The organism is Clostridium sp. (genome assembly GCF_030532265.1).
Classification (GTDB): domain Bacteria; phylum Bacillota; class Clostridia; order Clostridiales; family Clostridiaceae; genus Clostridium.
Genome location: NZ_JAUNLM010000014.1, coordinates 1 through 45190, shown reverse-complemented (window position 1 = coordinate 45190; position 45190 = coordinate 1). Strand labels below are relative to the sequence as shown.

Genomic DNA, 45190 nt, shown 5'->3' with positions numbered 1-45190 from the left:
AAAATATTACTAAAACACCTATAAATTTTATAATTGGATTAGTATTAAGTGCTGGAAAATCAAATACATATGATAGCGCCCCTAATATAAAATAAATCATTGTTACAAATCCAACAGTTATTTGAAACCATTGAAAGAATATTGCTGCAAATCCAAATCTTTCACCTAATGTATTTCCTACCCATGCAAATATTCCACCTTCTTGCCAACCATCAACTGTAGCCATTTCTGCTGCGCATAAAGCTACTGGTAAGAACCATAAAAATCCGCCTAGTAATAAGAAAAATACTAGATGAAAACCTGAAGTTGCGAATGTTGGATATTCATATACTGTCATTACCATGGATGCTGTTATTGCGAAGAATCCAAATAAAGTTAAACTTTTTTTACTTTCTACTGATCCATTATCCATAATTTTACGCTCCTTCAATATTTATTTTTCAATGAACTAATATTCTTAAATTTGTCGACAAGCTTAAAAATTAATTCAGCTTTTACACAAAGTATAGCAACTATAGTATTTAATTCAAAATTTAAATTTCATTATAATACGCCACAAAATCCTAAAAATTATTATTATAAGTAATTTAACTAAATTATTATTTGATAACTTAATATTAATAAGTATTTCATAGTATATATACTAATATCATTTTGATAAGTCTAGAAAACCTTGAGAATTAGCCATTTTCCTCATTTTCACCATCATATTGTATATTTATTAATTTTAAAAACCCAATAAGCAAGCCATTTTAATCGTTTTCAAAAAGGTCTGTAAAAACTTTTTTTATGCAATTAATTACTAATTATTAAAATTTGTTACTTTTATCAATTTATATACACATATTCTATAACTTTCTTACTAATTTGTTTACTTGTTTATATTTTGTTAAGTTAAATTGAATATTTTTTTATATAATTTATTAATTTACTGTAATTTAAACAAAAATAAAGCAGTATTTTTTATTTTTACAAAATACTGCTTTAAGTTTTAACTTATTTATTTATATATTTCTAAATACTTATTTTCTAAATATTTTATAAAATATTTAGGATTTAATTCTTCTCCACTAACTTTTAATATTATTTCACTAGGTGAATATAAACTAGCATACTTATGAATATTCTCATTTAACCAATTATGAATTCCATATAAGTTTCCCATTCTTATATCATCATACATAGATTTATAATCTTTTTTCATAACTTCTAATATTTGAGCTCCATACAAATTCCCTAATGCATAACTTGGAAAATATCCAAATGAACCATCTGACCAATGAACATCTTGTAATATTCCTTCACTATCATTTGATGGTTCTACTCCTAAGTACTCTTTGTATTTTTTATTCCATTCTTCTTTTACATCATCTATATCTAGATTTCCATTTATAAGCGCCTTCTCAATTTCATATCTTATTATTATATGCAGACTATATGTTAATTCATCTGCTTCTGTTCTTATAAGAGAAGGCTTTACATAATTTATAGCTTCATAAAATTTATCTAAACTTATATCTTTAAATTGTTCAAACTCATATTTTACAAACGGTAAAAAGTACTCCCAAAATTCCTTACTTCTTCCTATAATATTTTCATAAAATCTTGATTGTGATTCATGAATACTCATTGAAAGAGCTGTATCTAATCCTGTTTTTTGAAATTCATCTGGAATATCTTGATCATATATTCCATGACCACCTTCATGTATACAACTAAATAATGCTGATGTAAAATCAGGTATATTATAATTTGTTGTTATTCTTACATCCTTGTTCCCAAAGCTAGTTGTAAAAGGATGCATACTTTCATCTAATCTTCCAGCTTCAAAATCATATCCCATCTTATTTAATATAAACTTTGATATCTTTTCTTGAGAATTTTTATTAAATTCCCCTAATAAAAAACTTTTATCTATTATCTTTCCACTAGAATTTATTTTTTCAAGTATATTTAATATTCCTTCTTTAAGTTCTCCAAAAACTTTATCAAGTTTATTAACAGTTAAACCTTCTTCATATTTATTTAATAACGTATCATACTTATTATCTTTGTATCCTAAATACTCTATAAATTCTTTTTGAAAATCTATTATATTCTTTAAATGTGGTTTAAATATTTCAAAATCCTTCTTTTCTTTAGCTTCTTCCCATGCATTTTGAGAAAGTGCTTGAGCCACCACAAATTTTCTATATCTATCTTCCGGAATCTTCTTTGTTTCATTATACTCTTTTCTTGCATTTTTAATTATAGCCTTATCAATTTCATTTAAGCCTTCCACATTTTTATCAAAATAGCTTAATAACTTTTCCATATTATCTGATGTTGTCATTTTAAATACTTCACCTGATAAATGTTCAATTATCTCTGATCTTTGCTCTATGGCCTTCTTAGGCATTTTAGTTTGCATATCCCAATAAATAATCTCTAAAGCCCCTATTGTTTTTTGTATATTTTTAATATACTCTTTTAATTCTTTTAATTTTTCTTCTCTCATTGCCCCAAAATCTCCTTATTTTAATATTCTTCATTAAAGTACAGTACAGATTCAGTTTCCCTACAATACTTTGTTATTATACATTCACTTAACTTTCTTGGACATTTAAAACACACACATTGTAAGTCATTTCCTTTGCAATTACCATTCTTTTTTTCCGGACATTCTAAACAATTAACTCCAACTCCTGCTGCCATTAAATATTCCCCCTATATTTTAAATTTAAATTTATATTATATTTAAATAAATTATATTATAAATAATTTATACTATTAATTATAACTTTATTTTTAAATTAAAACATATAAATTTAACATAAATAAAAATAACGTAGAAATTAAATTTCTACGTTATTTTTATTTATGTTATAAATTTTTATATGTATTGTTCTCCTAATGAGTTAGCTGTAAGTATAGCATTAAATACTTCTTCAACTTTAACTCCACCTAGAGTATTATGTATAGTTTCACCTTCAGCACAAGCTGCAACTGCAACTTTCATTATGTCATCTTTATTAACTTCTTTTAATCCAATTTGCTTAAGAGTTATTGGAAGATTTACATCTAAACAGAAGTTTATAACCTCTTCTATTTCTTCCATAGGTCTATCTTCTAATATTAATTGTACTAATGTACCAAATGCAACTATTTCTCCGTGCATATACTTTTCACATTCTTCAAGAACTGTAAATCCATTATATATTGAGTGTGCTGCAGCAAGACCACCATTTTCTGCTCCAACTCCACTTAAATAAGTTGATGCTTCTAAAACTTTTTCAACAGCAGGAGTAGATACTGAATTTTCAACAGCTAATTTAGCTTTTAATCCATAATCTAATAATATTTCATAACAAAGTTTTGCAAGTGCATAACCTGCTTGAGATACTGCACCTGAAACAAGGTTAGGTGACTTAGCATTTAAACAAGTTCTTGCTTCAAAGAAAGTTGCAAGTGCATCTCCCATTCCTGCAACGAAAAATCTAACTGGAGCCTTAGAGATAATTTTACTATCAACTAATACAAGATCTGGATTCTTTGGATAGAATAAATATTGACTAAATTCGCCATCTTCTTTGTACACAACTGAAAGTGCAGTACAAGGAGAATCTGTTGCTGCTATTGTTGGTATTATAACAACTGGTATTTCTTCAAAATGTCCAACTGCTTTAACAGTATCAAAAGTTTTTCCTCCTCCGATACCTATTATTGCATCACAATTATTGCTTTTTATAACATCTTGTAGTCTTTCAATTTCTTTCTTAGTACTTTGACCATTAAAAAGTTCAAAGAAAATATTTTTTTCACTATTTTCAAAACACTTTTCAATAGTTTCTTTCATCATATTCATAACAAATGAATCAGCTACAATAAGAAAAGATTTTCCTAATGTTTCTACATGATTTTTTAATTCTAAAATTGCATTTTCACCTTGAACGTATCTTGAAGGTGCTCTCATAATTTTAAGCATTTAATCATCTCCTTTTTAATTCAATTCACATCGTTAATAAATTAGCAGAATTTATTATATATTTTTTAATTAAATATGTAAATACTAAAAAAAAATGTAAACGTAATATAGAACAAGGTTTTTTTTGACCTTGTTCTTTTCATAGTTACATCAACATATCTCTTCTACTAAATACAATGTGAGATACAATATAAGAAATAACAATTGTTATTATCATTATTATTATTCCTAACTTAGGTGTAAAATATATATTACTATGATAATTAAATGCTATATCTCCACTTATAATACTTGGAGTATTGCCATAATTTAAGAAAATATATTGTGCAATTTCAGAAAATTTTTCACTTACCATAGGCAATACAGTTGCTGAAACTGATATAATTACTGAAACTGCCATTGTTATCATACTACTCTTAAATATAGCTGATATCATAAATATAAATGCACAACAAGTTATTATAAATAAAACTTGCAATAAGAAACTCTTAAGAACAAAATCTCCCATAGTTGATTGATATCCTGAACCTATAACTTTCTCTAACTGCTTAAATCCATCTCTTAAGAATACTTCTTGATTTATTTGGTATTTAACGCCAAGTTGAACCGGCATTTTTAAATCAGCAAATCCTGTAATTGCACCAACAATTCCAAACGTTGCAAGTTCTACACCACATATCATTGAAACAACAGTTATTATTACCGCTATAAATTTTGATAATATAACTTTTGCTCTTGATATAGGTTGAACCAATAAAAATTTAACTGTTGCTGGAGTAAATTCTCCTGAAACTATATCACTCATAAATACAGCTATACCAGAAACTAATATAACCATTCCTAATATCATCATTCCTTGAATAGCTAAATTGCCAGGATAAAACTCCCATTGTTCTATTGGTTTAATATTGTTATCTAAAAAATATTGCTTTTTTTCTATTTCTCTTTTTAAATCTTCTATATGTGCCTTATTTTCTTCATGTAGTTCCATACTATTTATGCTATTTTTTAGTTCTTTTATATCAGACCTTAATGAATCTCTCCAATCAATTGTTTTCTCACCACTTAATAATTGTTCCTGAAGTTTTCTATCATCTTCTAATCTTTTAATTTCACCTTTAAGATATAAAATATGTTCTTCTTGTGATTTTATAACATCTTTACTTTCATTTTTAGATTTAAGTTCATTTAAACTATTTGTTGAATTTTTAAGTTCCTCCTTTTGCCATTTTAAATTATTATCTATCATTTCTATTTGACCTTGAGGAGATCTCCAGTGTTCCATATCATTTGCACTTATCTTATGAACAGTAACTAATCCAATCATTGCTAAGCAAAATAATCCAAATACAACCCAAGTTTTTCCTCTTTTAAGTATTTTAATTAACTCATTCTTAATTAAGGTAAATAACATTATCTTATACCTCCTTCAACAAGTTCCATATATCTTTGCTCTAAACCTTCCCTATTTTTATAAACTTCTTCTATCGATATTTTTTCATTAACTAATGTTTTAATAAGCTCAGGAGTTGTTCCTGAGTGTATAACAACATTTATTCTAGAATCTAATATAGTTGAAGTTATTACAAAAGGTTGTCTTGAAAGTATTTCACAAACTTTATTTTGATCATTATTAATAATTAATGTTATACTCTCTTTTTCTGTTCCAGTTACTGCATCCTCCATATTTTCAACAGCTTTTATGACCCCATCATTTATAAATGCAACAGTATCACATAATTGTTGAACCTCACTTAATATATGAGAGGATATAAATACAGCCATACCTCTTTCTCTTGCTGCTTTTTTTACTATTTCTCTAAAATCTATAATTCCTGATGGGTCTAATCCATTTGTAGGTTCATCTAATATTAATAACCTTGGATTTCCTATAAGCGCTGCTGCAAGCCCAAGTCTTTGTTTCATTCCTAAAGAATATTTTTTAACTTTATCATTAATCCTATGTTCTAACCCAACAAGTTTTATAAGCTCATTAACTTCTTCTTTTTTTACATTTCTTATTCTTGCAATTTGCATTAAGTTTTCTCTTCCTGAAAGATATTTATAAAGTTCAGGATTTTCAACAACTGCTCCAACATCTTTTAAAGCTTTTTCTTTATTTTTAAATAAATCTTCTCCACATATTTTAACTTCTCCAGAAGTAGGTTTTATAAGTCCTACTAACATTCTTATAGTTGTTGTTTTACCAGCTCCATTTGGACCTAAGAAACCATATATTTCTCCCTCTTTTACCTCAAAATTTAAATTTTTTATTATTTCACGTCTTCCGATTACTTTTTTAAGATTTTTAACCTCTAAAACATTCATTTAGTAACCTCCCTAACTTTTCTATAATAAAATTATAAATGTAACTTCTTAATATAAAACATTATTATTTCTTATTAAATTCTTAACAAATTCTTAATTGCTATATATAAAAACAAATCATGCTTAAATTAATTAGGTTTTAAATATTTAAAAATTAATTATTTATAAATCATTCGTTTACTTTATTTTAAATAACCATATAAATATTCATTTTAAGTTAATTGAATAGATAATTTTACAGTGATATGCTTTAGCTATACGCCAAATAATAGACGAAAATAAATTAAAAATGAGGTGAATTTATGAATATAAATAAAGTAAACTTAAACTACTTAATAGAAAAAAATAAAATATATATTGAAGATGGACATGTCGCTACATATATACCAGCTCTTGCAGAAGTTAATCCTAATCAACTAGGTATTTCAATCTATAATCTAGAAAATAATAGAGAATATTCAGCAGGTGAATGTGAAGTAAGATTTGCAATAGAAAGTATTTCTAAGGTTCCAGCCTTAATACTTGCTATATTGGATAACGGAATTGAAAATGTATTTAATGAAGTTGGTACAGAACCAACTGGGTTTGCATTCAATTCTATTATGAATATGCAAATAAATCATAGAAATAAACCAACTAATCCATTTATAAACGCTGGCGCAATTAAAGTAAATTCTCTTATTAAAGGTAAAAATTCAGAAGAAAGATCAAGGAGAATATTAGATTTCTTTAAAAAAATAATGGATGATGATGAAATTGAATTAAATACTGAAATTTATTTATCTGAAAAAGCTACTGGGGATGTTAATAGATCTCTTGCTTATTATATGAAAGGAAATAATATGATTAAAGGTGATATACCTGATATATTAGATTCTTACTTTAGACAATGTTCTATGCTTGTAACTGCAAAAGGCTTAGCTAGAATGGGTGCAGTACTTGCAAATGAAGGTGTTATGCCTTGGAATAATGAAAGATTATTTTCAATAGAAACAGCTACTGTTGTTAAATCATTAATGACTACTTGTGGGTTATACGATGAATCTGGAACATTTTCTGTTCATGTTGGTGTTCCTTCAAAAAGTGGTGTTGGTGGTGGTATTATATCATCAGTTCCTAGTAAATGTGGTATAGGTTTATTCAGTCCTGCTCTTGATAAATACGGAAATAGTATTGCTAGCATAAAATTGCTTAAAGATATAACAGATAAATTAGAATTAGATATATTTAGATAGTTTATATTTCATTATATAAAAATAAGTCATTTATCAAATTATTATTGATAAATGACTTATTTTTATAAAAACATCTGAAATAATATTATAGCTATAACTCCTGGTATTCCAAATATTCCAGCAATAAGTGCAGTTATAATATTAATCCCAATATGTATACCAAAGTTTACTCCTATTAAATTAATAATATACAACAATATTACTCCACATATCCCATTTAATAGTAACTTAATTGGCCATTTTAATAATTTTAAAAGAACATATAATATTATAATTCCTATTATTCCATAGATAATTAATTCAATATCCATAATCTCACCTTCTTTATTTTAAATCTTATTTTATATATACATAAGTTTTTTTCTATTTATAACTATTCTATTATTAATTTCTATTATTCATAATAATGGACAAATTTTATAATATTAATACATAAATAAGAAACTAATTTTAAATTTTAAGTAACACATTCTTAAAATAATCATACATTGTTATCATAAGAAGCTTTTCACTCATTCTCAAACAAAACTTCTAACTCCCATCTATATTAAGGGCTCTAATGAGCCCTTCTTTTTTTATATTTGAGTTCTTCCTTGTAATGCTTTTGAAAGTGTAACTTCATCTGCGTATTCTAAATCTCCACCAACAGGTATCCCGGCAGCAATTCTTGTTACCTTTACATCTAACGGTTTAAGTATTTTAGCTATATACATAGCTGTTGCTTCACCTTCTATATTAGGATTTGTTGCTATAATAACTTCTTTAATTTCTTCTCTCATTCTTGAAACTAATTCCCTTATCCTAATATCTTGAGGACCTCTTCCTTGCATAGGTGATAAATTTCCATGAAGTACATGATAAAGACCATTATATTCTTTAACCTTCTCCATTGTCATAATATCTTTAGGCTGTTCTACTACACATATAGTACTCTTATCTCTACTTGGATTACTGCATATTGCACAAGGATCTGAATCTGTAAAATTCCCACAAACTGAACAATATTTAATAGTTCCTCTAGCCTTAACTAAAGCATCAGCAAATTCCCTAACCTCATCTTCAGGTAAATTTAATACATGAAGAGTTAATCTTTGCGCTGTTTTTTTACCTATACTAGGTAATTTAGCAAATTCTTCTATTAATTTTTCTATTGCAACTGGATAAAATTCCATAAATATCTCCCCTTAAAATTATATAATTTTACTTTTACTTTTATTACTATACGTAAAACTATCTTATAGTTTAATACAGTTTTTAACTTTTAACAACTTTTCTATTTAATTATAAAAAGCCAGCTGAAAGCTGGCTTTAAATATATTTTTTAAATTAGAATAATCCTGGTATGTTTAATCCACCAGTTACTTTACCCATTTGACTTGCAGTTTCTTGTTCTGCTTTTCTTAATGCTTCATTTACTGCACTTAGTACTAAATCTTCTAACATTTCTATGTCATCTTCATCTACTACTTCTGGCTTTATGTTAATAGATAATATATCTTTTTTACCATTTGCAGTTACAGTTACAGCTCCGCCTCCAACTGATGCTACAAATTCTTTTTCTTCAAGCTCTTTTTGCATTTGCTCCATTTTCTTTTGCATTTGCTGTGCTTGTTTCATTAAGTTATTCATTCCTCCCATACCACCTGGGAATCCACCTCTTGCCATATATATATCCTCCTTATTAATAGATTCTAAATCTAATTATATAGCATTTTCTTTTACTTTACTATACATATAAGCTCAGTATTTAATAGTATAACTACTATATATAAATATGTTTTTTCATTTTATAATGTACCAATTAATATTAGCCTTTATTCATCAATAATATCTAAAAACTCAGTTCCTATAATATCTGTTAAAACCTTCTCCGGATCAGAATTTTCTTTGTTTTCATCAATAACAGTAAAATGAACTCTCACTTTGTTTTTTAAAACCTCAGAGAAAACCTCATTTACAACTTTATTATTTTCAGGCTTTTCTAATCTATCTTTATTGAATGAATATTGCTCATTATATTGAATAGTTATTACACCATTTTTGCAATCAATAGGCCTTCCTGTTGTTATTGATGCATAAATTATCATTGCTCTCCTGTTTTTAAATTCTTCTAATATATCCTTCCAAGCAGATTTAACTAATTGAATAGTTACATCATTTGAAAGATTTTCATCCTCTACTAATATATTATTAGAATCTTTCTTATTTATATTGTTTCCACCTTTTGATGTACTATTATCTATTACTTGCTTACTTCTAATATTATTTGAATTAACAGCATTCACTGATTCGATTTGAATTTTTCCTGACTTTAATGCTGCTTCTAATTTATTTATTCTGCTAAGAATTACTTCATTAGATGTATCATATTCTATTTTACATATCTTAATTATTGCAAGTTCTAAATATAATCTTGCTTGCTTTGACATTTTTGCATTTGTCTCTGCTTCTTGAAGAATTCTTATGCTTCTCATTATTTCCTCAACTCTTATTCTATCACCTTGCTCTTTTACTAAAGCAATATTTTCAAGTGACATGTCAAGAACTTCTTCTGGGTTATTTGTAACCTTAATCATTAAAAGATTTCTATAATGTGCTATTAAATCTTTTATAAATAAAAATACATCCTTCCCTGCAAATACTATTTTGTCAATTATAGTTATAGCTTTTTCTATATTTCTTTCTATAGTTGCAGAAGTTAAATCAAATAAATACTCATTTGTAACTAACCCAAGCATTGATACTAACTCTTCATAATCTACATTTCCATCTCCCATAGCAATGGCTTGATCTAATATACTTAAGGAATCTCTCATAGCACCATCTGACACTCTTGCAATAAGATTTAAACTTTTATCATCTGCAAAAACGCCTTTATTCTCTACTATAGTTCTAAGTCTTCCTGTTATTTCTGAATTATTTATTCTTTTAAAATCAAACCTTTGACATCTTGAAAGAATTGTTATTGGAAGCTTTTGAGGATCTGTTGTTGCAAGGATAAATATTACATTTGATGGGGGTTCCTCTAAAGTTTTAAGGAATGCATTAACGGCTCCAGTTGACAACATATGAACCTCATCCATTATATAAACCTTATACTTTGCTTCTTGTGGTGGATATTTAGAATCATCTATAATATCTCTAATTTTATCTACACCATTATTTGAAGCCGCATCTAATTCTGTAACATCAATTGCTAACCCTTCATTTATCTTTTTACACATATCACATTCATTACAAGGCTCACCATCTTTAAGATTTAAACAGTTTAATGCCTTTGCAAATACTTTTGCAGTAGAAGTCTTACCAGTACCTCTTGTTCCACAGAAAAGATATGCATGAGCTATTCTATCATTTAATATTTGATTTTTTAATGTTGTTGTTATATGTTCCTGACCTACTACATCTTCAAATGTTTTTGGTCTCCACTCTCTATATAACGCTGTATATGCCAAGGGCTTTCCACCTCTTTTTCTAAAGTTAAACTTAAATTAATTATACAATAAATATATTAATAAAACTACGTATAAACATTAATAGTAATTATACCCTTTTACTATACTTTTAAATAATAATTTTAATTTATAATATATTTTATTTATTAAATAAGCTAATACTTTTTTAAATTTTAGTTTACATATAATAAATTTAAATATTTTAGTGCTAACATATTTATAAAAAGACTTGAGGTGAGTTAATGAATAAAAAATTACTTCCAATTCAAAAAAACAATTTAATATATTTCTTATTAGGAATAATACTTGTAGTATGTTCAGCTGGATTTATTTATTATTCCGTCTCAACTAATTACTTAATAAATTTTAATTCTAAAAATTTAAAAGATTTTGCAAAATCACTTTCAACATTAGCTGAAATAGGTTTTTTCTTAGCAATTACTTTATTTGCTCTTAGATGTATAATCAAAAATCTAAATCAAAAAAGAGAAAATATATTAAATAAGTGGCTAAATAAAATTAATATAGTAATTCCAACAGAAGTTCAAAATGAATTTTTAGAAAATACTATATTAGGAAAAATTAAAAAATATTTATTTAGTATATCAAAAATTTTTCAAAGATTTCATATAATAATAGCATTAATATCAATTTCTTTAATATTAATTCATGCTTATATATTTTTACATTTAGGATTTAAGTGGAGAGTTGGATATATTATTGGTATTTTGGCCCTTATTGACCTATTATTAATACTTATAACAGGTATTTTTAGAATTTTTAATAAAAGTATCCATGCTCATAAAGGACTTGGTATTATATTTATAATATTAATGTGTTTACATATAACGTTAGTTTAATAAAAAGCTAACGTTTTTATTTTTGCAGTTTTCATTTTTTAATTAAAATAATATGTTAAAATAATATGATACTAAAATGAGAGGAGTTTTTTTCAATGAGTTTATACGATAAGCAATATCTTGATATTGTAGAAAAAATTTTAAATGACGGATATTACGATCAAAATAGAACTGGAGTAGCTACATACAAACTTCCACATCAAATAATGCAATTTGATTTAGAAAAAGAGTTTCCTATTCTTACAACTAAATTTGTTGCTTTTAAAACTGCTGTTAAAGAACTTTTATGGATATATAAAGACCAATCAAATAGCGTTAAGAAACTTCAAGAACAAAACGTTAAGATTTGGAATGAATGGATGATGGATGATGGAACTATAGGAACATCATATGGTTGGGTTGTTAAAAAATTTAATCAAATTGATAACTTAATAGATGCTTTAAAAAATAATCCACAAGATAGAAGAATGATGATTAATTTATGGCAAATACCATATTTAGATACTGGTGCTCTTCACCCATGTTGCTTCCTTACAATGTGGGATGTAACTGATGGAAGATTAAACTGCATGCTTGTACAACGTTCAGGAGATATCCCTCTAGGTGTTCCATTTAACACTAGCCAATATGCAGTTCTTGTTCATCTTATAGCACAAGTAACTGGACTAAAACCTGGATTATTTACTCATGTTATAAATAATGCACATATTTATGAAAACCAAGTTGAAGGAATGAAAATTCAATTATCAAGAAAAGATGAAGCATTTGATGCACCAAAATTATGGATAAATCCTGAAATAAAAGACTTCTATGATTTTACACCAGATGATATAAAACTTGAAAATTATCAGCATCATCCTGCAATCAAAATGGAGGTATCTGTTTAATGTTATCTATAATAGTTGCAATAGCAGCATCTAATAATGCAATAGGTAAAGATAACTCTCTTTTATGGCACATTTCTGAAGATTTAAAAAGATTTAAAGAGATAACATCTGGTCATAAAATACTTATGGGAAGAAAAACTTTTGAATCTCTTCCAGGAATTTTGCCAAATAGAGAACATATAATTTTAACTAGAGATAAAAATTTTAATGTTGATTCTGATAAGGTAACTATTATCAATAATATTGAAGATGCTATTAAATATTATAAAGATTCTAATGAAGAAATCTTTATAATTGGTGGTGGAGAAATATATAAAGAATTTCTTCCATTTGCAAATAAACTTTATTTAACAAAAGTTTATAAGGATTTCGATGCAGATACATTTTTTCCACAAATAAACCTTGATGAATGGAAAGTTATCCACACTTCAGAAACAAAAATTGATGAAAAAAGTGGATTAAATTTTGAATTTATTGATTTATTAAGAAAATAATTTATCAAATATATTAAAGCAGTCATTTTAATGACTGCTTTTTTTAAATTATATTTTATACTAAACTTATTTATCATTTAAAATTGTAACTCCACTTATTTATAAACAAGAAAAAGAGGGGTACTTGCTCTTGGATGCAAGTCTCCCTCTCTTTCTTATCCTATTGTTTTTGTCCTATATTGTTAATCCTATTGAAGAGTAACCTAAATTAATTATTTACTGAATATATGTATTCTTATTTTGAATATATGTATTCTCATGCTCAAAATAACATTAAAAAACCGTGCACCTCGCTTCGACAGTAGCTTATATGCGTTACCTATGCAGTTAGCTCAGGCCAGATTGATCCACGGCACACGGAAGGAACCACTTATTGCTGCTTCCTTCCGGACCTGACAAGGTTCATGGGCTCCCGTTGCGTGGGACCCAGCCATCAACACCACTTACATAGGGCAGACCACACAAGCTAAAGCCTCCCCGAGGAATTCGATCCTGCTATAGCGGATTGCAGGTTACAGGGCACCGCTAACTCCCCATCTAGCACGGTCTGGCGGAGAGAGTGGGATTTGAACCCACGGTAGAGTTTCCCCTACACACGCGTTCCAGGCGTGCTCCTTCGACCACTCGGACATCTCTCCATATGTTATTAGTATCACTTGATTCTACGATGAATACACATGATTTCTTGATGAGTAAAGAACACAATTAAACATGTGTTGTATCCTTTTTTTAATCCTAAAACGTATGTATTCAGAATACTAACACAATAATACCATATATATTTTTCAAATTCAATAAAATATTTAATTAATTCTTATCAGAAAAATATAAAGTTGAAAACAATAATAGTATTATATATTACATTCTATAAACATTTTATATTTATAGAATGTAATTACTATAATTTTATTAAAATATTTTTATCACTTCTAAATTTATATTTTTAATACTTATATTTTCAAGAACTTAAATATATTTTTATCATAATACCTTAAAATATTTAAACTATTAATTTTATTTAACTTATATTTTGTAAATATCATATATAATAATTAACCTTCTATACCAATAAATTTTTTTATAAACTTTTAGCTTATAAAAGAAAAACACTAATCTTTAGTTATTTTTTTATATATAATTCTATATTATATTATTAATTTCTAATTAATTATACTCTGATTCCATATTAATTATTTCATTATATTTGTTTCTTTCTTTATGCTCTATTTTTTTATATTGACTTGACTCTTTATTAAATAATAAATTTTTTATATCAATAATAAATTTTATGAAAACTCCAGTAAGAATCACATCGATACCAATCTGTAATATTGTTTTTCTACTATCACAATTAGCCCAACTATAAATTTTAGTTACAAAATTATATTTCCAATCCAAAAAGAATAAATGTAAAATTGCAATAACTATTATAAATATAATGCATATAATTCTAATTGTAACATTCCTAACTATTCTTCTTTTTATATTATTATTTATTATATATTCATCTCTTTTTTCATTTAATTTATTCTGACTCTTTATTTTTTCCTCTTTCTCTTTTAACTTTATATTATACTTTTTCTCTAATTCATCTTTGTGATGTTTTTCTAATGCTATCTCTTCATCCTTGTCTTTTAACCTTTTATCTATTATTTTTTCACTCTCTTTTTTTACGAACTCTTCTAATTGATCATAATTATTTTCTTTCAATATTTCATTAGCTTCATTTTCTATTATTTCTCTCGCTAATAAGTTTTGAGTTGAAATATCATTACTTATTTCAGAAATACAATTTAATATAACATTTATTTTTTCTTTTTCTATATAAGATTCATTATTTCTTAAACTCAAAAAACTCACAAAACTCTTAAAATCATTTGATGTCCTTGTTGTAAACCTTAGAATTATACTTAACCATTGAGTAGGTAGAAATACTATTGGTTGATTTCCATTTCTTCTTTCATAATCCCATTCTCTTAATTTTAAATCAGTTGATATTAAAAAATATTTTATTTCTAATAACTTTTGAGTATTAACATTTTGTTTTTTTCTCTTTTCTTCTATCAAAATGACATTTTTAGCATCAGTTTCATTAGAAAATTCACCATTTCCACTTTTCACAGTAGATATTTCTAATTTAGTCTCATCTACATTTTTTTTAATAATTTCTGATTTCATATCTAATAAATCACTATAGTTAGTATCTATATTAAATTCTTGTTTTAAAGATTTATACATTAATATAATGTTCGCTTTAAACATATTTAAATCATCATTATTTTTACCACTTTTCCACTCACAATATCTATTATATAAATCTTCACCTTTTCCATAATTGCTATATAAATTAAAATTATTGTAAGCATTTCTATATTTTTTAATTTGTTTAATATAATAATCTAATGAATTATTAAATTCATCTTCAGTATATTTAGATATATTTAATCTTATTTTTCTTTCTTTGCAGTTTTTTAGAAAACTCCTTGTTAACTCTTTTCTATCATCTCCGTTAACCCCTATAGCTCTATATATTATATTAGTATCTAAAAAAAATTCTTTATTTCTTAATTGGTTATTATTAATTAAATTATTATTTCCAGTTAACATACAATATTCAAGTGATAAGCTAACTAAATTAAATATAGCTTTGTTTTTTTCTTCATCTTCATATTCAAGAAATTCATTTATAATTTTTATTTCTTGTTCAGTATATTTAGAAGAATCAACTGTTATATTTTCTTTTAAAGAATTATTATTTATACAATGCTGATAACAATTTAGATTTGTAGTAAAAATTTCATATAAAAACTTATAAAGAATATCTCTCGTTTTTTCTAAATCATATTTATATAAATTTATAAATAAATTTATATATTTGTCTAAATAATTATAATCATTTTTAATCATAGATTCATATCTTTTATTTTCTAAATTAAAATATAATCTTTCATTATCATATTTTATAGTAAATCTATCATTGTTTTTTTTAATTATTCTTTCAATTTCTTCTTTTTGCAAAGTTAAAAAATATTTACTTTCACAAAACTTCATAGCTTGAATTACAGATATTTTTTCATTTTTATTATCTATAAATATAGATTCTATAATTTTTCTTAATGTAGTATCCTTTTTTACATTATAATTATCATCTTTATATAACAAAGTTGATAATCTAAATATACTTTTTTCATCAAATGTGTTTTCTTGCATTTTATCCCCCAATTAAATTTAAATCAATATTATATATTACTTAATTAATAAAAAGGTATTTAATAATCATTATTTTTATTGCTTGTTATATCATTTTATATTTTTTATTAAATTATCTCATTATCTTCTTTTAATATGTAATTTAATAACATTCTTCTATTATCAGATTTTTCTACAGATCTTAAAAATATCTCTCTACTTCCAATACCTACAAATCTTTCTTTTGCCCTTGTAACTGCAACATATGATAAATTTCTATTTAACATTTTATCCTTTTCATCAACTAAAAGAATAACTACTTTATATTCACTACCTTGCATCTTATGTATAGTATTAGCATAACTTAATTTTAGCATTTCTTGTGCTTCTTGAAATGTATACATTATAGTTTTATTATTAAATTCTACTACTATATTTTTTAAATTTATTTCAACTACAATTCCTTCTTCACCATTAAATACATTCTTTTTATAATCATTTTTTATATTGATTACTCTGTCTAATACAACAAATCCCTTTTCATCTCTATATTCTCTATTATTTATTTCATTTACTAATTCTCTATTTATAGCATTTACTCCTAATTCACCATCATTTTGAGAATTTAATATAACTATATCTTTAATATCATATCCACATTCCATTAACTCTTTAAATTTATTAACAGCTTGTTTTCTTATCTCTTTTTTATCACTAATATCATAAAATTCAAATTCATTCTTTTTATTTTTTATCCAATTTTTCTTTTTAATCAGTATATTTTCTGCATTTTTTAATATTAAAGAATTTTCTGATTGTCTAATAACTTTATTTAAATTAATAACTTTTATTAATTTACTTTTTACAAGCTCTTTGAATATATTTCCATAACCTATTGGATTCAATTGATTAATATCTCCTAATAATACAATTTTTATATTCTCATTATTTTTTACACTCTTTAGCAACCTATAAAATAATTCTAAATCCACCATAGCTGCTTCATCAATTACCAATAAATTTGTATCTTTAAATATATCCTTTTTATTTTTATTTTTATTAGTACTTAACTTTAAAAATTTATGTATCGTCTGAGCTCCTTTTATATCTTCTAAAGATATTCTATTTACAGCTTTACCAGTGAAAGAAACTATATCTATTATTCCACTATTATTTATAACCTTGTATATTGATAATATGGTTTTTACTATAGTTGTTTTTCCTGTTCCTGCTTTACCTTTTATTATACATATATTTTGTCCTAAGGCATTGAATACAGCATCCTTTTGTTCATTATTTAATTTAATATCATTTACTTTATCTATATATTTATTTAAGCACTTAGTATCAACTATACTTCTCTTTGCTTTTATTTCAATTATTAAATCTATAATCTCTTTTTCTATCTTATATAACTTTTCTAAAGTTATAATTTTTTTATTACCATATTCTTTTATAATTATCATCTTATCTTTAATTAGTATATTTAAAATTTGTCCTATATACTTATTATCATACTTATCTCTAAAGTTCTTTTTAAAATCACTTAATTTTATATATGTATCTCCTCTTAAATTACTATTTATAGTATTTATAAATTCTTGTTTTACACTCTCTAATTCATTAAAATTTTCTTTTGTATTCATCTAATGACTTCCCCTAATATCTTATATGTAAATATATTAAAATATATAATAAATAATTTATTTAGCTAATAGTTTTATAGCCTTATCATCTCTTACTATTTTTAAAGTATTTTCTTTTCCTAAAACCATAGCTATATGTTTAGAAGTAACTTTAGTAGGAGATACATTTAACTCTAAAAATTTACTACATAAGTAATTCGCTTCATTTAGTACATCTTCTGTCCAACGTGGAATTCTATAATAAGTTATATTATTATAACTTGTCTTCTTTTCTTTAATATCATCAATTTTTTCAATTAACCCAATTGCCGTAAATATATTTATTATAGGAGATAAGGTTTTTTTACTTATTCCTATATTTTTAGCTAAAAATTCTAACGAAACACTAAAAATAGAAGCATCTTTATAGTTTTTATATAAGTCATTTACTCCTTCATCTAATAATATTTTAAGCTTATTTAAATGCTTTCCAATAAATTTATCTGCTGAAGGATAATAAAATTTATATTTATCCCAAAAACAAATTCTACTATAATTAAAAGTATAATTACTTGCTATATCCTTTATATCACTAACAAATATTTCAGTTAATGATATTAATTCCTTTAATGCTGTATAATAATCAACTTTCATTATTATTTCATATAAATCTACTATTCCATAACAATATTGACCATCTAAAAATTCCATCTTATATGTTTTATCTCTATTATTTAAAATTATTTTTGCTTTTTTATTATTTCTTAAAAATTTAAGTTCAGCTATTTCTTTGCCAAAATTAAAGTATCTGTTTAAAGTATAATCTTCAAATTTATTTTCCCATTTTAATTTTAATATTTTTTCTTCTAAGTCATCCTCACTTTTAATTATAAATGCTACAATTCCAGTATCCACATCTAAATCTGTTTCAAATTCTTCTCCTAATATAGTCTTTATATTTAAAAGCTTTCTTATATCTATTTTTTCTAATTCTTTGATTGCTTCTTCTAATGTATTAACTTGTATGTTCAAACATATCTTAGATTTCAAATTTTCATAATTATCAATTATATACTCCTTATATTTATTATTTTCTTTTATATACTCCTTAGCTCTATTTTTATTTTTATTTATGTATTTACTATCATTTTTTTCATATGTATTTCCTCATTTTCTTACTCCGGACAATAATCCATACGCTTTTATTTGTTTAAACTATAATCATTAATTAGACAAAGTTTAGGCGTATGGAAGTTATGGGTTTGCTTCGCTTCACCCTCTCCTCTAAATGAATTTATATTTTATTTTACCTAAAGTCTTTCATTAAAAACTTAGTAGCCTTCTTCATTAAGTCTCTTTATAACTTAACTTAATAAAATAAATAATCCTAATCATATTATTTTTATAACCCATAACTCAGTTTAATTTATATTTACTTATATAACAAATTTTACATTTTTAATTAATTTTTTTCAAATACCTTCAGTAATTTGATTTGTTTGTTCAATTATACGTTCTTTACCTCTTAAAAAACTTGCAATTACTTGATCCTGACGTTTTGATAATGCTTCAATTTGAATAGTATAACTCTTTATTTGCATGCTTATATCATCTTCAATTTTTTTCTTATATATATTATGAGCTACACTTCCTACTTCATAGTTTTCTAATAATGCTAATAATTTAGGCAATTTCTCTTCAGTGTATTTATAATTGTCAGAATCAATCCTTTTATTTAAACTTCTATAAACTTCTTCTATTTCATTTACTATTTGTAAGTATCTTTTTTCTATAATTTCTATTCTTATTTGAGCTACTTCATTTAACTTTTCTTGCATCGCAACAATAGTTTGAACCATAAAATTTAATCCTTTAGCCTTTGCTTCTTCCAATGCAATATTATTTTGTGTTTCAAATTCAAGTATATCTATTCTTGCATTTTTCATTATCTCTATACGCTCTTTTTCTAAAAGTAACTCATCTATTGAAACTTTATCCATTTCACACCTCGTAATACTATTTATTAAGTTTCCTCTATTATTTATATAAATTAAGGATAATTATATAAAATAAAGCAAATTATACTATAACTATATAAAATATCCCTTTATTTTTCTATTTTATGTTTGAAATTATCTATATAACTTTAAACAAAAAAGAGCTTAAAAAGCTCTTTCTTACCTTATTTAATTTAATTAATAGAAAGCTTGTCTATTCCTATAAAATTTATTCTAAATATTATAGTTAGATAGTTTCTCCTTTATTTATAATAAAGTATTTTTAAATAAGCTTTTATCTAAATTAATTAATTTCTTTATTTCACGTTTATCCAATAATATAATATTATTTTCTAACAATATATATTTAGTCTCTTCCAGTATAGTACTTTTATCACAAATAACAATAGGAGTATACTCTTCATTTAATTCTTCATAATATATAATCATATTATTTATAAAATCTTTATTAACTTTCCTTGATTTTATCTTATGATGCTTTATTTCTATAATAAATTTTTTCCCGCATTTTTCTAAAATCATATCTGGATAGATAACTTTTCTTCCCTTGCTAACTTTATACCTTCCCATATAAACATTAAAACCATTATTCTTAAATACCTTTGAAATTATTTTTTCTTGTGTTATACCATCATGTTTTTCGATTAGTTTTAAAGCTTGATTTAACTTTGAAGCTCTTATTTTTATAAAAGCCATGTCATCATCATATTTGTTTTTATCTCTAAATATAACTAAATCATTAATAGTTACAAAACTTCCATGTGCAATAGAATTTCTAATATGTCTAAGAAGCGACCTCGTGATAGTTTCTTTTTTATTAGTATTGTAATTTTTACCAATGCTTAAAATTATTTTCTGACATGATTCACAAATCTTATTTTCATAACTTCTTATATATTTACTTAATTGATTTTTATTTAGTATAGCTGTATCTTTATTTTTATCTATACCTATATATTCTAAAATAAATTCAAAAACAGCTTCTGAATATAATGTATCATCTATTAATTCATGCCGATATGATTGAACTGAGTCAATTCCTGGTACATACCATAATAACCTTTCTATGCTTTCCCTTAAATCATCATTCATCAATATAGGTTTTGGATTGTGATACATATTATATTCACGCACATTTCTATTTTCACAACATACTTTAAAAGCACCATACTCATTCATAAAACTTCTCCCTTATATTAATTATTTATATAGAAATTTTATCCACTAATCAATTTTATATACAATCTTATTCATTTCATTATAAAGTTATGTAAATAACTTTAAATAAAAAGAGCTTTAAAAGCTCTTTTTTACTTATCCATTTAATTCTTTATATACATTCATTAAAAGATACTCTTTTATTTCTTCTCTAAATTGCTCATCTGCAAGTAATTTAGTAAAGAATTTTTCATTTTGACCCATTCTATCTATAACTATATCCATGAATTTACTATCATACGAAAATTTAAAATTTTCTATAGTATTATTTTGTGCTTTTATCTTAAGTTCATCATTATTTACCATATCTTCTTTAATTTGATCAATAGAAAGTCTATCTGTTTCTGTAAAATTTGTTCCAAATCTTTCATTAACTCTTTCTATTATAGTAGATAACTTCTCTTTTTCTTCATCTTTTTTACCTGTGCTCTTTCCAAAGCTCGTTGGATCTAAATTAACTTGTCCTTCTTTTATTAATGATATACTTCCTTCAAATGTTTTTGTATTTTTATAATATTCTAATGCTACTTCATCACTTAATTTAAATTTATCTTTCTTTCCTTTAGGTAATTTCTTTAATAAAAAAGTTATATATATATATAACTTATGCAATGATACATCTGAAAAAGGACCTATTTGTAATACAAATGAATATAATCTTATATATTTTGCAGCTATACTTTTAAACTCATTTTTTTCATCTTCAGTTTCTAAATTCTTAAACCTTTCAACTGCTAAATCTATTGTTCCATTTACTTTTTCCGAACCTTTGTAACTTTTATGTGTTCCTTTAAAAAATATCTCATTTACTTTATTTATTTCTTCTTCTGTAAATATTTGATACCCTCTTAATAAGTCATCTAAATCATATAAAAGATTTGGATCTGTTTCTGATGATATTCCTGTAACTTCATAGTATGGTTGGAATGCTTTTTGAATATCTTCCCAATCATTAACAAAGTCTAATACAAATGTCCCATCTTTTCCTGTACATGTTCTATTAATACGGGATAATGTTTGTACTGCCTTTATTCCATCTAACTTTTTATCTACATACATAGCATATAATAATGGTTCATCAAAACCAGTTTGGTATTTCTCAGCAACTATAAGTATTTTATACTCATCTTTTTTAAATTTTTTAGGTAATTTCTTTTCTGAAAATCCATTCAATTCAGGTTCTGTTACACTAACTCCATTATCATCTATACTCCCTGAAAATGCTACTAACGTATTTATATTTACATACCCTTTTTCCTTTATATACTTATCAAATGCTTTTTTATATTCAACTGCCTGTAATCTTGATGATGTTACGAGCATTGCTTTGGCTTTTCCATTAATTTTATGCATAACACATTGTCTAAAGTGCTCTATTATTATTCTTGTTTTTTGAGATATATTGTACGGATGTAAAGCCACAGATTTGACTATAGCATTAGTTGCTTGTTTCTTTGATACTTTTGGATCATCTTTTATTAATTTGGTTACATTATAAAAAGTTTTATACGTTGTATAATTAAGAAGAGGATCTAATATAAACCCTTCTTCAATTGCTTGTCTCATTGTATAAATATGGAATGCTTCTGGTTTTCCACTCTCTCCAATTTGACCAAACATCTCTATTGTCTTAGCCTTTGGTGTCGCAGTAAATGCAAAAAATGATATATTATCTTGTTTACCACTTTTAGCAATTATCTCTCTTATTTTATCTTCTGTATAATCTTCATTATCAAATTCATTATCTATTTCTCTAATTTTTTCAATGTCTTTAGAGCTTAAAGCTTGTTTTACTGCAATTGCTGATTTCCCATTTTGAGAACTATGTGCCTCATCTATAACTATTGCATAGTTATTTTCTCCAAGTTCTTTTTCCTTAACTTTTTCTAATATAAACGGAAACTTTTGAAGAGTTGTTATAATAATTTTTGTTCCATTAATCAAAGCATTTGCAAGCTGACTTGAATGTTTATCTATTTTTTCTACTATACCAGCTTTATGTTCTAATTGATATACAGCATCTTGCAATTGTTTATCTAAAACTCTTCTATCTGTTATGACAATAACTGTATTAAAAATTGCGTTATCATTTTTATCATGTATTTTAGCTAATCTATGAGTAAGCCAAGAAATTGTGTTCGTCTTTCCTGATCCTGCACTATGTTGTACTAAATAATTATTTCCTACACCATTTTCTTTTACATGCTCCTCTATTTTTCTTACTGCATCTAATTGATGATATCTTGGAAATATTACAATTTCTTTATTTTCAATAATTTTATCGTTACAATCTTTTATTTCTTCTATTTTTATATATACAAATCTAAATAATATATCAAGCAAACTATCTTTTTGTAATATGTTTTCCCAAAGGTATGCAGTTCTAAAATTATCTCCATTAGGAGGATTTCCAGCCCCTCCTTCATTCCCCTTATTAAAAGGTAAGAAAAAAGTCTTATTTTTATTAAGTCTTGTAGTCATATATACTTCATCAGTATCAACAGCAAAGAAAACTATAGTTCTTTCCTTAAATTTAAATAATATTTCCTTTGGATTTCTATCTTCTTTAAACTGTTTTTTTGAATCTTCTACATTTTGTCCTGTAAGTTGATTTTTAAGTTCTATAACTACAATAGGTAATCCATTCAAACTAATCATCATATCAATTGAATTATTATTATCTTTACTATAATAAACTTGTCTACTAATAGTAAAAATATTCTTATTATACTTCTCCAAAATAGAATAATTCATTGATGATACTGGTTTATCATATGCAAGTTTTAATGTTTCTCCATAATCTCTTATTCCATGTCTTAAGCAATCAATCATACCTCTATTATGGAGTTCCTTATTTAATCTTTCTAAAATCTTTTCTTTATAATTATCCTTATATATCTTTTTTAATTTATTAAGAGCCTTTTCTTGAGTATTTTCTAAAAATCTAAATAGTATTTCTACATCAATTGCATATTTTTTAAAAAGAGTTAAATCAAATTTACCATTTGCTTTATCATCAGTTAAAATTCTTTTTTCATATCCACTTGATATTAAATAATCTTCTATTTGCTCTTCAAAATTTCTTTCTGAATAATCAAAATCCAATATATTACCTCCCATAATCTAATATTTTTTTATTTCATTTAAATTGCAATCTAATCTCTTATTTATAATCCATTCTTCCAACTCTTCTTTTGCTATATTCCCACTACTATAATCATCAATATCATATATTAAGTATGTGTCTTTATTTTCAGTATTTGGCCTTATTTTGCTATCAGGTCCAATAATAATAATTAATCTTTCGAATTTTTCTTCATCATCTATTTCGTCATACTTGTCCATTATTAGATTTGTGCCTTTTTTTGCATTATGAAATTTCACTTCAACTCTTTTACCGTCTTTATCAATACCATCATATCCTTTATTTTTTTGTGATTCACATAAAGTAATACCATATAAATTAGAAACTATATATTCAGCTATATCTCCTAAATACTTGCTTGACCTTATTACATTTTTTTCTTCTAATTCTTTAGTTATATCAAAAAACTTTTTTATTAATGATAAATTTTCATTAAAATTGCTATCCATATTAATTACTCCATTTCTTAAAACAACTTACCTACTAATAAATGCATTTGTAAGCAATGTATCTTATGTAAATATAATATTTTAATAATAAAAAAGATCATTTTTCAAACCTACTAATATATCTTGTAAATACCCATCCCTTTATACAAGCATCATCTTTTTCATATTCAATAAAAGACCAGTTCTTATTCTTTTTTAGAATTTTTACTACATCTCCATAATTTAATTCACATATTTTATTAGATTTTATATTATTACTAACTCTTACACTTAGTGCATTAGCACTAACAAACCTGTATGTATTTAAAATATATTCTTTGTTATCTTTAGCTTCTTTATCAATATTTTTAACTACATTATGCTTAATATCTTTATTTGATTTTGTACTGCTTATATTAGCTTGAACTAAAATAATAGACTTCTCTATAATTCCTTTTCCAATATCCTCTATATAAGATTGAATTGATGAGAGTATAAAAATAACTAAAAACATAACTATTATAGGATGTTTATATTTAAATTTTTCTATAACAGAATATACTTTCTGCTCTATATTGAGTTCATCATTCTTTAAAACTTCATTTGTTTCTTTTATTGGTGTACTATTTTCTATATACTCATTTTTTGATATAATCGTATTAATATCTTTAATTTCATATGCAATTCCTAATTTAACAATATCATTTACTTCTAATATAGCTTGTTCGAATATTTTATTTTTATTATTTAACTTAAGTTCATTAAATGTTTCGCTAATGGAACTAATATTATCCAGTCCCTTTATATTTTTTAATGAATTTAACGCTTCATTAATAGGAGTAAGATTTAATGCACTTACTTTCTTTAAAGAATCAAATTCTTTGTTAACATAACCAATATTATCCAATCCCTTTATATTTTTTAATGAATTTAATGCTTCATTAATAGGAGTAAGATTTAATGCACTTACTTTCTTTAAAGAATCAAATTCTTTGTTAACATAACCAATATTATCCAATCCCTTTATATTTTTTAATGAATTTAATGCTTCATTAATAGGAGTAAGATTTAATGCACTTACTTTCTTTAAAGAATCAAATTCTTTGTTAACATAACCAATATTATCCAATCCCTTTATATTTTTTAATGAATTTAATGCTTCATTAATAGGAGTAAGATTTAATGCACTTACTTTCTTTAAAGAATTAAATTCTTTGTTAATAGAATTAATATTATCCAATCCCTTTATATTTTTTAATGAATTAAACATTTCATTAACATCTAACTTTTTCATCTTTTTCAATAAGTCACTCTCTTTGTCTATTGAGAAAGTGAAGTTTGATATTGATTTATTATTTAAAACTATACCTTTTTTGTTTTTATCCATTACAATCACATCCTCAATATTTTATTATATAATTTATAATCTTTTCTTTAATTAACTGAATTTACTTTTTTACTATAAGATATAATTTCTACTTTAAACGCACTAATAATTCTTCTCATTATTGAAATTTATAAGTTTCTTATCTTATAAGTGTATTTATATATTTTATTTCATTTAAGAATATAATTATCTTATATCTATCTTTCCGGTAACAAGTTCTGATATTAATGACTGTCTATATTCCTTTAACAATTTAATTTGAGTCCAAATTTGATCATTTAACTCTTGTAATATACTTAATTTCTTATTTAAATAATTTACTATCATATCTTGTTCATTTTTATTTGGTATAGCAATTTTCATATTTTTAATTATTGATAAATTGATTCTACTTCTTGTTGAACCAGTAGAATTTATATTAGCTTCAAATTTCCCATATGAATTTAGGCAATGCATCACAAATTCATAATTGTATTCATTACTTAATTTAAGACGTATACTATCAGATGAAATTATATATTTATCAAACCTATCTGAAACTATAGTTGCTCTTCCAGCAGGCATCATTTTAGCTATTACTATTTCTCCTGGATATACAGTATGTCTCTTTAGATCTTCTGCTTTTTGTTCAGTAATATATTTTATATTATTGAACTTATGAATACCTTCACCAATATTATTTAACTGAATTATAGGAACACCTTCATCAACATATTCTTCATTCTTCATATCAGATCCAAATGGTCCATCAACTATAGAATATTTATCAGAATGTGAAATATATTTTAAAAGTGATATATCCCAATTTTCTGGAATTTCTCCAATCCAATCAATACCACTATTTTTCATTTTTATATTTTTATCTAAGCCTTTTGTTACTGCTTCTCTTATCAATACTTCTTGTTTTTCTTTTAATAATTCTATTAATCTTTCTTTTTTATTAATCAGTCCATCAATTTCAGAAGTTTTTTTATCGAGAAATTCAACTATCTTTTCTTGTTCTTCTATAGATGGAACAAATACTTTGAGATTCTTTAAAAATTCATTATTTATAATTGGCAAAGTAGTATAATTAGCTATTTTATTAATTTTTTCTTTATTATCTAATAACCAATAATATAAATATTTATTATTTAATTTTTCATTAGTACTTATTCCTGTAACTTGTTGATTAAAACTACTCTCATTCTTAAGTATAGCAACTTTTCCTAATGTAGCTCCAATTCCAACTATACATACAGTTCCTCCTTTAAGAAGTTTTACTTGATTATCATTAATTGCTAAATCAGTTATAGTTTTATTTGATTTAATTAAGAATTTTCCTGTGAAATCACCTGGAGTAAACCACTGAATATTTCCATTAAAATAATCTTCATTTTTAGTTGATGGTGTAGACCCTGTTTGAATATCGCTTATTAAGTATTTCATATTCATTATATCCCATTCACTCGGAAGTTTTGGCAAATAATTAATATTACTATTCTTATAATTTTCATAAGATTTATATCTCATTTTTTCATCACCTATCCTAAAAGTCTTTCTAACTTCTCATTTATATTTTTTTCAATATCTCTTATATCTTTCATTATATCTTCTGAACTTCTTAAAGCAGTATACTTATAGAAATATCTTGTAAATGGTATCTCATATCCTATTTTCGTTTTCTTCTTATCTATCCAAGCATCATTTACATGTGGAATAACTTCTCTTGCCATATACTCTTGTATATTTTCCTTTAATGGTACATTTTCTGTATCTCTTAAATCTGGATCTGCCTCTAAATTTCCTTTAGAATCTCTTGAAACTTCTGCTTTTTCATCTTTTTGCCCAAGTCCTTGAAGTATTCCTTTTAATACTCCTGCACTTACTTTAATGTTTTCTTCTTTAAAAGCTTTTTTCAGTTTTTCAGTAAATTCTTCTTTATTTAAGTAAATTTCTTCACTTCTTAGATCATTTAATATAGAAATTATACTATTTTGAAGTTTTTTACCTTCTTCTATTTCGATTTCACCTGCTTCTCCTATTTTTCTTGAACTTGCAATCTTTTTAAATATATTACTTTCTTTAACTTTACTTATAGTTTCATTTGTTATTTTAAAGCTCATTTTCAAAGGTCTTTCAACAGTTATCTTTTTATATCCAAAGTCCTCATTATCAAATATTTTGCAATTTTCTCCTTCTTTGAACTGACCATATATTCTAACTATTTCATCTATTTGGCTATTTGAAATTTGATTTCTTTTATTTCCCATAGACTTTCTCATCTTTTCATAAAAATCTACTGCATTTACAAGTTGTACTTTTCCTTTTCTTTCATCAGATTTCTTGTTAGTTAAGATCCAAACATATGTTGATATTCCTGTATTATAGAAAAGTTGTTCTGGCATAGCTACTATACCTTCTACTAAATCATTTTCTAAAACATATCTTCTTATTTCACTTTCTCCACTTCCTGCATCTCCTGTAAATAATGGAGAGCCATTCATTATTATTGCTATTCTTGATCCTTCTTCATCATTTTTCATCTTACTAACTAAATGCTCAACAAATAATAACTGTCCATCTTATCTATTTCTTTATCAAAATCAAAATACTCTATTATTTCTCTTGCACTTTTAGAGAATCCATTTATATAATCTCTTAAATTATCAGCTATATTATCTGAATCATCTAAAAGTTTCTTAAAATCAAACTTACTTGTATTAAAGAAACTTTCATTTGAGACTCTTATTAATATTTGCTCTCTTGCTTCCTCTGGAAGTGATTTATATTTTTCATTCTCATTTAAAACATCTTCCTTAGTTTTAGATAGTACACAATCAAATCTTCTTAATACACACATAGGAAGAATAACATTACCGTATTGCTCCTTTTTATATACACCTCTTAACTTCTCTGCATTATTCCATATTAAATTAACCTTGTCTTGAAAGTTTATCATTATCTATATTCAACTCCTAAATTTACAAATTTACACATATATATTTTATTATAATAAAATTTACTTAACAAATACTTTAATTTTATGATTAATAAAAAAGACTCTTAATAACTATAAAAACTATAATTATCAAAAATCTTTTTAATGTATTGACAGTAGTCTATTTTTTTATTTTTATATACTCTTTTTTCTTTTGTTGAACAGTTTCTAATGGATTAAATCTATCAAAATTCTCTTGTAAGTCTGTAGAAAACATATTTACATAGTTTTTAACTATTTTCATATCACTATGTCCAAGCATTTTTTGTAATCTAAAGACATCAGATCCATTTAAAATCATCATCTTTGCAAATGTATGTCTCCATCTATGACATCCTGTTTTTTCTATACCTCGTCTACGATTATAATTCATAAGAGTATGAGATAAACTTCCTGGCTTTAATTGTTCTCCATATGCATTAGGGAATAAATACTCATTATCACTTATATAAGCTATATATTCAACTAAAATCACTTGCAATGTTCCACTAATTGGTACTGCTTGTTGTTTTCTATTTTTTGTATGACTATAGTATATTAATCCATTATCTAAATCTATATCTTTAACTTTTATGTTCACTAATGTACTTGCTCTACATCCTGTTGCTAATAAGAAGTTACAAATAACCCAATTTCTATACTCATAAAATGGGCATTTCTTAATATTAGGCTTTTTTAATAAAACTTCTATTTCTTCCTTCGTATAAGTTTCTATAATATCTTTATTTTGCTTTATTTCAGATATTTTAAATTCATCTAAATAATCTAACTTCATAAAATAATATAATACTGCTCTAATGCCTCTGATATTTGTATTTATGCTTACCTCTTTTTGACCTTTACTCTTACAGTAAATTATGAATCCTTCAATTGTCTTTAAATTAATTTCATCTATATATCTATCTGCATTAAAATAGTCATTCCAAGTATATTTAATAATATCATTATAATGTTTTATAGTTGCTGGTCTTAAATTTCTAACCTTACAGTAATTTATAAATTCATCATAACCTTCACTAAATTTCTTTTTGTTATTTTTCAATGCTATTTTCTTTCTCATATTCTCTCTCCTAAAGCTAAATTTTAGTATTCTAAAACTTAATTTTAGGCATCAAAAAAGGAACACGATTATTTGATTTTTATTCAAAATATCGTATTCCTTACACATCTCTTATTTTTAAATAGATTCCTCGTGAACCCTTGATTTATCTACAAAATTGGATTGACCACGGTAGAGTTTCCCCTACACACGCGTTCCAGGCGTGCTCCTTCGACCACTCGGACATCTCTCCAGATTAAAAAACTTAAGCTTAAATAGTTTAACCTATCTAAATCTTAATATATAAATTATATTATAAACGTATTAAATTTTAATACTGTTTCATTCTATCATAAATGTTATTTTAGTTCAATAGAAACATTTTCTTTATTAAAAAGTATTAATACATAAAATAATTAACTATAAATTTCTTATTATTTTTTATCTTCTGTTTCATTTAATTCTTTATCTCTATTTTCCTTTTCCTCTTTAAACATTTGTTTTTTCATTTGACCATTTATAAGTAAAATAGGCATTAAAAATACAAATAAAGCAATTCTTATTACTCCTGTTTTTGCAACAAATATTATACAAATAAGTACTAACAATTCTATTACAGTTAGTACATTAGATATTTTTCTCATTTCCATAGTATATCCCCTAACTAAAAATATTTATTTTAAATTATATCAAAAAATTATTAATTTTACATAAATAAAAACTAATGTATATAATTATATACATTAGCTTTTATAAATTTTATCCAAAAATCATTCTCTCTTTATTTTTCCTTATAATAATTATAATAAATATTATACCTAAAATAATTCCTGCAAATGAAATTAATTGAGCTATTCTAAACCCAAAAAACATTAAGCTATCTGTTCTTAACCCCTCTATAAAAAATCTTCCTAATGAATATAAAATCATATAAGAACTTATTACAATGCCTTCATATCCTTTTTTTACTTTATAAAGTATAATAACCAATACTATACAAACTAATAAATCCCATATTGATTCATATAAAAAGGTTGGGTGATAATACTCACCATCTATAAACATACCACGTTGAATAAATAATGGAAATTTTGATATAAATTCCTTAGAAACAAGTCCTCCATGAGCTTCACTATTCATAAAGTTACCCCATCGTCCAATCCCTTGAGCTAATATTATTGATGGTGCAACTAAATCTGCATAAGCTAAAAAATTTATCTTTTTAATCTTAGTATAAATAAAAGCAGCTAAAAAAGCTCCTATAAGTCCACCATGAATAGCAAGACCACCTTGTCTTATATTAAATATATCAATAAAATTATGTTTATAATTGCTCCATTCAAATATCACATAATAAACTCTAGCACCTATTATTGCACAAGGAAATGCAATTAAAAATATATCTATTAAGTTTTCAAACTTTAAACCTTTTCTTTTAGAATTAAAATAAGCTAATATAAATGCTAATATTATACCAAATCCTATTAATACACCATACCACATGATATCAAAGCCAAATATTTTAAAAGCTACAGGATCATTCATAAAATTTCTCCTTTCTATTTTAAGTTTTTCTCTTTTCTTCTCTTCCTAAAAAATTCTTTTAATAAGTTGCTACACTCTTCATTATATACCCATTCAATATCAATAAAAGTATCTAAATATTTATTATTTACAATATCTACAACCGTTCCACACGCCCCCATATCCTTATTAAATGTACCTATGTATAATTTAGAAATTCTACTTTGAATTATAGCACTAGCACACATAGGGCAAGGCTCTAAAGTAACATACATAGAAGCTCCATTAAGTCTCCAATCCCCAATAGTTTTGCAAGCATTTTCTATTGCAATAATTTCAGCATGAGATATAACACTTTTTTTAGTTTCTTTAAGATTATACCCACTTCCAATAATTTCATCATCTTTTACTATAATAGCTCCAACAGGTACTTCCATTAAGTTTAATGCTTTTTTCCCTTCATCAATAGCTAATTTCATATAATCCAAATAATCACCACTTTAAATATAATTAAAGGACAGATTATCTGTCCTCTAACTTTAAGTATATATTCTTACCTTTAAAATTCTATTTTTTTCAACTTCTTCAACTACAAATCTTATCTTTCCAATCATTACTTCTTGGCCCTTACTAGGAATTGTACCAAGTTCTCCAATAATTAAACCACCTACAGAATCAAATTCTTCTGACTCCATATTAACTCCAATAAGATCACTAACATCATCTAGCCTAGCACTTCCATCAACAACATATTCATCTTCTTTAATGACTTCAATCATTTCTCTTTCTTTATCATATTCATCTTCAATATCACCAACTATTTCTTCTACTAAATCTTCAATTGTAACAATTCCTACTGTACCACCATACTCATCAAGAACAACAGCCATATGATTTCTAGATTTTTTCATTTCATTAAAAAGTTCAATTATTTTTTTAAATTCAAACGTATATAAAGGTTCACGCATATATTTTTTAGCATCAAATTCTTCACCTTCATATCCAGCTATAATAAGATCTTTAACATTTATTATTCCAACTACATCATCTATTGTATCATCATAAACAGGAATTCTTGAAAATTGATCTTCTTTTATTACTTTCATAAGTTCTTCATAACTTGAATTAACTTCTACAGCAGTAATATCAACTCTTTGAACCATTACATCTTTAACCTGTAAATCACCAAAATCAAAAACATTAAATATCATCTCTTTTTCAACATCTTCAAGTACACCTTCTTCTTCGCTTACACCAACCATTGTCTTAAGCTCTTCTTCTGTAATAAATGGTTCAGTAGCTTTTGGGTCTCCCCCTAAAAGTTTAATAAATACTGCTGACACAACAGTAAATATGGATACAAAGGGTTTAAAAATAAAAACACAAAATTTTATTGGTTTGCTAACTTTTAATGATACATTTTCTGATTTTTGTTTTGCAATAGACTTAGGTGTAATTTCACCAAATATAAGTATAAGAACCGTCATTACTCCTGTAACAATAGCAACAGCTGATTCACTTCCACCTGAAATCTTAACAGCCAACGAAGTAGCTATAGCAGATGAACCTATATTAACTATATTATTTCCTATTAAAATAGCTCCTAAAAGCTTATTTGGATCTTCTATTAATTTTTCTACGAGCTTAGCTCCTTTTACCCCTTCTTCAACCATGTGTCTAATTCTAATTTTACTTAAAGACATTAATGCTGTTTCTGACATTGAAAAGAATCCAGAAAGAATAAGTAGCACTATTAATAAAATTATTTGTCCCGTATAACTAGAGTCCAAAAATTATCACTCTCCCATAATTCAAATTAAATATATTATTTTTCATTATATCATAGAGAAAAAGATTTACATATATACAAATTCAAACCTTTGGTTTGAATATGTTAAAATTTTAACTATTTTTATTGCTATTGTTATATATTTAACAATACCTTGTATTTTTATGTCGTAAAAAGTCTTATTAAGCTAGTTATACCAACGCTTTGAACTTTGTCGATTTTTGTTAGTTATTTTTTTAACAAATACTTTTTTGCTTCTATTTCTAACTTTTTTTCTAAAATTTTTACTACATAAGGTAAATTGTCTCTCCCTTTATTTTTTATCAAGTCTACATTTTCTATTCCTATTTTCCTAATTTTATATGCCCAATCAATTATGTTTTCTTTATTCTGCTTATTTTCATCATAATTTATAATTACAAAACCATTATTCGAATCTAAATAAACTTCTGTAATTCCATTTAATTTTGATATAGCCTTCTTAAAAAGCTTCTCATACTTGTTATATTTACTATCAATATTTCTTAAACACCTCATTTCCATAATAATTTTTCCTTTCTCACATTTATGGATATTTATCTTTATTAATTTATCAATTATCTTTGATTGAATGCTCATATCTCCTTCTCCATTATCTTAAAGATTTAAAATTATATAATTATTTATATTTCTTCTATCTTATGTATATTCAAAGTAATATACTTAATTTATAGAATTTATTTGGAGGTGTTAATCTTGAATATTTTAAATACTTTTATAAATAATTTATGTGGAACTTTTGACAACAAGAATCAAGTAAGTCTAGAACTAAAGGAAAATAAATTAATTCATCCTAAAGCTATGCATATAAATGGTATTTGCAACGATAAAATTTTTAATATTCCTACTAATTTTCATGGATTTTTTGTATTGGAAGAAAGCTATTACGAAATAGGTAACTTTAAAAACTCTCTTCCACACTTATTCTTATTCAACTTAAATGCTGATGGAAATATTGTTTTAACTTCATATGATATTCCTAATAATATTAAAAAAGAAGACTTTAGAAATGATAATTTAAATTTAAAAATGAATTTTAATGACTTAAAAATATCTGAAAAATTCACCCCAATGACTTATATTTATAAAAATGGTGAATTTAAAGGGGAAAGCATAAGCTATTTTAATTCAGAAACAACATTTATTTTAAAAGAAACCGTAAAAGATAATATTTTAGAAGTTAGTGAAGTATTTAAAAAAGATGGAAAAATAACCTTTGGATTTGAAAGCCCTATAATTTATGAGAAAATTTCTAAATAATATTTATTTTATAAAAATAGGATATACTCAATATTTTGAGTATATCCTTTATTATTGATTTTTATATTTATTTAACTAATAATTGCTCTTTTCCATGAATAAAACTAGTAATCAAATCATTATAAGGAGTATTTATATTTAATTCTTTAGCCTTTCTTGATACATACCCATTAATATAATCAATTTCTGTAAGACGATGATGTTGAATTAAATCTTGATGCATTGATGGATAATGCTCCCCAGCCTTATTTGGATCATAAATATTCTCAATTCCTTTAGCAATTTCTTCAACATCAAGCTTTACTCCATAATATTTAGCAACTTCAGAGAATTCTTTAATTATTTTACGTATAATACTTGCAGATTCTTTAATTTCACCAAATTCTTTTATATTGCAATCTAAAATTGTACAGCAACTATTTAACGTTCCATTAACACATGCCTTACGCCATATAGAAAATAAAACATTCTCGCTATAATGTGCATTTAAACCAGCTTTATTTAAAACCCTGCAAATTTTCTTTGCTTCATTATCCATGTTAGGATAAATATTTTGTACCTCTAAACTACCATCACCTGTTAATGTAACATGTCCTGGACCTACTAATCCAGCTGTCCATAAAGTTACTCCCATAAAAATATTTTTCTTATCAACATGCTTTGCAACTGTATCTTCATGTCCTAATCCATTTAATAAACACAATACCTTTGTATCTTTACCTAAAATTCCTTTTATAGATTCTAACATACTTTCAAGCCCCATTGATTTAGTAAAAAGTATAACTAAATCTGGTGTTTCTTTTGCATCTTTAGGTAATACAGCTTTAATATTAACTTGTTTACTTATTTTATTTTCCTCAATTGTTAATCCTTTTTTATTGATAGTATCTACATGTTCTTTCCATAAATCTATTAATAAAACTTCATTACCTGCTTCATGTAGCATATACCCAAAACGTGAGCCCATTGCACCGGCTCCAGCAATTGCAATTTTCATTTGATAATTCACTCTCCTATTCTCATTAGTCAATTTTATAAATTATATGTTTAAATATGTTATCCTCATATAAGTGTATAACTTTTCTACAGAGTAAATCAATAAAATACATCTAAAAATGTATTATTAAAAACTCCATTATAACTTCTAAAATTATACATACAGTTACTTCATTAATAGCATTTATTATATAAACGCCTATAACTGTTTATATTTCTCTTTCTGCAAAAACTTTTTTAAATAACTTTTAAGCTTCCATTTAATTTTCTAAGCCTTATTTCTTTTGCTCATTTTTACATTATTTCTTAAACTTATTAGTTCCTTATATAAATTATATAAATTTTTTAAGTAAAAAAATTTATCTTCAAAAAAATAAAAGACCTTACAAAAAATTAGGCCTTTTATTTTAAATAATTTAGAGATATATCTTTATAATATAGTTGTATTAAAACTATAAATAACTATTAATATGTTACTTATAATTTATTATTAGCTTTTCTACTTCTTTTATTATGATAATTATATATTTGCATAATTATTTATTTAAAATATATTGCTGATTAATTTAAAGAAAATATTTTAGAATCTAAAGAATTAAATCAAAAAGAAGGTTTTATATTATATAAAGTATAAATTAATTTAATTAAACTTAAACATTTAGTAAAGAAAGCTAATTAATTTTAAAATACAACCTAAAAACAAAGAAATATATGTTACAGTTATCATTCTTAAATTAATAATATCAAACAATAAGTATATAAGTATATGCCCAACTACAGAAATTATACAAACACTAGATAAAATACCAACTACATACAACCCTAATGACTTATTATTTAATACCTTACTCATAAAAAATCTCTCCTTTATACAAAATTTATTTATATTAAGTCGCTTAAAGTTAAGTATCAATTAAAAAGCTTAAATGTAAGTTATATTAAGATTTCAATAAATTAGTGATAATCTAGTAATTATATAAAGTTATCTTTATATAATTATACAACAATATTTTACATTTTTGTTATATAAATATAACATTTTTATATAAATCATTAAAATTGTATATATTTTTAACACTAAAATATTATTAATAATTAAATTGAGCTAGATAATTATCTAGCTCAATTTCCTTTTATATTCTCTTGGATTAAAACCTGTATATTTTTTAAAATTTATAGAAAAGTTTCTATAATCTATATAGCCAACTTCTCTTGATACCTCTTTAATTTTCTTACCTTTTTTCAAAAATTCTATAGCCTTTTCCATTCTTACTTTAGTTAGATATTCATTAAAACCTACTCCAACAGTACTTTTAAATCTTCTACTAAAATAAGATTCATTCAAATATAATTCCTTTGCTACATCTTTTAACTTTAAATTTTCCATATAATTATTTTCTATAATCTCTATACATCTATCAATACTTCTATCTTCTCTAATCCAACAAGATTCTTTTTTTATTTCAATATACCTTTCTGACTCTAATATTACTATACTTTTCAAATAATCTATAGTTAACCCTATTTCTTTAATTTCAATATTATTTTCTTTATTTTTTAAAATATCAATACTTCCCCTTAATTTAAATAAAATATCCAATGTTATACTTGTACATATTTCCTTATTAATTCTATTATCCTTCAAAAATTTAAATAAATCTTCTATGCTATTTCTTATAAGTAAATTACTCTCTCCATTTAATGCTATATAAACCTTATCTAAATTATTTCTTATATCTTTTTCTGACATATTAATTCTCTCTTGATTTTTACTAACTATATTTCCATAACCTAAATAAAAAGTTTCTTCAATTAATTTTTTTCCTTCAGCATAACACTTAATTATATTATTTAATTTATGTGCTTTAGTTACAGCTATAGATAATTCTTTTTTACATATATCTTTAAATAAATGTTCCACATCTTTAACTTCTCCATCTATAACTAAAACAATTCTGTAATTATGAGGTTTTAATATGTAATATTTATTGTTAATTTTTAATTCCTTATAAATATTATCAATTAAGTTTTGTATTTTTTTATCATCTCTTTTATTAATATCTATAAAAGCCATAACTACACAATCACTTGTAAAATAATTATATATATCGGCTAAATTAGTTTCACCCCTTACAATATCTAATAATTTTCTATCTGGCTTAACAACATTATTAAATATCTCAAGTTTATTAATAGCTTTATTTACGGCGCAAATTAACTCTTCTTCATCTAATGGCTTAAGTATAAAATCTATAACATTTAGCTTTATTGCTTTTACTGCATACTTAAAGTCGTCATACCCAGTTATAACTATACCTTGTAATCTTGGAAGTTTACCCTTTAATATATTTAATAATTCAAGACCATCTATACAAGGCATATTTATATCAGTAATAACAATATCAGGCTTTTCTTTAATTGCAATTTCTATAGCCTCATTAGAATCAGTTGTTGATCCACAAATAACGCAACCAATTTCATCCCATGGAATAACTACTTCCATACCTTTTAATGAATATATTTCGTCATCAACTAAAAGAACTTTTTTCATTTACTGCCTCCCTTAAAGGTATTCTTATAATAAATACAGTTAAATTTTCTTCAGATTTATGACTTATACCATACTTTTCTCCATACTGTATCTTAATTCTAGTATCAACATTATCAATTCCAACGCCTTCTCCAGTATGTTTACTATTTCCTATACCTACCCCATTATCCTTAATTTCAAATACTATATCAGAACCTTCTATTTTTCCACTAATAATAATCTTCCACTTACCAGCTTTATTAGAAAGTCCATGAATTATAGCATTTTCCACGATTGGTTGAAGGGTTAATCTTACTATTTCACAATTTTTTATTTCATCCTCTATTAAATATTCAATATTTAGTTTATCCTCATATCTAACTTTTTGTATGTATAAATAATTATCTATAGCTTTGAGTTCTTCTCCTATAAGAACCTCATCTTCACTATTTTTACATGAATATCTAAAAAGTTTTGATAAAGCATTTATCATCTTTGTAACTTTATCCTTTTCACCTAACTTTACCATCCAATTAATAGTTCCTAGCGCATTATACAAAAAATGTGGATTTATCTGAGCTTTTAAAGCATTAAATTTAGCTTGATTTATTAATATTCTTTTATTGTAATCTTCTTCTATAAGCCTATTTATTTCTTGTATCATTGAATTAAACTTATCACAAAGTTCACCTAGCTCATCATCACCACTATACTTAACCTTTATATTACGATTACCATCCTCAATTTGTTTAATAACCTCACTCATTTCATGTACTGGATTTGAGATTCTTTTACTAATATTATAAATAACTATTGTTCCTAAAATAATTACAATTAATATCAAAATCAAAAATACCTTTATATTACTTAGTAACTCATAATACAAATCCTTTTTAGGAATGGTAGAAATAACATTAAATTTCTTTATATCTTTACTTGAATAATAAATTTTATCATTTTTATTAATTACATCATTTAAACTTTTCCCTACATTCTCTATATGGTTCCTGTCTACTATTATTTTATTATTTATATCAGTAACGTATATATTACTGTCCTTAAAAAAGGTTACATCATCAATATATTGATTAAAATATTTTTCTAAAATCTCAATAATTACATATCCTATAACCTTCTTATTTTTATCTACTATAGCCTTACCTAATACCAAAACTATATCCTGATGTAATTCACTATCAAATCTTCTATAAATCTTTTGATGAACTCTATTTTCATCTTCTTCTAAGCTTTTGTAAAAATCCCCATAAACATCTTTATATATTGGTTTATAATAATTAGTTGATGAATACCTACTTACCTTATTCTTGTCTATAATATGTATTGGCATTTTCATTGGCATTGTTGAAATTAAAGTTGAGGTTATATTATATAACTTTTGTGTATTTTTAAATTTTTTCTCATTATTATTTTTATCATCACTTTTAACTATATCTATAATTTCATTATTAGAAGATATAAAGTCAACCATATTACTAAAGCCAACCATTGAATTTGTTATATTTTCAGAACTATTTTTAATACTTGCTAAAGTAAATTTTTTTACTTCTTTTCTTGTTGAATTATAAGTATAAATTAAATTATAAAATCCAAATATTAAAAATGGACATATTGATACTATTATAAATGCAATTGTAATTCTATTTTTAAATGTACGATAACGTTTACTCATAATTTGATTATACATATAAAATAATATATTTTATGTTTTTATTAATCCAATTTACATATTGTTAATATTTAACTTATTTTATAATTCCATTTTAAACATAAAAAATGTTGCAAAATTAATTTTGCAACATTCTTTTAATCTTCTACTAACTCAACACTAAAAATGCTATCGCTTCTAGATAATTCGCTAATTAAATTGCTTATATCAATACTCCTAGGAATTTCAATAGTATATAAGCAGCTATCAACGTTATTATACCCTTTAATATTATCCTTAATGTAAAATTCTATATTCTTTATTTTTATAGCTTTTCTCATTAAGTAACTTTCAATATATTCTAACGCATCTTTTTTGTCAACATATGATACTTGAACCTTTATGCAATCTGGTTGAGTTATAAATTTATTTTGAAACTTCTTAAGTACCCCAAGAACTAATACTATACATATTCCTGAAAGTATACCTATAGAGTAATAACCCATTCCTATAGCCAATCCAACACAAGCAACTACCCAAATAGAAGCAGCAGTTGTAAGGCCTTTTATAGATCCTTTATCATGTAATATAGTACCTGCCCCTAAAAATCCAACTCCTGTTATTACTTGTGCTCCAAGCCTTGCGTAATCAACCTTTATAACATTACTTAATTCAGGATGTAATATTATATTATTCATTGCCGTTTCAGCCATATGAGATTGTATTAAAGAAACTACTGTAGCACCTACACATACTAATATATGAGTTCTAAATCCAGCAGGTCTATTTTTAAATTCTCTCTCATATCCTATAGCTCCCCCTATTAAAACAGCTAAAAATAATCTAATTACAATATCCCTTATCTCCATTATCGGCCTCCCCTATTTTATATATAATATAAAATAATATTTTAACTAAAGGGATATATCTAAATCTAAACAATATGAAGAACTTGTGGATTAAAATTAAGCTTGACCATATCTCCTTCTGAGAAATGTTCTTTTGCTTTAGGATTAGTTACTTCTATACAAATATTATCACCATTTACTTCAACTATATAATCCTGATATGATCCCATAAATGTTGATGATATAACCTTCCCTTCAAGTATTCCTTCCTTTCCAATTTCTATTGCTTCTGGTCTTAAAACTACACTAACTTCATCAGAAACCTTTTTATTTCCACTATAATTAAGTTTAAATTTGTTTTCGCCAATTTTAACTAAAGCTTTTCCGTCTTCTATCTTTTCAACTTTAGTTTTTAAAAAGTTTACATTACCTATAAATTCCGCAACAAATTTATTACTTGGTTTTCCATATACTTCTTCAGGAGTACCAACTTGTTCTATAATTCCATCTTTCATAATTATAATTCTATCTGAAAGACTCATAGCTTCTGATTGATCATGAGTTACATATATAGCAGTTATTCCTGTTTTCTTTTGAATTTTTCTTATTTCAGTTCTCATATAAACTCTAAGCTTTGCATCTAAATTTGATAAAGGCTCATCAAAAAGTAATACTCCCGGTTCCATAACTAATGCTCTTGCAAGGGCAACTCTTTGTTGTTGACCTCCTGAAAGTTGATTTGGACTTCTATTTTCCATACCTTTAAGACCAACAAGATCTATTATATTATTTACTTTTTCTTTAATTTCTTCCTTACTCATTTTTTTAAGCTTTAATCCATATGCAATATTATCAAATATATTTAAATGAGGAAATAACGCATAACTTTGGAAAACCATAGCTGTATCTCTCTTATCTGGTGTTAAATCATTTATTTTATCACCGCCAAGATAAATTTCTCCTTCTGTAGGTATTTCAAATCCAGCAACCATTCTTAATGTAGTTGTTTTACCACAACCTGATGGACCTAAAAGAGTTACAAATTCACCAGCTTTTATATCTACTGATATATTATCAACAGCCTTAAACTCTGAATTTTTATTATGACTTAAATATATCTTAGTTAAATTTTTTATATTTACACCTTTGCTTCTTTCCATAATTACTACAACTCCTTACTTTGTTATATAACACTATCACTTGATTTACTTACACCCATCTTACTTAACCCAAAATACATCAATGCTATAGCTATATAAACTATAACTATTAATACAGTTGAATATGCTGATGCAACACCAAATCTTCCTGTATCAACTTGTGAAAGTATTGATGCAGTTAATAATTGATACTTAGGTGTAACTAAAAATACTACTGCACTTACTGCTGTCATACTTCTTACAAATGTATATACTAATCCACTAAAGAAAGCTGATTTAATAAGAGGAAGTGTAACAGATGTAAATACTTTTTTAGAATTAGCTCCTAAATCTTGTGCCGCTTCTTCTATTGCTGGATCTATTTGTCCAAGTGAAGTTATTCCAGCTCTTATTCCTACTGGTAAACTTCTAACTACAAAAGCAATTACTATAATTAAACATGTACCTGTTAAAAGTAATGGTTTTGCATTAAACGCATTTATATATCCAAGTCCTAAAACAGTACCTGGAACTGCCATAGCTAGTAATGATACAAACTCAATGTATCCTCTACCAATAAATCTCTTTCTTGCAACTAAGAATGCTATAACCATTCCTATAATTCCTGTTATAGGTGTTGCCCAAAGTGATAATATTACTGTATCTTTTACTGATTCAAATCCTAAATCAAATACATATTTAAAATGCTCTAAAGTTAATGAATAATCTACACCCATTACCTTAAAGAATCCGCCTAACGGTATTAAAATATAAAATGCTAATACAAATATAGTAACTAATAAGCAGAATATATCTATTGGCCATACTATATTAGAATCTTCAATTAATATTCTTTCTTTTGATGCCTTACCTGTTACTGTTACATATGATTTTCTTTCAATCCAAAACTTTTCTAATACAAATAAAAGAACTGAAAGAACTAAAAGTATAACTGCAACTGCAGCTCCTCCACTCATATCATAATTTCCTATTGCTTGCATATATATTTTAGTTGCTAATGTTGAATAACTACCTCCAATAACCATAGGATTTGAGAAATCCGCTACTACTTCAATAAAAGTTAATAAAAATGCATTTGCAATCCCAGGTAGCATAAGAGGTAATGTTACTGTTTTAAAAGTTGTCCACCTTGATGCTCCCATACTTCTTGAAGCCTCTTCCAAAGCTGGATCAATTTTTTTAAGTAATCCAATTAATAAAAGATAGGCTATTGGAAAAAATGTCATAGTTTGAACCATTACAATGCCTTTAAATCCATAAATATTAGCATCATTCATTCCAAGTAATTGTCTAGTTATAATACCAAATTGTCCAAATAACATAATAGCTGATAATGCTAATACAAAAGGTGGAGAAATTATTGGTAATATAGATACTAATTTAAATAATTTCTTAAAATGTGATTTTATGTACGCATCTGCATAAGCAAATATAAATCCAATTATAGTTGATAATACTCCAACAGTTACTCCAAGTTTTATAGTATTCCAAAATGTTGCTCTAAAATCTAAGTCTTTTAAAACTTGATTATATGATGCAAAGCTAAACTCTTTACCTGCATCTATAAAACTTACCTTTAGTACTGAATACAAAGGATATAATATGAATATTGATAATGAAATTATAAGAAATATTATTGTAGTTAAAAGTATCGGATCTCTCCATATCTTTTTCATATCTCTTAATTCATGCTTTAGTTTTAACTTCCTAGTGTACATTGACATGATTATTTTCTCCCTTCAGCTTATAAAAACAACTAAACTTAGCAGGACAATATACTATTTATTAAATAGTATATTGTCCTTACCTTAAAATTTTAAATTTATTTTTTTATTGCTTTATTCCACTCTTCTACTAATTTACCTCTATTGCTTCCTGCCCATTCTAAATTATAATTTATAAGTTTAGTATCTTTAATTTCTGCTGCTTGACTTGGACTATTTGCAGCTGGATTTGTTAAAAATTGATATGAACCAACAGTTTGTCCTATTTCTTCACCTTTTTTAGATAAAACAAAGTCTACAAACTTTTTAGCTCCCTCTTGATTTGGAGCACCTTTTAATATACCAACAGCACCAACTTCATATCCAGTTCCTTCACTAGGTGCAGTTAAAACTAAATCCTTCATTCCTTCTTCTCTATATTTAATTGCATCATGTAAGAATGAAATACCAACCATAACTTCACCTTGTCCTGCCATTCTAGCTGGAGCAGTTCCTGACTTTTCATATGACTTAATATTTTTATTTAATTTAGCCATATACTCCATTCCCTTTTTTTCTCCCATAAGTTGAACAATAGTAGCAAGCATTGTATATGCAGTTCCTGATGAACCTGGATTTGCCATAGAAATTTGACCTTTAAACTCAGGTTTTAATAAATCTGCCCAACTTTTTGGAGCCTCTATTCCTTTTTCTTTTAATAATTTAGAGTTTGAAGCAAATCCTAAATAACCAACATAAATTCCAGTCCATAATCCTTTTGGATCTTTATATTTATCTGGTATTTCTTTTGCTTCTGGTGAATTATAAGCTTCTAATAATCCCTCATCTCCAGCTTGAACGAATGCATCTGCTGGGCCTCCAAACCAAACTGAAGCCTTAGGATTATCTTTTTCTGCTCTTATTCTGCCAAGTATTTCACCTGATGACATTCTTACCGCTTGTGCATCTATTCCTGTTTCCTTTTTAAATTCTTCAACCGCTTTTACCATATGATCTTCCATAAGACCACAATAAATTGTTAAAGTTTCTCCTGATGCCTTTTCTTCTTTTTTATCTGCTCCACACCCAGCAAATAAACCTAAACTTATAACTGCTGAAAGAGTTACAGCAATTAAACTTTTCTTTTTCATTATTATTTACCTCCTAATATTTCCTTTAACTTTATGTTAACGTATTCAAAAGTAATTTTTTAAAAAGAGGTAAGTTTTAATTACTTAAAAAGTAAAATTTTATTACATAATAAAAACTGAATTAAACTATTTCTAATGTACTAATACAAACTTTTGTCACCTTTTAAGCACAATAAAAAGGCTTAACCATTACGGTTAAGCCTTTTCTTATATATAAGTGGCACTCCCAACAGGAATCGAACCTGTATCTATCCCTTAGGAGGGGATTGTTC

40 protein-coding genes, 1 tRNA gene and 1 other RNA gene are annotated in these 45190 nt (G+C 25.2%); 5 read left to right on the top strand and 37 right to left on the bottom strand.

Annotated features, from left to right (window positions below; genetic code table 11):
- The 6 genes from Q4E08_RS05180 to Q4E08_RS05155 form a co-directional block, all read right to left on the bottom strand.
- The coding region (locus Q4E08_RS05180; RefSeq protein ID WP_303129108.1) for an amino acid permease at positions 1-412 on the bottom strand (412 nt) is incomplete at its 3' end.
- A 588-nt stretch (positions 413-1000) separates the two neighbouring features.
- Positions 1001-2497, bottom strand: coding sequence for a carboxypeptidase M32 (locus tag Q4E08_RS05175; protein WP_303129106.1), 1497 nt, complete (start codon positions 2495-2497; stop codon positions 1001-1003).
- Positions 2498-2517: 20 nt separating this feature from the next.
- Positions 2518-2694, bottom strand: coding sequence for a hypothetical protein (locus tag Q4E08_RS05170; protein WP_303129105.1), 177 nt, complete (start codon positions 2692-2694; stop codon positions 2518-2520).
- A gap of 178 nt (positions 2695-2872) precedes the next feature.
- On the bottom strand, positions 2873-3964 hold the full coding sequence (locus Q4E08_RS05165) for a glycerol dehydrogenase (protein WP_303129103.1): 1092 nt from the start codon (positions 3962-3964) through the stop codon (positions 2873-2875).
- A 145-nt stretch (positions 3965-4109) separates the two neighbouring features.
- Positions 4110-5378: an ABC transporter permease gene (locus tag Q4E08_RS05160; protein WP_303129102.1), complete on the bottom strand. Its 1269-nt coding sequence runs from the start codon at positions 5376-5378 to the stop codon at positions 4110-4112.
- On the bottom strand, positions 5378-6292 hold the full coding sequence (locus tag Q4E08_RS05155; protein WP_303129101.1) for an ABC transporter ATP-binding protein: 915 nt from the start codon (positions 6290-6292) through the stop codon (positions 5378-5380). Before Q4E08_RS05155 ends, Q4E08_RS05160 begins: the two co-directional genes overlap by 1 nt.
- Positions 6293-6594: 302 nt before the next feature.
- Here Q4E08_RS05155 and glsA point away from each other — a divergent pair, with 302 nt between their 5' ends.
- On the top strand, positions 6595-7527 hold the full coding sequence (gene glsA / locus Q4E08_RS05150) for a glutaminase A (protein ID WP_303129100.1): 933 nt from the start codon (positions 6595-6597) through the stop codon (positions 7525-7527).
- 62 nt (positions 7528-7589) lie between these two features.
- On the opposite strand, the gene Q4E08_RS05145 is transcribed toward glsA, so the two are convergent.
- From Q4E08_RS05145 to dnaX, 4 genes are all read right to left on the bottom strand, one after another.
- Positions 7590-7838: a pro-sigmaK processing inhibitor BofA family protein gene (locus Q4E08_RS05145; protein ID WP_303129099.1), complete on the bottom strand. Its 249-nt coding sequence runs from the start codon at positions 7836-7838 to the stop codon at positions 7590-7592.
- A 264-nt stretch (positions 7839-8102) separates the two neighbouring features.
- Positions 8103-8699, bottom strand: a complete 597-nt coding sequence (gene recR / locus Q4E08_RS05140; protein ID WP_303129097.1) for a recombination mediator RecR — start codon at positions 8697-8699, stop codon at positions 8103-8105.
- A 154-nt stretch (positions 8700-8853) separates the two neighbouring features.
- Positions 8854-9192, bottom strand: a complete 339-nt coding sequence (locus Q4E08_RS05135) for a YbaB/EbfC family nucleoid-associated protein (protein ID WP_024614223.1) — start codon at positions 9190-9192, stop codon at positions 8854-8856.
- A gap of 149 nt (positions 9193-9341) precedes the next feature.
- Entirely contained in the window at positions 9342-10982 is a 1641-nt protein-coding gene (gene dnaX, locus Q4E08_RS05130; protein ID WP_303129094.1) for a DNA polymerase III subunit gamma/tau, read from the bottom strand.
- 242 nt (positions 10983-11224) lie between these two features.
- On the opposite strand from dnaX, the gene Q4E08_RS05125 reads away from it, so the two are divergent.
- The 3 genes from Q4E08_RS05125 (at position 11225) to Q4E08_RS05115 (ending at position 13223) form a co-directional block, all read left to right on the top strand.
- The gene (locus Q4E08_RS05125) at positions 11225-11842 is read left to right on the top strand and encodes a hypothetical protein (RefSeq protein WP_303129093.1); all 618 of its coding nucleotides are present in this window, start codon (positions 11225-11227) and stop codon (positions 11840-11842) included.
- A 95-nt stretch (positions 11843-11937) separates the two neighbouring features.
- Positions 11938-12729 (top strand): thymidylate synthase, encoded by a 792-nt coding sequence (locus tag Q4E08_RS05120; RefSeq protein ID WP_303129091.1) that lies wholly within the window; start codon positions 11938-11940, stop codon positions 12727-12729.
- Entirely contained in the window at positions 12729-13223 is a 495-nt protein-coding gene (locus Q4E08_RS05115) for a dihydrofolate reductase (protein WP_303129089.1), read from the top strand. Before Q4E08_RS05120 ends, Q4E08_RS05115 begins: the two co-directional genes overlap by 1 nt.
- A 281-nt stretch (positions 13224-13504) precedes the next feature.
- Here the strand turns inward: Q4E08_RS05115 and ffs are convergent.
- The 19 genes from ffs to Q4E08_RS05025 form a co-directional block, all read right to left on the bottom strand.
- Positions 13505-13769, bottom strand: an RNA gene (ffs, locus tag Q4E08_RS05110) — signal recognition particle sRNA large type.
- A 2-nt stretch (positions 13770-13771) separates the two neighbouring features.
- Positions 13772-13861 (bottom strand) — tRNA-Ser (locus Q4E08_RS05105).
- Positions 13862-14387: 526 nt separating this feature from the next.
- Positions 14388-16433 (bottom strand): hypothetical protein, encoded by a 2046-nt coding sequence (locus tag Q4E08_RS05100; protein WP_303129087.1) that lies wholly within the window; start codon positions 16431-16433, stop codon positions 14388-14390.
- A 107-nt stretch (positions 16434-16540) separates the two neighbouring features.
- Entirely contained in the window at positions 16541-18058 is a 1518-nt protein-coding gene (locus tag Q4E08_RS05095; protein ID WP_303129086.1) for an ATP-dependent RecD-like DNA helicase, read from the bottom strand.
- A gap of 57 nt (positions 18059-18115) precedes the next feature.
- The gene (locus Q4E08_RS05090) at positions 18116-19087 is read right to left on the bottom strand and encodes a hypothetical protein (RefSeq protein WP_303129083.1); all 972 of its coding nucleotides are present in this window, start codon (positions 19085-19087) and stop codon (positions 18116-18118) included.
- 422 nt (positions 19088-19509) lie between these two features.
- The gene (locus tag Q4E08_RS05085) at positions 19510-20037 is read right to left on the bottom strand and encodes a hypothetical protein (protein ID WP_303129082.1); all 528 of its coding nucleotides are present in this window, start codon (positions 20035-20037) and stop codon (positions 19510-19512) included.
- A gap of 264 nt (positions 20038-20301) precedes the next feature.
- Positions 20302-21234, bottom strand: coding sequence for a hypothetical protein (locus Q4E08_RS05080; RefSeq protein ID WP_303129081.1), 933 nt, complete (start codon positions 21232-21234; stop codon positions 20302-20304).
- A 135-nt stretch (positions 21235-21369) separates the two neighbouring features.
- On the bottom strand, positions 21370-24378 hold the full coding sequence (locus Q4E08_RS05075; RefSeq protein ID WP_303129080.1) for a type I restriction endonuclease subunit R: 3009 nt from the start codon (positions 24376-24378) through the stop codon (positions 21370-21372).
- An 18-nt stretch (positions 24379-24396) separates the two neighbouring features.
- Positions 24397-24867 (bottom strand): hypothetical protein, encoded by a 471-nt coding sequence (locus tag Q4E08_RS05070; protein WP_303129078.1) that lies wholly within the window; start codon positions 24865-24867, stop codon positions 24397-24399.
- Positions 24868-24964: 97 nt separating this feature from the next.
- Positions 24965-26233: an SH3 domain-containing protein gene (locus Q4E08_RS05065; protein WP_303129077.1), complete on the bottom strand. Its 1269-nt coding sequence runs from the start codon at positions 26231-26233 to the stop codon at positions 24965-24967.
- A gap of 186 nt (positions 26234-26419) precedes the next feature.
- Positions 26420-27745: a restriction endonuclease subunit S gene (locus Q4E08_RS05060; RefSeq protein WP_303129076.1), complete on the bottom strand. Its 1326-nt coding sequence runs from the start codon at positions 27743-27745 to the stop codon at positions 26420-26422.
- Positions 27746-27756: 11 nt separating this feature from the next.
- Positions 27757-28758: a class I SAM-dependent DNA methyltransferase gene (locus tag Q4E08_RS05055; protein WP_368410164.1), complete on the bottom strand. Its 1002-nt coding sequence runs from the start codon at positions 28756-28758 to the stop codon at positions 27757-27759.
- Positions 28759-28766: 8 nt separating this feature from the next.
- Entirely contained in the window at positions 28767-29174 is a 408-nt protein-coding gene (locus Q4E08_RS12155; RefSeq protein WP_368410163.1) for a type I restriction-modification system subunit M N-terminal domain-containing protein, read from the bottom strand.
- 160 nt (positions 29175-29334) lie between these two features.
- A complete protein-coding gene (locus Q4E08_RS05050; protein WP_303129075.1) occupies positions 29335-30273 on the bottom strand; it encodes a tyrosine-type recombinase/integrase in 939 nt (312 codons plus the stop codon).
- Between the two features lie 413 nt (positions 30274-30686).
- On the bottom strand, positions 30687-30902 hold the full coding sequence (locus tag Q4E08_RS05045) for a hypothetical protein (protein WP_303129074.1): 216 nt from the start codon (positions 30900-30902) through the stop codon (positions 30687-30689).
- 109 nt (positions 30903-31011) lie between these two features.
- Positions 31012-31797, bottom strand: a complete 786-nt coding sequence (gene lgt / locus Q4E08_RS05040; protein ID WP_303129072.1) for a prolipoprotein diacylglyceryl transferase — start codon at positions 31795-31797, stop codon at positions 31012-31014.
- 14 nt (positions 31798-31811) lie between these two features.
- Positions 31812-32264: a nucleoside deaminase gene (locus Q4E08_RS05035; protein WP_303129070.1), complete on the bottom strand. Its 453-nt coding sequence runs from the start codon at positions 32262-32264 to the stop codon at positions 31812-31814.
- A gap of 51 nt (positions 32265-32315) precedes the next feature.
- Positions 32316-33566 (bottom strand): HlyC/CorC family transporter, encoded by a 1251-nt coding sequence (locus Q4E08_RS05030; protein WP_303129067.1) that lies wholly within the window; start codon positions 33564-33566, stop codon positions 32316-32318.
- 227 nt (positions 33567-33793) lie between these two features.
- A complete protein-coding gene (locus Q4E08_RS05025; RefSeq protein WP_303129065.1) occupies positions 33794-34183 on the bottom strand; it encodes a hypothetical protein in 390 nt (129 codons plus the stop codon).
- 117 nt (positions 34184-34300) lie between these two features.
- On the opposite strand from Q4E08_RS05025, the gene Q4E08_RS05020 reads away from it, so the two are divergent.
- Positions 34301-34864: a hypothetical protein gene (locus Q4E08_RS05020; protein WP_303129063.1), complete on the top strand. Its 564-nt coding sequence runs from the start codon at positions 34301-34303 to the stop codon at positions 34862-34864.
- 67 nt (positions 34865-34931) lie between these two features.
- On the opposite strand, the gene Q4E08_RS05015 is transcribed toward Q4E08_RS05020, so the two are convergent.
- The 8 genes from Q4E08_RS05015 to Q4E08_RS04980 all read right to left on the bottom strand — a co-directional run bounded on the left by Q4E08_RS05015 (position 34932) and on the right by Q4E08_RS04980 (position 44918).
- Positions 34932-35861 carry a 2-dehydropantoate 2-reductase gene (locus Q4E08_RS05015; RefSeq protein ID WP_303129062.1) on the bottom strand — a complete coding sequence of 310 codons (930 nt, stop codon included), beginning with the start codon at positions 35859-35861 and terminating at the stop codon, positions 34932-34934.
- Positions 35862-36518: 657 nt separating this feature from the next.
- Positions 36519-36713: a hypothetical protein gene (locus Q4E08_RS05010; protein ID WP_303129060.1), complete on the bottom strand. Its 195-nt coding sequence runs from the start codon at positions 36711-36713 to the stop codon at positions 36519-36521.
- 264 nt (positions 36714-36977) lie between these two features.
- Entirely contained in the window at positions 36978-38411 is a 1434-nt protein-coding gene (locus Q4E08_RS05005) for a response regulator (RefSeq protein WP_303129059.1), read from the bottom strand.
- On the bottom strand, positions 38389-40080 hold the full coding sequence (locus Q4E08_RS05000; RefSeq protein WP_303129058.1) for a sensor histidine kinase: 1692 nt from the start codon (positions 40078-40080) through the stop codon (positions 38389-38391). The genes Q4E08_RS05005 and Q4E08_RS05000 overlap by 23 nt, the downstream gene beginning before the upstream one ends.
- Before the next feature lie 134 nt (positions 40081-40214).
- On the bottom strand, positions 40215-40925 hold the full coding sequence (locus Q4E08_RS04995) for an MgtC/SapB family protein (RefSeq protein ID WP_303129057.1): 711 nt from the start codon (positions 40923-40925) through the stop codon (positions 40215-40217).
- Positions 40926-40990: 65 nt separating this feature from the next.
- Positions 40991-42064, bottom strand: a complete 1074-nt coding sequence (locus Q4E08_RS04990) for an ABC transporter ATP-binding protein (RefSeq protein WP_303129056.1) — start codon at positions 42062-42064, stop codon at positions 40991-40993.
- 23 nt (positions 42065-42087) lie between these two features.
- On the bottom strand, positions 42088-43788 hold the full coding sequence (locus tag Q4E08_RS04985; RefSeq protein WP_303129054.1) for an iron ABC transporter permease: 1701 nt from the start codon (positions 43786-43788) through the stop codon (positions 42088-42090).
- A gap of 98 nt (positions 43789-43886) precedes the next feature.
- Positions 43887-44918 carry an ABC transporter substrate-binding protein gene (locus Q4E08_RS04980; RefSeq protein ID WP_303129050.1) on the bottom strand — a complete coding sequence of 344 codons (1032 nt, stop codon included), beginning with the start codon at positions 44916-44918 and terminating at the stop codon, positions 43887-43889.
- Positions 44919-45190 lie beyond the last annotated feature (272 nt).

Bases quoted from the DNA above. Each gene is read 5' to 3' on its own strand.
- Q4E08_RS05120 (WP_303129091.1), top strand. From the start codon at position 11,938: ATGAGTTTATACGATAAGCAATATCTTGATATTGTAGAAAAAATTTTA.
- recR (WP_303129097.1), bottom strand. From the start codon at position 8,699: ATGGAATTTTATCCAGTTGCAATAGAAAAATTAATAGAAGAATTTGCT.
- Q4E08_RS05115 (WP_303129089.1), top strand. From the start codon at position 12,729: ATGTTATCTATAATAGTTGCAATAGCAGCATCTAATAATGCAATAGGT.
- Q4E08_RS05100 (WP_303129087.1), bottom strand. From the start codon at position 16,433: ATGCAAGAAAACACATTTGATGAAAAAAGTATATTTAGATTATCAACT.
- Q4E08_RS05165 (WP_303129103.1), bottom strand. From the start codon at position 3,964: ATGCTTAAAATTATGAGAGCACCTTCAAGATACGTTCAAGGTGAAAAT.
- Q4E08_RS05175 (WP_303129106.1), bottom strand. From the start codon at position 2,497: ATGAGAGAAGAAAAATTAAAAGAATTAAAAGAGTATATTAAAAATATA.
- Q4E08_RS05050 (WP_303129075.1), bottom strand. From the start codon at position 30,273: ATGAGAAAGAAAATAGCATTGAAAAATAACAAAAAGAAATTTAGTGAA.
- Q4E08_RS05145 (WP_303129099.1), bottom strand. From the start codon at position 7,838: ATGGATATTGAATTAATTATCTATGGAATAATAGGAATTATAATATTA.
- Q4E08_RS05095 (WP_303129086.1), bottom strand. From the start codon at position 18,058: ATGAATACAAAAGAAAATTTTAATGAATTAGAGAGTGTAAAACAAGAA.
- Q4E08_RS05000 (WP_303129058.1), bottom strand. From the start codon at position 40,080: ATGAGTAAACGTTATCGTACATTTAAAAATAGAATTACAATTGCATTT.
- glsA (WP_303129100.1), top strand. From the start codon at position 6,595: ATGAATATAAATAAAGTAAACTTAAACTACTTAATAGAAAAAAATAAA.
- Q4E08_RS05135 (WP_024614223.1), bottom strand. From the start codon at position 9,192: ATGGCAAGAGGTGGATTCCCAGGTGGTATGGGAGGAATGAATAACTTA.
- Q4E08_RS05125 (WP_303129093.1), top strand. From the start codon at position 11,225: ATGAATAAAAAATTACTTCCAATTCAAAAAAACAATTTAATATATTTC.
- Q4E08_RS05025 (WP_303129065.1), bottom strand. From the start codon at position 34,183: ATGAGCATTCAATCAAAGATAATTGATAAATTAATAAAGATAAATATC.
- Q4E08_RS05055 (WP_368410164.1), bottom strand. From the start codon at position 28,758: ATGAAAAATGATGAAGAAGGATCAAGAATAGCAATAATAATGAATGGC.
- Q4E08_RS04980 (WP_303129050.1), bottom strand. From the start codon at position 44,918: ATGAAAAAGAAAAGTTTAATTGCTGTAACTCTTTCAGCAGTTATAAGT.
- Q4E08_RS05080 (WP_303129081.1), bottom strand. From the start codon at position 21,234: ATGAATGAGTATGGTGCTTTTAAAGTATGTTGTGAAAATAGAAATGTG.
- Q4E08_RS05170 (WP_303129105.1), bottom strand. From the start codon at position 2,694: ATGGCAGCAGGAGTTGGAGTTAATTGTTTAGAATGTCCGGAAAAAAAG.
- Q4E08_RS05065 (WP_303129077.1), bottom strand. From the start codon at position 26,233: ATGGATAAAAACAAAAAAGGTATAGTTTTAAATAATAAATCAATATCA.
- Q4E08_RS04995 (WP_303129057.1), bottom strand. From the start codon at position 40,925: ATGGAGATAAGGGATATTGTAATTAGATTATTTTTAGCTGTTTTAATA.
- Q4E08_RS05060 (WP_303129076.1), bottom strand. From the start codon at position 27,745: ATGAGATATAAATCTTATGAAAATTATAAGAATAGTAATATTAATTAT.
- Q4E08_RS05070 (WP_303129078.1), bottom strand. From the start codon at position 24,867: ATGGATAGCAATTTTAATGAAAATTTATCATTAATAAAAAAGTTTTTT.
- Q4E08_RS05015 (WP_303129062.1), bottom strand. From the start codon at position 35,861: ATGAAAATTGCAATTGCTGGAGCCGGTGCAATGGGCTCACGTTTTGGG.
- Q4E08_RS05155 (WP_303129101.1), bottom strand. From the start codon at position 6,292: ATGAATGTTTTAGAGGTTAAAAATCTTAAAAAAGTAATCGGAAGACGT.
- Q4E08_RS12155 (WP_368410163.1), bottom strand. From the start codon at position 29,174: ATGATAAACTTTCAAGACAAGGTTAATTTAATATGGAATAATGCAGAG.
- Q4E08_RS05010 (WP_303129060.1), bottom strand. From the start codon at position 36,713: ATGAGTAAGGTATTAAATAATAAGTCATTAGGGTTGTATGTAGTTGGT.
- Q4E08_RS04985 (WP_303129054.1), bottom strand. From the start codon at position 43,788: ATGTCAATGTACACTAGGAAGTTAAAACTAAAGCATGAATTAAGAGAT.
- Q4E08_RS05045 (WP_303129074.1), bottom strand. From the start codon at position 30,902: ATGGAAATGAGAAAAATATCTAATGTACTAACTGTAATAGAATTGTTA.
- Q4E08_RS05160 (WP_303129102.1), bottom strand. From the start codon at position 5,378: ATGTTATTTACCTTAATTAAGAATGAGTTAATTAAAATACTTAAAAGA.
- Q4E08_RS05005 (WP_303129059.1), bottom strand. From the start codon at position 38,411: ATGAAAAAAGTTCTTTTAGTTGATGACGAAATATATTCATTAAAAGGT.
- Q4E08_RS04990 (WP_303129056.1), bottom strand. From the start codon at position 42,064: ATGGAAAGAAGCAAAGGTGTAAATATAAAAAATTTAACTAAGATATAT.
- lgt (WP_303129072.1), bottom strand. From the start codon at position 31,797: ATGAATGATCCTGTAGCTTTTAAAATATTTGGCTTTGATATCATGTGG.
- Q4E08_RS05085 (WP_303129082.1), bottom strand. From the start codon at position 20,037: ATGGATAAAGTTTCAATAGATGAGTTACTTTTAGAAAAAGAGCGTATA.